Origin of the sequence: Streptomyces sp. NPDC005811, from assembly GCF_040630405.1 — a bacterium.
GTDB lineage: Bacteria > Actinomycetota > Actinomycetes > Streptomycetales > Streptomycetaceae > Streptomyces.
Window position 1 is genome coordinate 1 of sequence record NZ_JBEXXK010000022.1, and the last position, 57,671, is coordinate 57,671.

Here is a 57,671-nt window from a genome sequence, read left to right on the forward strand (position 1 = left end):
CGGTTCTCGGCGAACGTGCAGGTCATCATCGACGCCGACACACGCCTGGTCGTGGCCACCGCCCGTCCCGCCCCGGGCAACAAGGCCGACGCCCACGTCTGGCGCAGCTCCGGCCTGCCGGAGCAGTGCCAGGGCGTCACGGTGCTCGGCGACGGCGCCTACCTCAACACCGGCCTCGTCGTCCCGCACCGCAAACGGCCCGGCCGGCCCCTGCTGGCCGGCGAGGAAGCCGACAACAAGGAGCATCGCCGTGTCCGCGCGCGGGTCGAGCACGCGATCGGCCGTCTGAAGCACTACAAGATCCTCCGAGACTGCCGACAGCACGGCGACGGCCTCCACCACGCAGTCCAAGCCGTCGCACACATGCACAACCTCGCCCTGACCGCATGACCAGAACAGCCATGGCCGCGCCCTGACCTGCAAAATCACGGCATTCTGCAACGCGCTTTAGGCCCGGACGACGTGGTGGCCTGTGCCTTTCCGTACGGCTCGCCCCTGGCATCTGACAGGAACGCGTACGCGATGTCGGTGAAGCCCCGGGAGTGAAGGTGCTCGGCCTGCAGCAAGCCGATCCAGACACTGACGTCCGCGGGCGGCTCCTGCGAGATCACAGGGCAGCAGTTCCGCTCGATGTGAGCGATGTCCTCGGTGGACAGACCGCCCAGCTCGATGACTCCGGCAGGGCGCAGGCCCTCGACGAGGTTCATCAGCCGGCTCCGCCCCGGATCACCCTCTTCCTTGGGCCCCCGAGGTGCACGACGGCGTTGAATCCGCACTCCTCTACGTGGCTCGTAAGGGCCTCGATGAGGTCCTGGAACCGCATGTACGTCACATGAGGCACCACCACGACGATGAAGTCGCTGCGGCCCATGACCAGGGCCCGGCCGGCCGTCGAACGGACGTATCCCAACTCCGCTGCCGCCTGGCGCACCCGCTCGACGGTGTCGGGGCGATAGCGGTCGACCCGCTGGTCGTTGAGGACGTCGCTCACCGTGGTCCGGGACACCCCCGCGAGCCGGGCCACGTCCGCGCTGGTCGCTCTGCGGGCACGCGCGGATCTCTCCGCCCTCTCGCTGCCCGGTCGTACGGGCACCGATTCTCTCCAAGGGTCGAGCGGGAACGCGGTCCTCGCGAGGAGACCGATTTGTTCGACACATTTACGGGATTGAAGGAGTTCGCCTCTACGCCGTGTGCTCCTGTTCGTGGGCCTCGGCGAGCAGCAGGTATGCGGCTGCCGTCCAGGTGTAGGCGCGGTCGCGCAGCCCCGTGCCCGCCAGCGCGTCGAAGTTCTCCGCAAAACCGTGCGTCTCGCACAGGTTCCGGAAGCATGCGCTGATCTTGTCCGCCAGCCGCTGGTGTCCGGCGCGGCGCAGGCCGTCCTCGACCAGCACGGTGGCCGGTGCCCAGATCGGGCCGCGCCAGTAGCCGTCGGGACGGTAGTACTCGGAGGTCGGCAGTTCGGTGGCCAGGCCGTGTGCGGTCAGGTGGGCCTCGATCCGGACCGCGAGGGGCTTGGCCACGCTCTCGGGCAGATGCTCGCCGAGAACGATCGGCATCAGGTCCAGCAGACTGGAGCTTGCCCACCGCCGGCCGCTGTCGACGCCCCGGGCCAGGAATCGCTCCCCCGTCCACAGTTCGTCCAGCATCGCCTCCTGCGTCGACGTCGCGAGCCTCGTCCAGCGCCGGGACTCGTCGTCCAGGCCCAAGTCAGCCGCCAGCGTCGCGAGTTCATGCAGCTGAAGAACGAGGAAGGCGGCCAGGTCGGCGGTGACGACCAGGCGTTCGGGATCGAAGGTGGTGGCGTTGTCCCAGCCGCTGTCGTTGCCGTGCTGGTAGTGGGGCAGGGCGGCTCCCGACGTCCGGCGTGCCGTCAGCCAGAAGCCCGTCCAGCGCACCAAACGGCCGTATGCGTCTGCCAGTTCGGTACGGCTCAGGGGTTCGCCGAGCCTGCGCCGCAGCAGTCCCAGCGTCCAGCCGTGGATGGGTGGTTTGACGAAGTTGTACAGCACCTCGGAGTGGGTCACCGAGTCGGGCAGGGCCCCGCTCTCGTCCTGGTGGTCGAACGGCAGGCAGAACTGGTCCCAGGCCAGCACCGGCGCGCCGGGCGCCAGGGCCAGGGCGTTGAAGCAGTGGTCCCAGCTCCACACCTTGTCCATCCAGTGCTTGGACATCAGCACCCCGCTCCGGGTGACGAACCCGGCCGGCGCGACCGTCGCGGACCACAGGACGTAGGCGGCGAGTTCGGCCGCCGGTGTGCGGGACGAGCGCCAGGGGGCCACCTCGTCGGTGAATGCCGTGAAGGCGTGCTCTGCGGCGGTCACGACCTCGTCGAACGCCGCAGACGAAGTGCGGGGCCGTCGTGCGCTGTCCAGTTCCTCGACGGCCGCTTCCCAGGTGCCGCCCGCCGCCGCCGTGATCGTCAGACCGCGCTCCGCGCCGCCCAGCGCCTGGTCTCCCGAGACCTCGGCCGCGACGCCGGAGAGGACGGTGACGCGATAACGGCGGCCCGTCTCGTAGGCCGTGAACACATGTGCCCCGTCCACCGGGTCGTGGAAGAAATAGGTGCCCGTGAAAGGCGTCAGGGTGGACGCGGCCCCGGTGACCCGCAGGTTGAGGCCCCGCCCGCGCAGGCGCACGGTGTCCGGGGACTCGTGGACGAGGTCGATGCGGCCGCTGTCGCCGGTCCAGCTGAGCAGACTGGGTGTCGCCACCACACGGGTGTCCGTCCGCTCGCCCGTGGTGGCGTCCAGGGGGACGAACCGCAGGACGCCGTGCATGCCGTTCTGGTGGGAGACCAGGTGAAGGTCTTCGGCGTACGTCTTCTCGCCCAGGACTGGGGAGATGTCGAACCAGGATCCGTGTGTGCTGAAGGGGATGTCATGGACGGAGAAAACCGGGCCAGATCGGGCGGCGGTCATGAAAGTTCCACTCGTTTCTCGTACGGGACACGGACGGTCGGTCAGTCCTTCACGGCTCCGGCGCTCACTCCGGCGGCGACATAGCGCTGGGCGAGGACGAGGATGACGGCGGCCGGCAGGGAGGCGACGACGGCCGTGGCCATGATGGCGTTCCACTGCTGGTTGTTGTTGCCGATGTAGTGGTAGATGCCGAGGGTGATCGGCTCCTGTGAACCGCCGTTGACGAGGGTGCTGGCGAAGACGAAGTCGGACCAGGACCACAGGAATGCGAAAAGGGAGACCGTGACCACGGCGTTGCGACTCACGGGCAGCACGATCGACCAGAAGGTGCGCACGGGCCCCGCTCCGTCCGTCGTCGCGGCCTGGAGCAGTTCGCCCGGGATGCCGGACATGAAGGCGGTGAAGATCAGCACGGCGAAGGGGACGGCGAGCGTCGAGTCCGCGACGATCAGCCCGGGGACGGACTGGAGCAGACCGAGCTGGAGGTAGATGGCGTAGAAGCCCATCGCCATGATGATGCCGGGGATCATCTGCGCGACCAGGAAGAGGAAGCTGAGCACGCCGCCGCCCCGCGGGCGGAGCTTCGCCAGCGCGTAGCCGGCGGGTGCGGCCAGCGCCACGGTCAGCACAACCGTGCCCAGGCCGATGACGAGACTGGTGCCGAGATACGGCAACTGGTCGTCCAGGACGGCCCGGTAGCCGTCCAGCGTGCCGTGCACGGGGAACAGGTCGGGCGGACTCTTGCGGATGTCCTGGTCACGGGTGAAGGACGCGTTCACCATCCAGTAGACCGGAAAGAGCATGATGCCCGTCAGGAGGACCCCGATGGCCGTCTTCCACCAGGTGGAGCGCCCTGCCCGGCGCGGGCGAAGGCCGGTCGCGATGCTGGTCATGAGGCGTACTGCTTTCGCTGGACCCTCAGATACACCAGGCCGAAGACCAGGGCGGCGGCGACCAGCAGATTACCGACGGCCGCTCCGGGACCGAAGGCGGGCAGCAGGTTGCCGAAACCGAGCCGGTAGGACCAGGTGGCGAAGGTGGTGGAGGAGTCGGCCGGACCGCCCTTGGTCATGATCCAGATGATGTCGAAGACCTTGAGCGTATAGACGAGACCCAACAGCAGGGTGATCGCGGAGACCGGCCGCAGCAGCGGGAACGTGATGTGCCAGAAACGCCGCCAGGCTCCCGCGCCGTCGAGCGCTGCGGCCTCGTACAGGCTGTCGGGGATCGACTGCAGGCCGCTGTAGAGCACGACCAGGTTGAAGGGGATGCCGATCCAGACGTTGGCGATGATCACCGAGACCAGCGACCAGGACGGTGACGTCAGCCAGTTCACCGGGGCGGCGCCGATGGCGTGCAGGGCGGCGTTGACCACCCCCGAGTCGCTGTTGAGCATCCACGACCAGGTGGACGCGGACACGATGAGCGGCAGCAGCCACGGTACGAGGAACAGGGCGCGCAGGGTGGCCGAGAGCCGGAAGTGCTGGTTGAAGAAGACCGCGAGGGCCAGACCGATGGCGTACTGGAAGAACAGGCACACGATCGTGAACACCACGGTGTGGGTCAGCGCCGGGCCGAAGGTCGGATCGTCGAAGACGGTGCGGTAGTTGGCGAGTCCGGAGAAGGGTGCGTCGCCCTGGACGAAGGACCGGACGGTGTAGTTGCGCAGGCTGAGGTCGAGGTTGCGATAGAGCGGATAGGCGTAGAAGAGGCCGAGGTAGAGCGTGACCGGGGCGAGGAAGGCCCAGGCGGCCCACTGCTGGGAGGCCGGGCTGCGGCGGCGCCGGGGCGAGGTACCGGCCGGAGCCGGGGCGGCGGTGGCCGCCCCGCTCCCGTCGAGCACGGGCCCGCGCTCCGCCATGTGCGTCGTGCGGTTCATCGACAGTCCCTACGATCGGGTCACTTGGCGGCACTCTGGGCCGCGGCGAGTGCGTCCTTCGGGGACTTGGCCCCGCTCAGGGCTGTCTGGACCGCCTTCCACATCTGCTCGGAGATCTTGGGGTACTTGGTGCCGAGGTCGTCGCTGGTGCGCCCCTTGGCCGCCTTGACCGCGTCGACCCACGGCTTCAGCTTGGCGTTCGATGCGACCTGCTTGTCCTGCACGGCACTGACCGGGGCCACGTACGACAGCGTGGTGTCGGTCTCGTACAGGTTGGCGTCGTTGGTCAGGCAGGAGACCAGCTTGCGCGAGGTGGCGTAGCGACCGGTGTCCTTCTGGACGGGGAGGGTGACGAACTCGCCGCCGGTCGGGGCCGCGGCGTTGCCGCCGGAGGCCGCGGGTATCGGCAGCACGCCGTAGTCGAAGCCGGCCTTGTCGGCGTTGGCGAGCTGCCAGGTGCCGTTCTCGGCGAAGGCGTAGTCGCCGGTGGCGAACTCCTGCCAGCTGGTGGTCTGGGTGTTGTTGAGCACCGAGTTGGGCGCGTAGCCCTTCTTCAGCCAGTTGCCCCACAGGCTCAGCGCCGAGTCGCCCTGGGCGGAGTCGAGCTGGGTGAGCTTGCCGCCCGCGCCCCAGAACCAGGGCAGGAACTGGAAGCTGCCCTCCTCGGTGCCGATGGCGGAGAAGGTGATGCCCTTCTTGCCCGACTTCTTGGCCTTGTCGAGGGCCGCCGTGAGGGAGGCCCAGTCCTTGACGGAGGCGATGTCGACGCCGGCCTTCTTCAGGACGTCCTTGTTGTAATAGAGCGCGAGGGTGTTGGCACCGATGGGGGTCCCGTAGGTCTTGCCGCCGGACTGTCCGGCGGCCAGCAGGTTGGGGTCGACCTTCGAGGTGTCCACCTTGTTGTCCGCGGTGGTGGTCAGGACGCCTGCCTCCGCCAGGGTCGACACCACCGGGTTGTCCACGATCATGACGTCCGGGGAATTGCCCTGCTGCGCCGCCAGCAGCGCCTTGTTCGCCAGGTCGCTCGTGTCGAACGCGGTCCGCTTGATCTTGACTCCGGCCTCGGTGCCGCAGCCGTCCAGCAGCTTCGCCCAGGCCGAGCCCTTCGCGAACTGCGGGTAGGGGTCCCAGATGGTGTACGTACCCTTGCTGTCCCCGTTCGCTGACGAGCTGCCGCCGGACGAGCAGGCGGTGGTCGCGGTGGCGATGGCGACGACGGTCAGGGCCGCGGCGGTCAGCCGCCGTCCGGTGGATCCGTTCATGACGCGTTCCTTCGTGTTTTCGGCAAGGGCATGCCGAAGGTGCGGGTCGGGAAGCCGTCGGCCGGGTGTGGGCCGACGAGCGAGCGGAACTGGACGTGGGGAGAAGTTCGAGGGTGTCAGGCACCCGCGCCCGGGGCCCCGAGAGCGGGGCCGGTGCTGGAGCGCAGGGAAATGGGCGGGGCGAGCATGTGGTGGCGCGCGGCGGCGACGGGCTGGTCCAGCCGCTCGACGAGCAGTTCGACCGCGAGGCGTCCCATCTCCTCCGCCGGTACGTCGGCAGCAGTCAGCTGGGGGGTCACCGTCTCCGCCCAGCGGCTGGCGACGACGCCGGTGACGGAGAAGTCGCGCGGCACATGGCGGCCGGCCGCCGCCAGTCCCCGGTAGATGCCGCCCAGGGCCGCCTCGTTGAGCGTGACCAGTGCCGTGGTGCCCGGGTCGTTGTGCAGGATCTGCTCGACGCAGGCCTCCCCGGCAGGGGCGTCGTCGCCGCAGCAGTAGGTCTGCACGTCGAGCCCGCGCTCGGCCGCAGCCTTGGTGAAACCCTCCAGGCCGCGGTGCGCCGATTCGTATCCGGCACGCAGCAGTCGCTCGGGCCGGTTCACGAAGGCGATCCTGCGGTGGCCGAGGTCGGCGAGGTGGTGGACGCACGCGGTAGTGAGCGTGGTGTGGTCGAGGCCTACCCACCAGTCGCCGTCCGGGCGCGCCGTACGCCCTATGCAGACGGCAGGGAAGTTCTCGGCGACGAGGTGGTCGATCCGGTCGTCCTCGAGCCTGATCTCCATCAGGATGGCGCCGTCGACCCGACGCTCGGCCAGCAGCCGCTGGAACGAACGGTCGCTGTCCGCTCCGCTCGGCGAGAGCAGGACGTCGTAGTCGTAGGCCGCCGCTGCCTCCACCACGCTGCCGATGAAGTCGAGCTGCATACCGGTGTAGTGGTTGCCGGCCGGCGGGAAGACCAGGCCGAGGGTGCTGGTGCGGCCGTTGGCCAGGGCGCGGGCGCTCGCGTTGGGCCGATAGCCCAGTTCGTCGATGACGCGCTGGATCTTCCGCCGGGTGTCCTCCGAAACCGGGCGTTTGCCGCTGAGCGCGTACGACACGGTGCTCCGGGACACACCGGCCCGCCGGGCGATCTCACCGATGTTCACGGGACTCCTTCGTCGAACCGGTTCGAGACGAGCGACTCGGCTGTCGAACCGGTTCGCGTCAGGGGGAAGTTAGGAGCGCGGAACGCCCGTGTCAACCCCTCCTCCACGATTCCGCGGAGAGTCATCTTGTCCCTGTTCAAGGTATTGCTGATCTGTTTCCGACGGTGCTAGCTTCCCGGCGAACCGGTTCGACCCGGCCGCGTCACGCGACGATGTCAGCCGCCGCGGCCCCTGCTGCCCGGGTCACCTCACATCGAATGGGTCGGCCCGGCCCCTCCAAAAATCCCCCCGAACATCCGGGAGAGCCGCATGCTGCTGCGTTCACCACGTCCGCAGTCCAGATCCGCCCAGACACCCGAGCGCCCGAGACGCCGCCCCCGTCGGCGGCGTGGCGCAGCCGTCGTCAGCGTTCTGCTGACCGCTCTGGCGACGAGCCTGCTGCCCGCCGCCTCCTCGCGTGCCGCCGACACCGGCGTCACGGTCGACTTCGCCACGGCCGGCAGTGCCCCCACTTACCACGCCTCCGGAATGATCTACGGCATGACGCCGGACGGCTCGCTCCCGCAGGACCACTTCTTCAAGGACATCAAGTGGCACTTCATGCGGGCCGGCGGCGCACAGCTCAACAGCGGCGGCTACGCCACCAGCCTCGCCGACTACCAGACCCGCTGGAACTCGACCCTGGCGCAGTACAAGCGGACCGCCGCCCTCGGCGGCACCTTCGTGCTGCTCCCGCACGACCTGTGGGGCGCGGACGGCACCACCAGCCAGGGCTGGCCTGGCGACAACGGGGACTGGACGCAGTTCGACAACTTCGTCGCCCAGCTCATCAGCGATGTCAAAGCCAACAACATGACCGTCGAGTGGGACCTGTGGAACGAACCCGACGGCAGCAACTTCTGGGGCCGCTCCCAGAGCCAGTACCTGCAGATGTGGTCCCGGTTCTACGCCAAGGTCCGCTCGGCCTTCCCCGGCCAGCTCATCGTCGGACCCAGCACCGCGGGCCAGCCCAACTCCTCCAACTCCTGGTGGACGACGTACCTGAACTACGTCAAGGCCAACAACGTCGCCCCGGACATCTACAGCTGGCACGACGAGCCCGGTGACCCGGTCACGGACGTCGGCCGCGCCAACTCCACGCTCTCCGCGGCCGGGCTCACCAACACCCGCCCGTACCAGATCAACGAGTACGCCACGCTGTCCATGCAGTCCCCGGGCGGCGGAGCCTGGTTCACGGGCCGCCTGGAACGGGCCGGCGCCGACGGCCTGCGCGGCAACTGGGGCGGCGGCACCAACCTGCACGACTACGAGGCCAACCTGCTCACCAAGAACAGCGCCGGGCAGTACCTCCCGCTCGGCGAGTGGTTCACGTACCGCTACTACGGCTCCCAGACCGGAAACATCGTCAACCTGATCCCCGGCACCGGCACCGACGGACTGGCCACCAAGGACAACACCGCCAGGAACGCCAAGATCCTGCTCGGCAGTAACGGCAACACCGGAACCGTCACCGTCAACCTCACCGGACTGAACACCACATCGGTGGTGGAGAACGGGCAGGTCCGCGCAGTCGTCCAACGTGTCCCCTACAACAACGGCGCCGCGGTGACCGGACCCGAGACGATCTCCGACACCACGCTGAGCGTCAGCAACAACGCGGCCTCGCTCAGCATCCCCTGGTCCAACGCCAAGGACGGCTACACCGTCACCCTGCTCCCGCCGTCCAACACCACCGTCTCCACCGTCGCGGTCAGCGAGAACAGCGGTCAGTGCCTGGACGACACCAACCTGAGCACCGCCAACGGCACCCAGTACCAGCAGTGGTACTGCGAGGGCGGCTACCAGCAGATGCTCGACCTCAAACCGGTCAGCGGCAGGACCAACACCTACACCGTGGTCAACGAGCTCAGCGGCAAGTGCCTCGACATCTCGGGGGCCTCCACCGCCGACGGTGCCGCCGTCATCCAGTACACCTGCAGCGGAGGCACCAACCAGCAGTTCACCCTCAGCCCCGTCACCGCGCTCGGCAACAGCAAGGACTACCAGCTGGTCGCCGTCCACAGCGGCAAGTGCGTCGACGTCAGCAACGTGTCCACCGCGGCCGGTGCCCTGGTCCATCAGTGGACCTGCGACGCGGCGAGCGCGCTGAGCACCAAGAAGAACCAGATCTGGCGGCTGCAGGGCAAGGCCTGACCCTGTGCCGGGGGACAGCTAGCAGCTCACGGGAGCACGCCAGACGGCGACGATCACGTCGATCAGTCCGGTGGCGGTACTGTTCCAGCTCTCCCGCGCTGTGGGAACACCCGCAGCCAGGGCGCGCTCCCGTTCCGCGCACGCCTGGAGGATCAGATGGCGTGCCATGGCGATCCGCTCCGCCAGCACCGCGGGCGGCAGCTCCGGCAAGTAGCGGTTCAGGCGTGCGAGCAGCTCCCACATGGCGGGGGAAGCGAAGATCTCCTCGACCATCAGGGTGTGGAGTACCGGGTCGCCCATGACCTGGACGCAGAACCGCGCGTACCAGCTGGGGGTGCCCCGGGCCGCCAGGTACTCCGGAACGGGTCGCACCAGACAGGCCACCAGGTCGCGCAGGTCGGTGGAGTTCAGGGTCTCGGCCACGAGCCGTGCCCTGATCTCCTCGACCTGCGACGCGTGGCGGCGGACTATGGCGCGGATCAGGTCGGTCTTGGTGCCGAAGTGGTAGCTCACCGCGGCGTTGTTCCCCTGCCCGGCGGCCTCGCTGATCTGCCGGTTCGCGACCGCGTGCACACCGCGCTCGGCGAACAGCCGCTCCGCCGCGTCCAGGATCAACTCACGCGTACCGCGGGCCACTTCGTTTCGTGTCGCGCCGACCGCCGTGGTCATCGAACCTCCCTCGACTCGATGTCGTCGATCAATCAGGCAACATCACTCAACCAAAGTAAGTCAATCGATTGATTTAGAAAAGGAAAAGTGCGAACTGCCCGGCCTCACGTCACGGCCCCGGGGTCACCGGCGCCTGCCAGATCGCGACGATCGCGTCGATCAGGCCACCCGCAGCCTCCTGCCACGAGCCCCGGGGCGTGGGGGTCCCTTCGGCCAGTGCCCGCTCCCGCTCCACGCACATCTGCGTTATCAGATGGCGGGTCATGGCGACGCGCTCGGCGTGCACACCCGGGGGCAGGTCCCCCAGACAGCTGTTGAGGCCGTCCTGCACCGCGCGCAGCGTAGGAGAAGCCTCATAGAACGCTTCGTAGGCGATGGACTGCAGAGCGGGATCGGCGGTGACCTGCCCGATGAAGCGGGCGTACCAGCTTGGACTGCCCAGCGACTCCAGGTGGCCGGTGACCGACCGGACGGCACACGCCACCCAGTCCCGAACGTCGTTCGAATGGCCGATCTCGGCGAGCTGCCGGGCGCGGAGGCCGTCGATCTGCACGGCATGCTTGTACACGATGGCGCGCACCAGATCGGATTTTGTACCGAAGTGATACGTGACCGCGGCATTGTTGCCCTGCCCGGCGGCTTCGCTGATCTGCCGGTTCGCGACCGCGTACACACCGTGCTCGGCGAACAGCCGCTCCGCCGCGTTCAACAGCGCCTCGCGCGTCGCGCTGACCTGCTCGTCGCGCCTGGTCTTGCCTGCCATCACCACCACCACATCGGGACACGGACCGATCCGTGACGGCCAGTCCCGCACGGCCGCCACTGATTACCGGCTGAGCCGGGAAGGACAAACGACAAAAGCGTACGCAATGTGAAGCCGACCATGGTCAGACATCCCCGCACAAGGCGGTCTTCGTCAGCCCTGTCACCTGCCGTATCAAACCTCTCACGATCTGCGCACCCCTACCCATCCTTACCATGTTCGGCACGACTCACAGACCCCTACTTGAACACGTGGCCACCTCGGACCACATTTTAAATCAACCCATTGATTTAAATCATCCCTCGACGGGTTCGCCGGCGACCGCCTGCACAGACGGATCCAACCATGTCCGACACCCCCACCCAGACCTCGGACGCCACAGGGGCAGCCCCACCGAAAACGGGCATCATCGTGACGGTGCTGGCGTTCGCCGGAATCGTGGTCTCGCTGATGCAGACCCTGGTGATCCCCATCGTCCCGGAGCTCCCCAAGCTCCTCGACGCCCCCGCGTCCGACGCCGCCTGGGCCGTCACCGCGACTCTGCTCGCCGCCGCCGTGGCCACGCCGATCGCCGGACGCCTCGGCGACATGTACGGCAAGCGCCGCATGCTCCTGGTCAGCCTGGTCATGGTCACGGCAGGCTCGTTCTTCGTCGCGCTGAGCGACTCCCTCACGCCGATGATCATCGGGCGTCTGCCGCAGGGCTTGTCCGCAGGTGTCATTCCGCTGGGTCTCAGCATCATGCGGCGCGGTCCACGCCGAACCAGCAGGCCAGCACGTCATGAGTGGTGCCGTGGCGCAGATTCACCAAGGTGACCAGCAGTCGGTCGACGTAGACGAACTTGTGCTTCACCCCGGCTCCCACAGCCCGTCGCCGCGGTCGGGCCGTCAGGCGTGCCTGATGCTGGTGGTGCCACAACGGCCCCACCTCAGCAACGAGTTCAGCAATCACCGTCGGCGACAACCCGGTGACCCGGTACTCCGCCACGATCAACTCACGTGCACCAGCCCCCACCATGCCCAGTTCCTTAAGAATCAGTGGCGGTCCAGGAGGACCAGGCACGGCTGATACCAGACTGCTGGACAATGGCGACGGTCCAGGAGGACCCGGCATGGCTGATGCCCGGTTGCTGTTGTTGTGGCTTTCGTTGAATGGCCACCTGGTCCTCCGGGACGCTCTGTGTTGCTGATTGAGATCTGCGGTCATCGCTGGTTAAGGGCCTGCTGCGGAGTGTTCCAAGGGACCAACGAAAAGGTCAGCAAGGAACGGAGCCGTATCAGTGGACAATCGGAGCGAACGCATATGGGCCGGAATCGACGTCGGCAAGAGCCACCACTGGGCCGTAGCGATCAACGCCGCCGGTGAAGCAGTCTTCTCCCGGAAGATCCCGAACGACGAGTCGGAGATCCTCAGCCTCATCGCCACCGCCTGCGAAACCGCAGACGAAGTCCGGTGGGCAGTCGACCTGAGGGGCAAGACCGCAACACTGCTGCTGGTCCTGCTCGCCGCCCACAACCAGCAGATCACCTACGTGCCGGGCCGGAGCGTGAGCCGTGCCGCCGAAGGCTACCGTGGCGAGGGAAAGACGGACGCGAAGGACGCCCTGATCATCGCGGACATGGCCCGCGTCCGGCGGGACTTCAGCACGATCACGATCCCGCCCGAACAGGTCTGCACCCTCCGGCTTCTGACCGCCAACCGACGCGATCTGATCGCGGACCGAGTCCGCCTCATCAACCGGATGCGCGACCTGCTGTGCGGAATCAGCCCGGCCCTGGAGGGCGCCTTCGACTATGCCCGCTCCAAGGGCGCAGTCGTCATGCTGACGCACTATCAAACCCCTACTGCCCTGCGACGCACCGGCGTGAAACGGCTGGCCACGTGGCTTCAGCATCGCAAGGTCCGCAGCCCCCAGAAATCGCGGAGAAGGCCGTCGAAGCGGCGAATCAGCAACACACCGTCCTGCCGGGCGAGACCCGTGCCGCAGCCCTTCTGGCTGAGCTGGCCCACCAACTGCTCGCGCTCGACGGACGGATCACGGCCACCGACCACGAGATCCGCGAAACCTTCCGCGCCGACATCATCGAGTCGCTGCCCGGCATGGGCCCCATCCTGGGCGCCGAGTTCATCGCTGTCGCCGGAGATCTGTCGTCCTACCGCGACGCGGGCCGCTTGGCTGCCCACGCCTGCCTGGCCCCCGTCCCGCGCGACTCCGGACGCCGCACAGGCAACCTACACCGGCCCCAACGGTACGATCGCCGCCTGCGCTGGGTCTTTTACCTCTCGGCACAGAGCGCCATGATGCATCCCGGCCCCTCCAGAGACTTCTACCTGCGCAAACGGTCCGAGGGGCTGCGTCACGTCCAGGCCATCCTGGCTCTCGCCCGCCGCCGCGTCGACATGCTGCGGGCGATGCTCCGAGACCACCGCCGCTACACACTCACCCCAGCGCCAGCCCCGGCCAGCAGCTGAAGCTCCCGCCTCCTGCGGCACTTGACAGGTCATTGAGATTCAACGAGCGGCCTGGCCGCCGAGCCACGGCCTGCCGTGCACGAGGTCGTAAAGCGCGTTGCACAAGGCTCTGAGCTGGGCATCTCCCTTGCATGGCTGGTGCATTCAAGGCTGAGCGGGTGCGGGTGGAGACGTTCCCGGGGCTGCGGTTGACGCAGTTCTCGGGTCTGCTGAAGGTGGTGCGGGAGCGGGGCGGCAACGGCACGTTGCGGGGTCGGCCGTGGTCACCGCCGCTGGCCGAGCGGGTGCTGCTGGTCGGCGTGCACTAGGGGCTGTTCGGAGTTCGGATCTTGTTGATGCTCGGTGGTGTGCTGGTCCGGGCTGGTAGAAGTCGCGTGTGGCGCGTTTTGATGTGACGGATGCCGAGTGGGTGTTGATCGAGGCTCGTCTGCCGGTGGCGGCGACGGGTCCGCTGCCGCGGCGGGTGCGGGACCAGTTCAACGGGGTGTTGTGGAGGTTCCGTACTGGTAGCGGCTGGCGTGATGTCCCGGAGCGCTACGGGCCCTGGTCCACGGTGTACTCGCGGTTCAGCGCCTGGTCGAAGGCCGGGGTGTTCCAGGCGTTGATGGACGGCCTGATCGCCGAGGCGGCCGCACGCGGGCGGGTCGGGCTGGAACTGGTCAGTGTGGATTCCACGATCGTGCGGGCGCATCACGAATCGGCAGGCCTGGCGATCGCCGGGGAGACCCTGGACGCTCTCGAACAGGCCCTGACCGAGGAAAAGGGGGTTCCGCTGCCGGAGCAGGGACCCGTTCTGCGGGTGATGCGCCGCGGGCCGCACCCGGTGCGGGCGATGCAGAGGAGAAGGACCGGAAGCGGTCCGCGACACGGCGCCGTCGCCGGGCACGTGCGAAGGCCGCCATGCTCGGCAGGTCCAGAGGCGGACTGAGCAGCAAGGTCCATGCTGCGGTCGACGCGGCGGGTCTGCCTCTGGTGCTCGTGCTGACCCCGGGCCAGGCTGCGGACTGCCCGCAGTTCCGGGCGGTACTGGACCGGGTCCGTGTCGCAGGTCCGAGGGGCCGCCCGCGCACCCGGCCCGGTGCGGTGGCCGCCGACAAGGTCTACTCGTCCAAGGACAACCGCGCCTACCTGCGCAGACGCGGGATCACCGCAGTCATCCCGGAAAAGGACGACCAGGTGGCCAACCGCCGCAGGAAGGGCTCGGCCGGCGGTCGCCCCGTCGCCTTCGACGCGCACCGCTACAGGCAGCGCAACACCGTGGAACGCTGCTTCCAGAAGATCAAGACCTGGCGCGGACTCGCCACCCGCTACGACAAGTCCCCCGAGAGCTACGAGGCAGGACTGCACCTCAGAGCATCGCTCATGTGGTTGAAGCACATCACCTCAACCACATGATCCAAACCCCGAACAGCCTCTAGTCCCAGACGGACATCACGGGCAGAACCACCTCCGGTCGGTGAACTCACGCATCATTCTCCCCTGGTGATCGTCGTAATCGCCGCGTCGGCAGACGGGAAAGAGGCACGGGGTACGCGTAGGGCCCCGGACATCCGAGGGGATGTCCGGGGCCCGGAAGCAATCAACACAGGTGCAGCTACAGCTGCATCGGCCGTTACGGGGCCTGGGGTGCGCTCTTCTTGCGCAGGAAGAACACCGCGCCGCCGCCGACCGCGACGAGGACCAGCGCGATACCGGCGATCAGCGGGGTGGCGCTGCTGCCACCGGTCTGGGCGAGATCGCCGCCCGTGGTCTCACCGGAGCCGGAGGAGCCACCGGTCGAGGCCGCGCTCGGGCCGCCCGATGGCGACGTGGAGGTCCCGGTGCCGGGCGTGTCGGTCGAACCACCGGTCGTGCCGCCGCCACCGGTGGTGCTGGCGGTCTCGCAGTCCCGTACGCCTTCGAAGGTCTCCTCGAAGCCGTTGGCGCCCTTGACGACGATCTTGTACGCCTCGTCCTCGCCGACCGGGACCGTGGTGGTCTCCGACCCGCCCGGCTGTACCGTCAGCTCCTTGTCGTCGACGGTGTAGGCGAACGGCTTGTCACCCTCGTTGGAGACGGTGACGTCCACGCCGCCCTTCGCGCAGTTGACCACGGCGTGCGCCGCCGGGATCGGGCCCTTGGCGGCCCAGTTGGCGGTGGCCGTGGAGGTCACGCTGCTCTCGGTGGAACCGGCCACGATCTGGGTCTGGCTGCGCTTGTCGCCCTCGCCGCTGGTGAAGACGCGGCCGACGGGGACCTTCGTGCTGGCCTTGGCGGTCAGCGAGGTGGTGCCGTCCGGGGTGCCGGCTGGAACGTCGAAGAACACATCGTCGCCGTCCTTGGCGCTCGTCACCTCCGAACCCTTCTTGTCGACGAGCTTGACGCCGGCCGGGGTGCCGGGACTCGTGGCGATCTGTACGGAGCCCGCGTTGGTGCTGACCGTCACCGGTCCGAGCTTCTCGCCCGACTTGCCGGAGACGGCGGGCGGGTTGAGGCTGAGGGACGCGTCGGGCTCCGCGGAGTGCGTGGCGTTCTCCTGGAGGTAGTCGGCCAGCTTCTCCGACCTCTTGTCCTCAGCCGTCACATCGAGATGGTCGGAGAAGCGCCAGATGGCGACCTGCGTACCCGCGGCGGCCTGCTCCGCCGTCAGCCTGCCGTTGTCCACCCCGGCGGCCCTGGCCAGCGCGTTGAGGTCGGTCACGTTGGGGTAGGAGTTCTCCAGAATCCAGTTGATCTTCCCCGCGTCCGGATTGGATTCGAGGGAAGAGGACTTCCAGGGGACTTCTTGGTATTTCGCGAAGTTCTTGGCCGGCTGGTGGATGTCGACGCAGTAGGTCTGGATCCGCCCTCCATTATCCAGCTTCATTCCGTACAGCCCGGCTATGGTCCTCTGAAGCCGACCGTCCTGCTTGACGAACGCGACCTGGAAGGCACCGTCCACCGGCCCGCCCAGCGTGGCGGAAGCTCCTCCGGCGTTCGACGCGGATTCATCCGCGAACGCAGCTCCCGCGCTGGCCAGGGCACCACCCGTTAGCACGCCGGCGGCCAAAACAGCGACGGCGAGCCGAGAGATCCCGCCGCTTCCCACTCTGTACATGTGTTTCCCCTCCGGGCGAGGCCCACTTGGCTGGTCCGCCGGGCGCGCCTCGCCTGCGAGTAGTTCGAGCTACTCGCCAAACCCTAGGAAACGCTTTTTACAAACAAACGGACAAAAACTTTTGGTGATCATTCCGAATCAGAATCGTTATGCACCCCGGGTACACCTTCCGGGAATGTCTACATATCTTCAATGTCGTTGTTGCAATGTGAAGGGATTGAAAAGACCTTGAAAAGAAACCATATAGATACCGAACGGTCAAGGTTAACCTTTTGACCCCCTGATGCTTATGGTTACATATATGTCTGAATAGCCGGACGGGTATATCGGGCGTGCCCTCGTGGCTGGACGTCAGGGGTTGGCCATCGTGTCGGCGGGGGCGCGGAAGATCAGGGCGGTCGAGGCGCCCCGAGGCCTGGTGGCCGACGCTGCGGGAGCCGGGGCGGGAGGTGCACCCGCTCCTCGAACGCGGTGGCGGCAGGGGCGTACGCGTCGACCGAGGTGGAGCCGAGGGTGGTGCCGGTCCCGAGGAACACGGCTCCGATGCGACGACGGCGTACGGCTAGTGGCGATGCCGTGCTTTACGGGTTGGTGGGTTGGAGTCGTTTGATGCTGACTGCTCGGGTGCCGGTGCGGGTGGGCTGGGGCCAGGTGTGGTGCTCAGACCGTTTGAGCCGGTGGCTGGACATCTTGCGTTTGACGACGCGGCGCCGGCTGCGCAGGCGTCTGTGCGGCAGGAGTCGTTCCAGCAGGTCGTGCTGGAGCAGAACGAGCGCTCTGAGCAGCAGGTCAAGGAAAAAACTGCCCGGCGTGACGGTCACGCTCCGCCGGGCAGAGCGCAAGGTCTCAGGGAAGGAGACCTGGTCGGGATCCAGACCCCGGGTGGCGGCGGTTCTCACCATCGGCTCGCGCAGCGCGTGGTGGACCAGCAGTGACGGGCCCTGAACGGCGACGATTCCGCCGGAACCCGCCAGTCACCCAGCAGACCCTGGCTCCGCAGGCCCTCGACCAGATGCCGCATCACGTCCAGATACGGCGCCGGCGAGAACAGGGCCAGCCCGAGCACGAAGTACACCACCAGCCGGGCCCGCAGCAGGCGTCTGCGTTGTTCCGCACGACCGCACACGGCCACCGCACGATCCACCAGACCGGACGGATACACCCAGGCCAGCAAACCCAGGCCCGATAACTCGCCGACATCCCCAGACACCCGAACCACCCCCGGGAACACTGCCCAGCAGCCTACGCCCACGAGCTAACGCAACGGCATTACCCCCGAGGGCGGTCACCGGCACCGCGCCGAACCGTTCGCCGACCCCGGTCGGAACCCCGGCGTGCGCACCCTCCGAAACAGCGGCCCATCCCGCAGGGCTGTGTCGATCACCGCCGATGGTGGGCGAACGCCGGCAGCCCCAACGGGAGTTCCCTCGCACGGGCTTCCCCGGCCAGCGGGCTGCTGCCGCCTGTTCACGGTGGCCGGGACGCCGTGGAGACGATTTCAGGCGGTCGCGACGGCAGCGGAGCGGGCCTGGGAGCGACGCGCTCGAAGGCCGACGGCGAAGTCTTTGGCGGCCGCCCCCACCGCCGGCTCTGCGGACCGCGCCCGAAACGCCGCGCCCAGGGCGCTGACAGCAGCGGTCCTCGCGGGCGCGAAGCACGTGGCCGGCTCACTGGCGTGGCACGCAGGTCGCCAGCGCCCTGCTTCTGTCGGCCACCGTCTCCTCAAGGCAAGACCGGCAGGTCGAGGGGCTGCTCGTGCAGCCGCCTCCAAGTCACAGAAATGTAACCGTGTCGAAAATCTACCGTCTAAAAAAATTCGAGGCTAGCCTGCGCGCTGGGAGCACACGGGCTCCACCCGTACGAGAGGTCAGGGGTGCCGCATGACACTCAACGTCGAGTCACCGCACCAACAGGAGGACCCCGGCAAGACCGGATTCGGTGCGAGGTTCGCACTGATCCTCATCGCGCTGCTGTGGGCATCCCAGCTGAACGGCCTGATCGGCCTGATGGGCTCGAACGCCCAGGCCGAGATCGCGATCCACTACCACACCACGCAGATCGCCTGGTTCGGCCAGATCGGCCTGCTCATAGGCGTGTTCTCGACGCCGTTCATCGTCAAGTTCGCCGGCATCATCGGCAAGAAGCGCATGCTGGTGATCATCACCACGCTCGGCTTCATCGGTGACCTGGTCGCAGCCTTCTCGACGAACTTCGAGACCCTGCTCATCGGCCGTGCCATCGCCGGCTTCTACGGTCCGTCGCTCGCGCTCGTCTACGCGCTGACCCGTGACGTGTTCCCGCCCAAGTTGGTGGGTCCCGCCAGTGGATTCCTCGGCGGCGGCATGGGTGTGCTGGCCCTCGGCGGCCCCTTCCTGTCCGGCACAATCCTCGATGACCACGGTTACCGGGGCGTCCTGTGGTTCATGGTGATCGCCACCGGGATCAGCCTGCTGGCGCTGCTGTTCATAGTGCCCGAGAGCAAGGTGCGGGAGCCGCGCACCCCCGTCGACTGGATCGGCGGCATCCTGCTGGGCGGCGGCCTGACCTCCGTTGTCTACGGCGTCGGCAAGGGCGAGGGCTGGGGGTGGACCAGCGCCAACACCATGTCCTTCATCGGCGGCGGTCTGCTGGCGGTGGTCGTGTTCGTCCTGGTGGAGAGCAAGGTCCCGCACCCGATGTTCCCGATCAGCCTGCTCGGACGCCGCCGCATCTGGTCGACGTTCCTGGTCACCGGCATGATCATGGGAGCGGTCTACGCCAACGGCACGGTGCTGAACCTGCTCGTACTGATGCCGAAGATCCCGGGACTGTCCGACGGCCTGGGCTGGACCGCCACCAAGAACGCCTGGGTCAGCGCGCCCAACAGCGTGCTCCTCATCGCGGTCTCCGTGGCGACCGGCGCCCTCGTGCGGCGTATCGACTCGCGCATCCTGCTCGCCGTCGGAGGCACGCTGACGGCCGTGGGTATCGCACTCATCTCCCAGTATCACTACAGCGTCGCGCAACTCATGTTCATCGGCGTGATCAGCGGTATTGGCATGGGCATGGTCGTGGCCCTTGTCCCGATCATGGTCATCGAGTCGGTCAAACCGGAGGAACAGACACTGGGCAACGGTGTGCAGAACATGATGAGCGGTGTTCTGCAGGGCGTGCTCACCCAGGTGGCGTTCGTCGTCGTCGCGCAGAACAGCCACGTCATGAAGGGCACCGCCTTCTACGTCGACAGCAGCTTCACCAAGGGGTTCTTGCTGTTCGCCGGAGTGATCGCGGTCGGCACCCTGCTCGTGGCGCTGATCCCCAAGGCCAAGACCCTTGACGAGGCGGAGGTCGGCAAGGCAGCCGTAGCGGCCTGAGCGGCGGGGACCTGCCTCCCCCACCGGGCAACGCTCGGCTCCGGCCGTCTGCCGGAGTCGGCCGCTGTGTCGTGTCGTGAGAGTCCGTTCAGCGGGCGGGCCCTTCCCGGCATCGAGCGATTCGGACCAGCCGCCGGTGCACCGACGGTCCCGCACAAGAGGGGCCCGGTGACTCCCGCGCCGGGGCCCCCTTCATCGTCCGCGTACGGTCAGCCCGCGAGCGCCGTAGCCAAGAAATCGAGCGAGCGGTCGGCCTCCTTGAACAGTTGTCGGACCGGCAGGTCGCCGGATGGCCGCAGAGCCTGGTATTCGGCCAGGACGATGCCGGTGGCGGGGAACCCGCGAGGTGAGCGGCGCCGGGCATCGGTGTCGCGAGCAGGCGGTCGGCCGACCCATGTTGTTGCGCACCATGTGCTCGACGCCGACCGTGGTGAACCGTAACAGTGCCAGCAGCTCCCGCATGTCGGCCGCCGTCTCGCCGTCCAGGGCCGGAAGCGGCAAGTGGAGGAAGGAATACGCGAGCGACAAAGCGCCCGGGCGGGGGTGCTCCGGTCGCGGAGCCGGATCGCCGTGGAACGGGCGAGAGCCGCACACGCGCTCGAGCGTGCGGTCGCCGGACTGCACCGTCAGGCTCTCTGTGAGCCACAGCCACGCGACGCGGGCGCGTCGACCGGGACCGGATGACGAGTGCCGTCGCCCGCCAGCCGGTTCGTCGAGTTCGGCGCTGAGGGTGGTGTGTGACAGTCCGTGGCCGAAGGCGTCGAGGGGGCCTGCGCGTCCAGGCCACCGTAGCCACGGCGGGTGCCCGTCGGGTGGTCGTAGCCGCTGCCATGGTGATGGCCGGGAGGTAGGCGCAGTCGGGCCACGTGCCGCGGGAAAGTGCCGGGTAGCTTGCCACTGGCGTTGATCCGGCCCTACACAGTGGGTGCGATCGTGGAACCGGCATCCTCGCCGAGGAACGGTGCGAGCAGCACCGCGTCGGAGACGCGCGCCACCTCCTCCGTCAGCAGCGGTCCAGCGGCTTGCCGCTGGCTGTGAGCAGCGCGCCCCGTACGCATTCGACGTAGAGCAAGCCGTCCTTCTCGACGGAACCCAGTGACACGAATTTGGTCCCGACATCGAGTGCGCGCACGGTCTCGCCCACCGTGACAACATCGGGATGCAGGACGCGAGCCAGTCGCTCGAAGTTCCCGTACATGCCGGGCATACGGGTCTGGAATAGGTCGGTGAAGTCGAATGCCGCCGGGGCGATGCCGGGCACCCTGACCTCCGTGACGGCCGTCATGCCCAGGGGTGTCTCCACATGGGCGCCGGAGGTGTAGGCGCCGAAGTTGACACGCAGTTCGTCGGCGGCAGGGCCGACCACGACGAGTCATGGTCGCTGACCATCATGCCGTCGAACCCGAGGGTGTCCCAGAGGAACTCGGTGAGCAGCCGACGGTTGGCGGCCACCGACACTCCGGCGGTCTCGTGGTTGGAGTTCGACCTTCACTCCAGCTGGGTCGCCGCCTGGTTCAGCATGCCCTCCGAGCTGTGGTGGCCGAGGAAGTTCTTGCCGGCGGCGAGGATTCCTGGGCCCTTGCTGCATGGCCTGCACGAACGCGACGGAGATCTGCGCCGACAGCTCCGGGCCCTCGCCGTATGTCCCGTGGACGCGGCCCAGCGCGGGTCGCGTTTGCTGTCCGGCCGGCTCGGGCTCCCAGGCCTTGGGGAACTGGGAGCCCGAGCCGTACAGGAAGCCGTTGATGCCTTCGTTGTGGATGGGGGCACCGATGCCGAGGCGGGACAACTCGGGCACCGCGACCTGGATCCTGGCCAACCAGTCCCGTAGGACATCCGCGCCACCGCGGAGGAACGAGGCGGTCGAGAGATACCCCACCCATGGAGACGCAGCTCCTTCACACGACTCGTGTCGATGCCCGGGATGACAGTGCTGTCGTTGTCCGGGGGGCGAAGCGCTCGGGCATGCTGAGCCGGTGAGCTGGGCGACCTGCTGCCCCAGCGTGAGCCAGGCCCCCCGGCGTCACGGGTCATGTCCGGTTCCGTCCGGTTCTCTCGTTCGCGGGTGGTGGAGCGGCGGTCAGGGCCAGACGGTGAGGCCCTCGTGCCGGACTTGCCAGCCACCGTCACGCGGGAAGCCGGGGCAGTCGGCGTCGGCGCCGTCCCAGCCAGCCACCATGAGGGACACGGCTGCCAGCAGGCCACCGTTTGCCGGGTTGTAGAGCGGCAGGAGTGCTCCGATCTGCGGGTTGTGCCCGACCACCGAGTAGGCGTTCTTCGGGGTGTCCATCAGCAGGGCGTCCACCGCGAGGTCCGGACGGCCGACACGGGTCGCGGTCATCGCCATCACGGGGAAGTCCCAGCCCCAGGCGGAGTCCCACTTCCAGTCGCCGAGGACGTCGACGAGGGTCGCCTCCATGACGTCCGCGGCGACGATCGGGCCGGCCGGGACGACTCCGAGGGCGCACAGGAGCGAGGGGTGGTCATCACGGCGCAGGAAGGGTTCGGTCGCGACCGCGGTGTAGCGGCTGTCCCTCTGGTGCGGGGCGGCCAGGTTGTCCTGGATCTGCTGCCACCGCTTGTCCCGTTCCTGTCCGAGGCGTTCCCGCCAGGTCTGCGCGATCTCCAACCCCCACCACCAGTAGGCGAGTTCGAAGGTGGGGTCCTCGGTGGTCCTGGCGTCGTAGAACTCCTGTGCGGGCATGACCGGCGCGGGCAGATGGAACGCCCCGTCGCGCTCGTCCACGAAGGAGGCCATGAACCGCGCCGTCTCTTCGACGAGTTCGGCGAACCGGGCGACCAACTCGGGGCGCTTGTCCTCCGGTCGGGCCCGGTGGAGCAGTTCGAGCAGGTACAGCGGGTGGGGCTGCTGCCAGATGAGCAGTGCCCCGATGTCCGAGGGGCTCTCCCGCCCGTCGGGGCCCACGTGCTTGGGCCAGCGGGCGCCCTCGTAGCTCTGCCGACGGGCGGTGGCGCGCGCGGAGTCGAGGATGGAGAGGTACCAGTCCATGCTCCGTTCGAGGAGTTCGGGGCGGCCCCAGGTGGCGAAGTGGGCCGCGTGCCACCAGTGCATCTCCAGATGGAACTTGCCGCCCCAGGAATTGGCGACCAGTCCCGTCTCCTGGGGCGGGAGCTTGCCGGAGCCGTGCACGGCGGTCAGGTACTGCGAGAGCACCACGCGGCGCTCGAGTTCCGCGGCCCGCGGATCGGTGCTGCCGGTGAAGTCGACGGCCGCGCCCGAGGTCCAGAAGTCGCGCCACCAGGAGGCGGCGGCGTCCGCCACGGCGCTGAAGGAGGTACGGCCGGGCTCGTCGTCCGGGTCCGGCGAGAAGCCGGCCACCAACTCCAGCGTGTGCGCCGAGCCGGTCAGCACGAACTCGTGCGGCTCCTCCGCCGCGGACAGCGCGCCCTCGGTCCAGTCCAGCCGTACCGCGTAGTTCGTGTCGTCGAGCACGCGACGGATGCGGGCCGCTCCTTCCCCCAGCGGCTCCAGGGTCGAGGTGTGCTGTTCGGGCGAGGTCCAGTCGGAGGTCTGGAAGAAGCCGTCGCTGGCGTAGGGGAACTTCAGAACAACGGCGGCGAGACCACTCGCCACCAGCTCGGACTCGATGCGGAAGGCGACCCGGGCGTGGTGCGGGTCGGCGACCGTGGTGACGCGCACCTCCTGACCGGCATACTCGAAGGTACTGGTGAGCGTGCCTGTCCAGAGGTCGAGTCGCTGGCGGGGGTCGGCAAGCGCCTCGGGGTGCGTCTCCGGCTCCGCCCCGGGGGCGGAGCACAGCTGCAGTCCGATGCGTCCGAGGTCGATCCGCTGCGGGTTGGCGTTGAGCCAGGCCCCGGCGCGGAACTCCTCGGCGATCTCGCCGCCCGTGATCGCGCTCATGTCGAACTTGTCCGGGTACTGCACGGGCCCGCGTGCCGTCTCGTATGTCGTCATCGCGTCGTCGAGGACGAAGCCGTCGGGGTTGGGCATGGAGTGCCAGCCCCAGTTGGACATGGTCGCGTTGTGCACGGCGAGCCGCTGCTCGGCGAAGGCCGTGGCCTGGTCGTGGTAGGAGACGAAGGTCTGCATGCCAGTGATGTCGGCGGTGTAGGCGAAGTCTCCGTTGCCGACCGTCAGGACGTGCGCGGGGTCGGGCCGGGTGATCTCGACGCTGTGGCGGCGGACGAGGGATTCACGGTCGATCATGGATGGATACCGTTCCTGGTAGTTGCGGCTGTCCGGCTACTCGGCCGTGACGACGACGGCCACCGGGTCGCAGCCCGGTGCGCTCGCGATAAGACTGATCTTGCCGACTCCGGTGGGCCGCAGCACGGCCAGCGCCCGTCCTTCGTACGTATGGCGCTCGGCGGCGTCGAAGCGCTCCTCGGTGGAGGGGGCCGCGCTGCCGAAACCGATCAGCTCCGCCGCTCCGGACACCTCGACGCGCACCGGCCGGTCGGCCGCGGTGTGGCGGGTGCCCTGCCCGTCGGTCAGGTTCAGGGTGACGTACGCCAGATCCCCGCCCGTGGCCCCCACGACCTCCCGCTCGGCCTTGGCGGTCAGCCGCACCGGGCCGTCGGCCGAACGGAGGCTGGTACGACTGGTCTCGACGCCGTCCCGGTAGGCGACCGCGACCAGTTCGCCCGGGGTGTGGACGATGTCGAACTCGGTACGAAACCGGTGCTTGGGCCCCACTGGCCGGCGCCCCAACGAGGTGCCGTTGCCGATGAGTTCCACCTCGTGGGCGTCACTGTAGACCTCGACCGTGATCGGCTTGCCGTCGTACCCGGGCCAGGTCCAGCTGGAGACGGTGTGGCTCCAGGCCCAGGGCGATCCGGCCCAGATCCGACCGTGGTGCTCAGGCCTGCGGACCGCGATGTACGGCTCGGCGCGCAGGCCGAGGACGATCTCCCGGTAGTAGGAGGCCGGCCGGCGGTACCCCGTGATGTCGATGTCGCCGCAGTCCGCGACGAGGTACGGGTACGGCGCGTTGTGGGGCTGCAACGGTCCGTCGCCCTCGGTGCGGTACTGGGGTCTGCCGATGCCGACCTCGCCCAGGTAGTCCCAGCCGGTCCAGGTGAAGTCACCGATGACGTGGCCGTACTGTTTCACCAGTTCCCAGTTGCCGTCGATGTGGGTGGGGAACGTCTCCGTCCCGAGGATGATCCGGTTCGGGAACAGGTCGCGGTCCAGGGCGTAACGGCCCTCGGCGTAGTTCATACCGGCCACGTCGAGGACCGCGAAGGACTCGGCCGTGCGCTCGGTGACCAGCTCGGAGGAGCTGACGGTGTTCATCGCGTCGTCCGCCTCGGCCATGAGGGTGTTGATTCCTACGCCGTCCTTCGCCGCCTGCTCCAGCCACTGCTGCTGAAGGACGGCCAGTTCGGACATGACGGCCAGCATGCCGTTGACCGCGTTGGTGACGTAGCGCGTGGGATCCAGGGAGCGGACCTTCTCGGCGAGTCTGCGTCCCCACACAGCGCCGAACGGCGAGCCCGTCTCGGGGATCTCGTTGCCGATCGAGTACATGATCACGCTGGGGTGGTTGACGTCCTTGGCGACCATCGCCTCGACATCCCGCTCCCACCACTCCGGGAAGCTCAGGCTGTAGTCGAACTCGCTCTTGCCGATCGTCCACACGTCGAACGTCTCGTCGACCACCAGCATGCCGAGGCGGTCGCAGGCGTCCAGCATCGGCTTGCTCATCGGCTGGTGAGAGCTGCGGATCGCGTTGAACCCGGCCTCCTTGAGGATCCGCACGCGGCGTTCCTCGGCACGGCCGTAGGTGGCCGCGCCGAGGACCCCGTTGTCGTGGTGAACGCAGGAGCCGCGGAGTTTCACGGTCTCGCCGTTGATCCGCAGCCCGTGCTCGGGGTCCAGTTGCAGCGAGCGGATCCCGAAGGAGACCGTCTCCTCGTCCACGTCGCCGAGGACCACCCGGCAGCTGTAGAGGGTGGGAGTCTCGGGGCTCCAGAGGCCCGGGGAGGGGACGTACAGCCGCTGCCGGACCGTCGCGGGTTCCCCCGGCAGCACTGTCACCCTCGACACGTCGCTCGCGACGACGCCGCCGGACGCGTCCCGTATCTCCGTGACCACGGGGAACGTACGCACCTCGATCGAGTCGTTGGCGACGAGCGTCACGACCTCGACGACGGCGCGCGAGCCGTCGATGTCGGGAGTGGTGACCCGGAGGCCGTCGGGCACGATGCGGACGGCCTCGCCGACCAGGAGCCAGGTGTCCCGGTAGATGCCCGCACCGGTGTACCAGCGCGAGTCCCGGTGCGCCCGGGCCTCGACGCGGATCTCGTTGTCCTGCCCGAAGCGCAGGAAGCGGTCCGCGTCGATGTGGAAGTGCGAGTAGCCGTACGGCCGTTGGCCCGCGTAGTCGCCGTTGATGTACACGGTGGCATCGCGGTGGACGCCCTCGAACTCGAGGAAGACCCGCTTGCCCCGGTACTCCTCGGGAACGGCGAAGACCTTGCGGTACTCGAAGACTCCGCCCGGGAAGTAGGCGCCTGCGGCCCGGTCCAGCGTAACGTCGCCGCCAGGAGCGGTCCGCGGCTGCCCGATCATCGCGTCGTGCGGCAAAGTGACCGGGATGAAGGGGACAGCCTGACCGGAGAGTTCGGAGAACGGGTTGACCTTGGGCCGGACCTGCCAGCCGTCGTTGAAGGACGTGCGGATCATGCGGACTCCATCAGTTCGCAGCTCGTCACCGGGAGAGACCATGACACCCCGGAAGCCAAAATCTATCATCTAAAAAAATTCATTACGGTGAGTCCACCCATCGCGATCACGGGAAGCGGCGGACTCGGGCGCACGCCCCGGTCCGAACTGAACCGAATCGAGTCATTGCCTTGTTTTCGGCATGAGTGGCAGCCTGTCGACCGCCCAGCAGGAGGTCACCATGGACAGACCCGGAGATGCACGACCCGGTGCCCTACCGGGTCTGTACAGCCTCAGGCGTGATGCGTGGTCGCGGGGAAGTCGACGTGACCGTCTCCACGGGATGCCGCGCACGCACCCGCCCTCCACCGAGGCACGCCTCGGTGGCCGCAGGCCGGTGCACACCCGGGACGGGGTACGCGAGGCCTCCGCCTACGTTCCGCCGCCTCTCCGTTAGCCTTGCGCGTCTCCCGCCTCGCGTGGGCCACGCCGAAGAGCGCTGACCGGCTGACGGTCGACGTATGGACGCCCATCCCCGACCCGATCGCCCGCCGACCCGCCGTCACGGTGTGGTTGTTCGATGAGGCTACCTGCTCCATTCCTGACCACGGTGTCGGAGTCGAGGGCTTCGCCAACCCCGACGGCACGCCCGCCGACAACCATGGGCGGACGACGGGTTCCGCCCCCTCGCCACCGTCGATGGGCGCTGCATCTCCTCCGAAAATCGCCGGGGGCTTCACCGGCCACATGGTCGGCGTGGAGGCCCTCGGAGGCGTCGCGCCTCGGCCCGTGCCCCCGCGACCCTCCCCGCCGCACCCTGACGGCCCTGCTCGGTCATCCCGACCAGGAACCCAGCACCATGAATCATCGTTCATCCTCGCGCCCCGCCGACAGCCCGACCACGCCACCGCCGAGATCCCGGCACGATGGCGCCGACGTTCTCTCGAGGGAATGGTGCCCCTGCCCGGTGGTGAGTTCCTGATGGGCAAGGACGACGCCCAGGGCTTCCCGTCCTCGTCTCGGGCCCGGTGGCCGTCGAGGTGCCGCGCAATCACGTGCCGACCGTCGTGGACACCGAACTCCTCCAGATGATCGGTACGACCTCACTGATCTCCGTCGCGGCCACGTCGGGTGGCTCGTTCCCGAAGGAAACACTCCGGACGCTCGCGGAAGAACTCGCGGTGCTGTGAGCGACGACGTCGCGCCCGTTCCCGTATCCAACCGAAATCGAAGGACGCCATGACTGATCTGCCTTACCGCGACTCCGGCCTGCCCGCCGAGGAGCGTGTCGAGGACCTGCTGTCCCGCATGACTCCCGAGGAGAAAGCCGGGCAGCTCACGATGTACTTCTACTTCGGCACCGGGGAGCCCGTGCCGGAGGACTTCGACATCGAGTCCCTGCCTCCGGAGCATCGTGTCTACATCGAGCAGCCCCGCAAGGTGGAGGCCGCGGTGGCGGGCGGTGGCGTCGGCGGCCTGCTCTTCGTGAAGGATCCCAAGCTGGCCAACCTGCTGCAGCGGCGCGCGGTTGAGGACAGCCGCCTCGGTATCCCGCTGCTCTTCGGCTTCGACGTGATCCACGGGCTCCGTACGATCTTCCCGGTTCCGATCGCGATGAGCGCTACCTGGTCCTTGGAGGCCGTCGAGGCCGCCCAGGCGATCGCGGCGCGGGAAGCCCGCGCGTCCGGCATCCACTGGACCTTCGCCCCGATGATCGACATCGCCCGTGACGCGCGCTGGGGCCGCATGATCGAGGGCTCCGGTGAGGACCCGGTGCTCACCGCGGCCGTCGCCGCCGCTCAGGTGCGGGGCTTCCAGGGTGACCTCAGCGCGCGGACCGTGTGATGGCCGGTCCGAAGCACTTCGCCGGATACGGCGCGGCACGCGGCGGGCGGGACTACGACGACGCGGACATCTCCGACTCCGAGCTGTGGAACGTCTACCTCCCGCCGTTCAAGGCCGCCATCAAGGCCGGCGCCGGCAACGTCATGAGCGCCTACATGGACACCAACGGCGTCCCTGCCTCCGGCAACCGCCGGCTGCTGACCGACATACTCCGCGGCGAACTGGGCTTCGACGGCTGGGCGGTCTCGGACGCCAACGCCGCGCGCTCCCTGGAGACCCAGCACTTCGCGCGCGACCAGAAGGACGCCGCCGCACGTGCCCTGCACGCCGGTGTGGACATGGAGATGGCCGCCTTCGACCCGGCGTACGACAACCTGACGCAGGCGCTCGCCGAGGGGAAGGTCAGCACCGAGGACCTGGACCAGGCGGTGCGCCGCGTGCTCACGGCGAAGTTCCGGATGGGCCTGTTCGAGAAAGCGTTCGCCGACGAGGACGCCACGCCCGCGATCCTCGCCTCGACCGCCCACCGGGACCAGGCGCGTTCGGCGGCCGAGCAGTCGTTCGTGCTCCTGAAGAACGACGGCGGGGCCCTGCCCCTGGAGGCCGGCAAGCTGACGTCGGTCGCCGTCATCGGCCAGCTCGCCGACAGCAAGCGCGACACGCTGGGCCCATGGGTCTTCGGCCACGACACCGCGGAGACCGTGACCGTCCTGCACGGACTGCGCGACCGCCTCGGCGACGGCGTCCCCGTCAAGCACGCCCCCGGCGCCGGCATCGTCGAGCGGATCTTCCCGACACCGTTCGACCAGATGGACGAGACGGTCCAGAAGACGCCCGAGAACTGGGACGACGACGCCGAGATCGACCGCGCCGTCACCCTCGCGGCCGGTGCGGACGTGGCGGTCGTCGTGGTCGGCCAGCGGCAGAACCAGATCGGTGAGAAGGCGTCCACCTCCACCCTCGACCTCCCCGGCCGCCAGCTGGAACAGCTCCAGCGGATCGCCACCACCGGCACCCCGGTCGTCCTCGTCGTGATGTCCGGCCGTCCGGTGGACCTGCGCTGGGCCGACGCGAACGTCCCGGCGATCGTGCAGGCCTGGTACCCGGGGACCCGAGGCGGCGAGGCCGTCGCGGCCCTGCTGCTCGGGGACGTCTCCCCCGCCGGGCGCCTGCCGTTCACCTGGCCCCGCCATGTCGGCCAGCTGCCCTTGGTGTACAGGCACTACCGGACGTTCGAGCCCCACGAGCAGGCCACTCGCTACTACGAGGAGGCGAGCACGCCGCTCTACCCGTTCGGGCACGGGCTGTCCTACGTGGAGTTCCAGTACGCGAACCTGCACGTCGACAGCGAGTCGATCCCAGTCGGCGGGATCGCCAAGGTGTCCGTGGAGGTCACGAACACCTCCGCGCGCACGGCCGACGAGGTGGTCCAGCTCTACACGCACCAGCGGTACGGCACCTCGTCCCGCCCGGTGCGCGAGCTCAAGGGCTTCGAGCGGGTGACGCTCGAAGCGGGCGAGTCGGCCACCGTGACCTTCGAGATCGGTCCGGACCAGCTGCGCTACTGGTCCGCCGCCACCGGCGGTTTCGTCCAGGACGCGACGACGCTGGACATCTGGGTCGGGGGCAGCTCCGCGGCCGAGCTGACCACCACCCTGGACGTGACCGCCTGACCGCCCTCGGGACTCGTTCCCGACGTGCACCGGGTTCCGGCCGCACATCGTGTGCGGCCGGAACCCGGTCGTTCGGAAGCGGGTCGCGTCCCGTCAGCCTGCGGGCGGGATCACGAAGGTGCTGAGCGAGTCGGCCGGGAGGACCGCCCGCAGCAGCCGGTCGCCGATCAGCACGTTGATCTCGTCCTCCTGGGCGAGGTCGTTCTGGACGACGACCACGAAGCTGCTGTCCGGGTTCTCGAAGGTGAGCAGGTTCTCGTAACCGTTCAGGGTGACGGTGTCGAACACGCGGGCACCCGGCCGCACGAACTGCGACACGTGCCGCATCACGTAGTACTCGTGGTTGAGCCTGTAGGCGCCGGTGGCCGTGTCGACCGTGACGAGCGAGTTCTGCTTCCAGCCCCACGTGCTCGCGGCCTTCTGATCGAGCGCGATGTTCCAGTACATGTAGGCGTTCGCCCCGTTGCGGAAGTAGTGCCGTATCTGAGACCACGCGTACCGGGAGTGTCGCCAGTCGTTACGGCCGTCGCCGCACTCCTGCTCGGTCTGGTAGATCCGTTTCTCGGGATGCCGGCCGCGGAACGCGGCGACAGCGCGCTTGCCCTCCCACTGGAAGCCCGCCCCACTGAGGAATCCTGCGGCCGTGGCGTCAGCGAACAGTGGTTCGAGCAATGCTTCGTCGCCCCTTTCCAGTGTTCCGGCGAACACCTCGACGCCGCGCCGCCGCATCTCCGGGCCGAGGTGGCGGACGAAGCGCACCAGCCCGTCCGGGGTCCAGGTACAACTTGGAAACGGCTGCGGCGAGTTGAACTCGTTCTGCGGCATGACCATGCCGATGGGGATGCCCTCCGCGCGGTAGGCGTCGATGAACCGGCCGAAGTAGTCCGCATAGGTCGCAAGCGACCGGTCATCGAGGTGCATCATGTCACTCCCCTCCCGCCCCCGCTGCTCGGGATGCAAGCCGTTGGACACGCCAAGGTGCGGCTCCGGCAGGGCACCCGCGTAGTGCCGGTTCTTCTTCAACCACGTCGGGGGGCTCCACGGCGACGCCCAGAACCGGAGATCCGGACGGTGTGCCTGTGCCGCCCGGATGAAGGGCACCAGGGTGTTGAGGTCGTGGACGATGCTGAAGTGGTCGAGTGCGAAATCTCCGTCGACCTCGTCGTGCGAGTACCACTCCAGAGCGAAGTCGCTCGCCCCGATGGGCAGCCGGCACAGGGAGAAACCGGCGCCGTCACCAGTCCCGAACAAGAGGCCCAGGACCTCGTTCAGCCGCGCCTCGTCCAGGGCGTTCAGGGCCTTCCAGCCCTGGCCGCTGAAACAGGCGCCGAAGCCCTCGACAGATCGCGCCGAGGCGTCGAACCGCACCATCGCGTCCGGCATGGCGGTGACGGGTCCGATCGACCCGTCCGTCCGCTTCTGCCACGGCAGCTCCGACGTGGTCACGATCCAGGTGACAGCAGGGTCCGCTGTCATACCGGCGGTCATGGGCCTCTCCTTCATCTCGGCACACTTTCACGGAGAACGTTTATCATTAATAAAAATTCAACTGGCCCATCCGCTTCTGCAGCCTCCACGCCTTCTCACTCGTTGCGGGACGCGGCCGGGGCGGCCTCCGTCGGCTCACGGACTCACCTGCCGAGGGCTGAAGCGCAGTGCCTCGGCGACCGCCACCTCGGACAAGGCGGTGAAGGACCCGGCGGCCGCCCCCGCCACCAACACCCCCTCCGTCCCGATCGTCGATCTCGCCGTCGTCTCCGGGCGAACAGGGCAAATCATCGGCATGCACTTCTTCAGTCCCGTACCGGTGCAGCACCTCACCGAATTCATACCGGCTCTGACCACGAACCACGAGACGCTGCAACGCACTCGCCCGTTCGCCGCCCGGCTGGGCAAACAGGCCGTTCAAGCACCGGACCGCTCGGGCTTCGTCGTCAACGCCCCGCCGTTTCCCCACCTGCTGCACGGGTTCCGCATGGTGGAGTCCGGTCGGGCGCGGCCCGAGGACATCGACAAGCGCACGGAACCCGCTGTGCCCACCCCCATGGGACCACTGCGTCTACTCGATCTCGGCGGCATGGTCGCCGTCGGGCGCCTCGGCTGTAAGCGTGGCCGCTTCCACCAGTACGACGCCCGAGCGGTCGGCCGGTCACCGGCCGCCCGTGAAACCGGCCTCGATGAGTCCGGCGGGAGAGTGCGGCGAGTGCCTGCTCTCCCGCCTGTACACATGGTGACGACGCCCGGTTCGAGGTCCGTGCGGACCCATTCTTTGGCCACCCGCAGGGATTGGGTCCGCCTCCGGGGCCTGTCCGGCGTCATGGAGCACCGCCACCGCCTGGGAGTGGAGGCCTCGTCGAGTTCGCCGGTGTCGATGTCCGAAGGAGTCGTACCCGTCTGGCTGAACAGCCCCTTCGGCGCCAACATCAGTGCTCATCCCGGGTGTTCACGCTCTGTCGCCGCCGGTCACCACGGACTCGGGGACATCAGACCGGTCAGCCGCGGATCGCCACTTCGCGGTACGGCGTGATCAGGACCGGCCCGATCAGGCCGCACTGCTGGCGCGGCATCGCCGATTGTGCGGAGTATCCCTCGGTCACCCGAAGCCGGTTGCGCAGGGTGGTCGCGACCCGGACGGTGATGGTGTTGGTGCCCTCCTTCAGGCACCCGTCAAGGTCGAGGCGCCTGCTGATCTGGTCCGGCGGGGGAAGGACCTTGCCGTTGACGGTGACCTCGAAGGTGTCGGTGACCCGTCCGAGGTCGAGATAGGCACCGTCGAGGCGGGCGAACCGCACGGTGGTGGTGTAGGTGCCGACGCCGGAGACATCCTGGAGTTCGGGGATGTCCGACCATGCCTTGAGGCCGTTGACCTGCAACTCGTGGGTGGTGACGGCACGTTGGCCGTCGGTCCCGCGGTGCCAGTCGTCCACACGGAGCGTCCAGTCCTCGAGTTGCTGTGCGGCGGGCACGGCGGGGACAGTGCCCTGCCGCGTGGCGCCGTTGTCGAGGGTGACCGTGTAGCTGCCCGCCTGGGTGGCCCGCAGGCGCAGGGTTCCGTCGCCGGTGGCCACCACCTCGCCGCCCGTGGCGTTCACGGCGTGCGCCGCCTTGCCGCCGTCGAGCGAGATGACGGTCGAACCCCCAGGCGCCAGCCGCAGCGGTACGACGGTGCGCCCGCCGGCCGTCGTGTAGCGGCCGACCACAGTGGTCTTCCCGGTCCACGCGTCATGTTCGTGCGGAACCCCCGTTCCGTCGAGGGTGACGTCCGCGGAGACCGTCTTGGCGGTCGGGTTGTGCAGGTAGTAGAGGGAGCCCCGGTCCAGAGAACGGTGCAGGGCGAGCAGTCCCGGCACCTGGGTGAGGTCCGCGGCAGGCCGGACGCCGAGGTCGCTCAGCGCGCCGGGCAAGCCGTCCTGTCCGCTGATCCGCCGTACGGAAGACTCCTCGACCAGCATGGCCAGCACACGGGCGAGTTCGGCGTCCTGCTGGTCGGTGCGGTAGGCGCCGGGGACACGCCCCGGCATGTCGCCGACGATCACGACGGGCAGACCGGAGCGGGCGTGGGACAGCAGCAGGCGGGCGGTGGCCACGGGGAGTGTGGGCTGACGGTCCAGGATCAGCGCCCGGTAGGCGGGGCCGTCGGGGGCCAGGCGGCGCCCCCTGACGCGGGTGCCGTCGAGCTGGTCGGGACCGGCGAAGTCGTAGGTGAATCCGGCGGCGCCCGTGGGAGTGCGCACGTCGTTGCCGTAGCTGTGCCGGTAGACGACGAGGTCGACCTGCGGACTGCCCTGGCGCAGTGCCCACTGCATACGGGTGGTCCAACCGGTGATCTTGTCGGTGTCGCCCCAGGTGGGCTGACGCGGACCCCAGGACTCGGAGAAACCGTTGCCCGCCTGGCCGAAGGTGAAGGGGGAGAAGCCCGGCCAGTCCTTGACACCCAAGCCCTGCGCGGTGGAGAAACCATGGTAGACAACCTGGTTGACGCCGTGCGCGAAGTTCGCTTTGACGTGTCCCAGGAACTGCGCCCAGGTCTGCGCGTAGGCCTGGTTGAGGGTGGCACAGCCCTCCATGGAGAAGACCTTCTGACCTGCCAGGTGGACCGCGCCGGAGGAGATCCAGTGCGAGGGGCCATCGGTGTAGTCGAAAGAGACGCCCAGCGACTCGGTCTCGTTGATGTCCAGAGCGGCCGCGACGGACGGGGTGTCGATGGTGGTGCCGTAGGGCTGGGCGCGCAGCTTCAGGCCGAGCGCGTGCGCCCAGTCCTTCAGCGGCTCCACGTGCCCCTCGACGTACAGGTCGGTCAGGGTCTGGAAGTAGTCCTCACGGACCCGGGCGCCGCTGTGGTCAGTGAACTCGAACTCGGGCGTGGCACTGGGAGAAACGCCGGTGTACTGGCGGTGGATCCGGGCGATGTAGACGAGCGGTAGCCGCTCGCGCAGGGTGTAGCCGCGCAGCTTCTCGAAGCGGGCCGGCAGGTCCCAGGTCCAGTGCAGGTTGGAGTCGAGTTCGAGGGAATCCTCGAAGAGGTTACCGCCGTTGCTCTTCAGCAGGCGGCGCAGGCGCGGAGTCAAAACGTGCTGTTCGGTGTACGAGATGGCGGCGCCGGCGCCGGCCGCGGAGAAGTGATCGACGACGTACGCCGGTTCGACGGCCACGTACTGCCCGGTGACAGCTGCCTGCCCCGTGCCACGCTGCCAGTGGGCGATCAGCAGCCACTGCCCGCCGTCCGGCGCCGTCCAGGAGATGCGGCCGTCGCTCACCTTGGCGGTGAGGTCGACGAAGGAATCCTGGTCCAGCACCGTCGGCTTCGCCTGCGGATCACCCTGGACCCGGAACGCTTGGAGCGCGACCAGTGTCTGCGCGGTGACTCCGGCGTGCGGGTCCGCGGCGGCCGGCACCGCCCCGGAGTAGGTGTCGCCGCCCGTGATCTGCTTACGGCCGTAGGCCAGTTCCTGGGCTGCCTGCTTGCTGTCCGGGGTCAGTCCCGGCGCGACCAGCGGCCATGCCGGCCCGACGGTCAGGTCGACGCGTAGTCCGAGCCTGCGGCCCGTCGCGACCGCCTGCTCCAGCCGCGCGGTCTCGATCTCGCTCCCCCAGCCGTACTGCTTCGGGTCCAGCGTGAACATGCACTGCAACTCGACGCCGCCGAAGCCGCGGTCCTCGATCGTCTTCAGCTCGGCGTCGAGGGTCGCGGGCTCGATCTCGCCACAGGGCCACCAGTACCTGATCTTTGGCTTCGCCGTCGCGGGCGGGGCGGCAAACCCCGTCATCGCCCCGGCATCCTGGCCGGTGGCCGGTGACGCACTGACGGATGCAGCGGTGGCGGGCGCTATGGCCACGGCCATCGCCGTCGCTCCGGCGCTGGCGCAGAACTGTCTGCGGGAAAGTCTCATGGCGGCTCCAGAGGAGTGTCCAGCGGACTGAAACGTTTCATTCCGGTTAATTTCGTGAGCCTAAAATTTTTCGAATGGCCTGACAAGAGGTCGTACCCAAGTGTTTTCCGCTCCGGGCGCACAAGGCTGCGTCGCCGATCAAGCCAGGCCACGAGGGGGCGAACGACGCCGCTCCCTCTCCTTGAGCGAACCACCAAGCACGGTAGGCAAGTTGGAGCGGCGGTCGCGGCGGTGAGACTGGGCCCGATACGACTACGGCATACGCGAACCGACATCGGAGCCACAGGCGACGATGCGGCGCGGACCACAGCCACTCCGTTCGCCCGAAGCTCCGGCCCAGCCCTGGACAACCTGGCCACAATCGGTCGCCACACGCTTGTCGGCCCCATCGACGCCTCGGGATGTGACGGTGAGTGGTCAGCCGGACAGCGTCCCCCAGTTCCGCCACCTGCGCGAACACAGCCTGAACGACGTCCGGTTCGCGCCCCGCGACCCCGTACAGGCGATCCGCAAGGTGATGATCAGCGCGTTCTGCCGGTGGCACCCCGTGCACTTCCCGGGTGACCTCTTGGGCGTGATCCCGAATGATGTCGCCGAAATGGTCACTGCGACGACCCGCCGCATTTTCGCCCGGCTGGACCAGGCCGACATCCGCGGCCGGCTCGACACGGTCACCGACAATGCCGGAACGCGGTTACCACAAGTCAAGCGGATGCCCATGGACGCCAACGAGGACCTCACGGCCTTCCCGGATCGTCACTGGAATTCGACGGCGTCCAGGTACTCCCCACAAGGACGCGCTGCTGCGACTGGTCACCGCGGCGCTCTTCGAGATGCACGGTGAGTGGATCGCCTTCCCTCACCGTCCCCTCTCGGAGGGGAGCATGGACCAGATCTGCGCCGACACCTCCTACATGTACAACGCAACCAACACAATTGATCGGCTACACCACGAGAGGGACACGACCGAGCCCCCGCTCCGGCTCGCGCCAACCATGTCGCCGGCCCTATCAAGCCATCTCAGCCAAAGGCCATGACTCCCGCGGCTTCCGCGGCCAGGGATTCGACGCCAAGTCGCCCGGCGGACGGTAGCCGCCAATTTTGACGCATGATAGATTTTTGAAAATGGATTGTCACCAGCACGTGGCGTGACTTCTGCCGAGTGTTGGTGATCTGACCTCGCCCGGCACCGCCAACAATGCGTCATTACCTGACCTGAGCCCCCCGAACCGCTGCGGTACGGGTCCGCCAGTCCTCGTGCTGTGGTTCCTGGGCATTGCGATGGCAGTAACTGCCCGGACTCGGGGGCGAGTTCTCCAGTGGCCCGATTAAGGCCCCGGGCGTGGCGGAGTATGCCGCGTCCAGCGCGGCTCATGAAGGTTTACCTTCCGGCTCCGACAATCAATGTGTATATGAGGGAGAGTTCCACATGGTAGCCGTCACCCATACATTTCCCGGCTCCGGAGCAGGGAAACGACAGCCGAATGTATTACTGATCCTGACCGATGAATGGCGCGGGCAGGCCTTGGGCAGCGCAGGCGACGTCAACACGCACACCCCCCACATCGATGCCCTGGCCGACGAAAGTCTCACCTTCGAGCAGGCGATCGCCGGTACGCCCATCTGCTGTCCTTCCCGAGCGTCCCTGCTGACAGGTCAGTACCCGTTGACACACGGCGTCTACATCAATGATGTGCCGCTGAAGCCAACCGGGACGACACTCGCCGAAGCATTCGCGGGCGCCGGGTACGACACCGCCTACATAGGCAAGTGGCACCTGTTCGGCAGCCCCGAAGGGCGGTACGAACGGCGTGAGAGCTACATTCCGGAGGATGCGCGGTTGGGCTTCCAGTACTGGAAGGCGGCCGAATGCACGCACGAATACAACCGGTCCTCGTACTACGCGGGCAACGATCAGGCCAAGCGGTTCTGGGAGGGTTACGACGCGATCGCACAGACCGCGGATGCGTGCTCCTACATGCGTGAACGATCGGCCGGGAGGCCCTTCTTCCTCACTCTGTCGTACGGCCCACCGCGCTTTCCACTGGACTCGGCGCCCGAGGAGTACGCGGCACTCTACCGTGACCGTCCGCTGGAACTCAGGCCCAATGTTCCCGAGGGCAGACGGGAGGACGCGCTTCGGGACCTGCGCGGCTACTACGCGCACATCGCCGCAGTGGACGAGTGCGTTGGCAGACTTCTGGCGACTGTGGACGAGGCCGGGCTCGCCGAGTCGACGATCGTGATCTTCACGTCCGACCACGGAGCAATGCTCGGTTCACAGGGGTTGGAACACAAGCTCACTCCGTGGGAGGAGTCGATCCGCGTACCACTCCTGGTGCGCGGGCCGGGGATGATCACGCCTGCGTCCACCGACATACTTCTCAACACACCTGACCTGATGCCGACGTTGCTGGGCCTAGCGGGTATCGCCGTACCGGCGGGTGTCGAGGGCGTCGATGTCCTTGCCCCAGGGACACCACGACCGACCAGCGCATTCCTGAGCGTTCCGGTGTCCTTCTCGTCCCTTCGGCACGACGGATTTTCCGAGTATCGCGGAGTGCGAGACGCTCGATACACCTACGTGCGCTCGCACTCCGGCCCATGGCTGCTCTACGACAACAAGAACGACGCGTACCAGATGCGCAACTTGTGTGACGACCCGGCAGCACGCCCGGTGCGTGATCGCCTAGAACGTGAACTCACCTCATTCCTGGAGAGCCTGCACGATGAGTTCCTGCCGTCCCGGGAATACCTCGAACGGGACGGATGGGCGCACTACTTCGAGGTCAACACGCGCAAGGGGCATGTGGACAGCCCCTGGGGCGACTGGGAGTCGACCCTCCCCGGCGAGGAGTCCGGCTGGTCCGTGAACGTGACTCCGCTGCAGGCGATCATGGCTGACCCCGTAGCCCGGGACATCGTCGCCGAAGAACTTCCAGATCTGATCCAGCTGGATGAACTTGAGCGTTGCCTCCCCGCGACCCTCGTGGTGCTCAATGCGTTCATGCCGGAACTCGTCAACGCCGAGGGGGTCGCTGCGGTTGCGGCACGGCTCTCGGAGCTCGGCACCCACGGCCACGCCGAGTCCCCTCGACTGCTGGACAGTTGAGCCGTGGCCTGGTGATCAGGTGAGGAGCACCCAGAACCGCATCTGCCTCGAGAACGTCCAGATCGCATGGGACGCGCCGGCCTGGAGCCCCTGCTCGCCCTGACCGGCCAGGCCCTCCCCTGGAGACCCCGCCGTCTGCGGCTATGCCTGCTCACCGCGACCGGGCGGCTCTTCGTCACCGGCCACCTCCGTATCCCCCGCCTCGCGAAGCACGCCCCGGACCAGCCACATCACTGCCGCCCCTGACCAGCTCACCCACCTCCTGAACACCAGCTGACCAGCAGACTTCCCCGGCCCAACGACTGCACCATCCGCCCCGGAGCCGTGGGGCCAACTGGAGAGATCGAGCCCGCGACCATGATGCACACCGACGCTCCCTGGCAGGACATCGTCGACGCGCTCACCACGACCGACCCGCTCGTCCAGCAGCAGGCGATCCACTCGCCGACACCGGAGGCACGGGCATTCACCCACGAGACCGCTCTGCGCTTTCCGGGCTCGATACAAGTCCTGCCTGACCGCGCCATCGAGGCCGGGGCCGTCCGTCCGAAGGTGGGAAAACGTCACCTGGTCGCGGTCATCATCATGACCATGGCCACCGCGCACCCCAGCTGTCCGGGCGGGGCGGACCGCCGACGCCACCTCGCCCTGCTCGCCGACGGACCCCGCACCTCCCCCACCACCCCCGCCCGAAAGAGGCGGTAGTCGCTGCCGGCCAGGAGATGCCGACCCGGCTGCACTTTCCACCTCTCGGGTCGCCTCCCTCAACCCGGACAAATAAGTGCTCGTCCGCGGCCGACGGCCTGGGCGGCCTTCTGGCATTACGTGCCCTGAACGTCGGCGCCACCGTGATGGGCGCGGCGGGCGACGACGCCAGGCTGCCGGCGGTGCGGAGCAAGGGCGCGCCAGCGGTGACCCACGCTGCCGTGCCGCTCCTTTCCGTCAACCTCTCGGTGTGACGGGAGCCTGCCAGATGGCGACGATCACATCGACGAGACCTGCCGCCACCTCCCCCCACGTCGCGCGGGGCGTGGGAGCACCCTCCGCGAGAGCGCGCTCCCGCTCGGCACACATCTGTGTGATCAGATGACGCGTCATGGCGGCACGCTCTTCATGCACTCCTGGCGGCAGTTCAGGCAGACACCGGTCCAGCCCCTCCCGCAGAGCCTGCAACGAGGGGGACGCCGCATAGAACACCTTGCCCGCGATCACGCGCAGAGCGGGATCAGCGGCGACCTGAGCGACGAAGCGCGCATACCAGCTGGGGCTGCCCAGCGCCTCCAGATGTTCCACCACCGGGTACACGGCAGCCGCTATCGAGTCCTGCAGGCGCGAGGAGTCGTCAAGCTCGGCCAGCATGCGCGCGCGGGCCCCCTCGATCCGCTCGCCGTGCTTGCGCACGATGGCGCCGATCAGGTCGGACTTGGTACCGAAGTGGTACGTGACGGCCGCGTTGTTGCCCTGCCCGGCCGCCTCGCTGATCTGCCGGTTGGCGACCGCGTGTACCCCTTGCTCGGCGAACAGGCGCTCCGCCGCAGCCAGCAGCGCCTCGCGCGTCGCGCTGACCTGCTCGTTCCGTTTGGTCCTGCCTGCCATCATCACCACCGCATCGGGACATGGAACCAACCCGCGACGGCCCGTCCCACAGGCCGCCAGAGGTTCCCGGACGTGCCGGGGGAGATCAAACCGCGGAAGCGCACGTAACTACGCGCCGTTCACGATCTGCGGCCCCATACGAGCGGCGACCTGCACGTCGTGCGCCTGCGTGCAACTCTTCCACACCATGTTCGAACATGATTCGACCTTCCCCACTTGAACACAGGCTCACTCTCAGGTTACATTTTAAATCAACCCGTTGATTTAAACCAGCTCTCAGCGGTTCCGCTTACGACGTCCTGATCAAACGGAGACCTGACATGTCCGACACCCCCACCCAGAGCACGGACACCAAAGCGTCCGCACCCCCCAATCCGAACGTGATCGTGACCGTGCTCGCCTTCGCCGGGATCGTGGTCTCGCTCATGCAGACCCTGGTCATCCCGATCGTGCCCGAGCTGCCCAAACTGCTGAACGCCCAGGCCTCCGACACCGCCTGGGCCGTCACCGCCACCTTGCTCGCCGCCGCCGTCGCCACCCCCATCGCAGGGCGCCTTGGTGACATGTACGGCAAGCGCCGCATGCTCCTGACCAGCCTCGCCATGCTGACAGCCGGTTCTCTCGTCGTCGCCCTCAGCGACTCGCTCACCCCCATGATCATCGGCCGGCTCCTGCAGGGCCTGTCGGCCGGTGTCATCCCGCTGGGCCTGAGCATCATGCGTGACGAGCTGCCCGCCGACAAACTCACCTCGTCGATCGCCCTGATGAGCGCCTCCCTCGGTATCGGCGCCGCCCTCGGCATGCCCCTCGCGGCCTTCATCGCCGACAACTTCAACTGGCACGTCCTGTTCTGGGCGTCCACCGCCCTGGGCGCCGTCGCTCTCGTCGCCGTGCTCACCCTCGTGCCCGAATCCAAGGTGCGCACCGGCGGACGCTTCGACCTGATCGGCGGCCTCGGGCTGGCGGGCGGCCTGGTCTGCATGCTGCTGGCGATCTCCAAGGGCGGCGACTGGGGCTGGGGCAGTGGCACCACCCTCGGCCTCTTCGCCGGAGCGCTCGCGATCTTCCTCCTCTGGGGCTTCTTCGAGCTGCGTACCGACGAGCCGCTGGTCGACCTGCGCACCACCGCCCGCCCGCAGGTGCTCTTCACCAACCTCACCGCTCTGGCCTTCGGCTTCTCCCTCTTCGCGATCCAGCTGATCGTCCCCCAGATCCTCCAGCTGCCCGAGCAGACCGGCTACGGCCTCGGCAAGAGCCTGCTGACCGTCGGACTGGTCCTCGCGCCCCAGGGCCTGATCGTGATGCTCGCGGCTCCCATGTCGTCGAAGATCTCCGAGGCCAAGGGCCCGAAGGTCACCCTCATGCTCGGCGCCGTCATCGTCGCCGGCGGCTACGCCCTCAATCTCGTCCTGATGAGCGAGATCTGGCATCTGATCCTGGTCTCCTGCATCATCGGCGCCGGTATCGGGTTCGCCTACGGTGCCCTGCCCATGCTCATCATGAGCGCGGTCCCGGTGTCCGAGACCGCCGCCGCCAACGCCTTCAACACCCTGGTCCGCTCCATCGGCAGCTCTGTCGCCAGTGCTACCTGCGGTGTCATCGTCGCCCAGATGACCATCAACCTCGGCGGACACGCCCTGCCCTCCGAGAACGCCTTCAAGGTGATCATGGGAATCGCTTGCGGCGCTGCGCTCGTCGCCCTGCTTCTGGCCTCCTTCCTTCCCGGTCGACGCGCAAGCGTCGCCGCGCATGGGGCGCCGGTCGAGGCGGCCGCTACCGCGGACGCCGGGCACAAGTAGGCGTCCCGGACACGGCGAAACCTTTCTCCGAGGCCGTCGGCGCTCCGCCCCGCGGAGCGCCCGGCCGGACAGCCCGCAGACCCCGACAAGGAGAACGACATGGCAACGTACGTCCTCGTTCCAGGCGGAGCACACGGCGGCTGGTGCTACCAGCGTGTCGCCCGGATCCTGCGGGAAGCCGGCCACGACGTCTACACTCCGACCCTGACCGGCGTCGGCGAGAGGTTCCACCTGCTCAGCGACGACATCGATCTCGACTTCCACATCCGCGACGTCATCCAGGTGCTCAGATACGAGGACCTCCACGACGTGATCCTCGCCGGGCACAGTTACGGCGGCATGGTCATCACCGGCGTCGCCGACCTCGCCACGGAGCGGATCGGTCACCTCGTCTATCTCGACGCCGCCACACCGGTCAACGGGCAGTCGCTCGCTGACATCTCGCCCTCGCAGATGGCGGCGGCCCGGGCAAAGGGCAACGTGGTCAACGGGGCCGAGGTCGTGCTTCAGCCGGGGCTTGAACCGATCCCGAACTACGGCGTCACAGACCCGGCCGACATCACGTGGATGATGTCGAAACTGACCCCCCACCCGTACAAATGCTTCGCCCAGAAGCTCCACCTCGAGAACGAGGCAGAGCTCTGGCAGATACCGCAGACGCACATCGTCTGCACCAGCACGCTCCCCCACCGCGATCCCGCGCTCATGGCCAAGGCGCGCGCCGATGGGCGGCTCTGGGACATCGACACCGGCCACGACCTGATGATCACCCAGCCCGAGGCCGTGGCCGAGTGTCTCCTCCGCATACCGACCGCTTGACCCTACGGAGCACTGGAGCCCCGGATGACCATCACGAACCAGCAGCATGAGCCGGCTCAGCAGCCAGGCGGACTGCTCGAGGGCAAGGTGGCCGTGATCACCGGTGTTGGTGCGGCGGAGACCATCGGTGCGGTGACCACCGCGGTGTTCGTGAAGGAGGGCGCACAGGTGCTCGCGACCGACATCAGCGGCGCGGTGAACGGCACGGCTCTCTCCCTCGGCCCCGCGGTTGTCCCGTTCAAGGCGGACATCACCCGCGAGGAAGAGGTCGAGGCGGTCTTCGCGCGCGCGGTGGACGCTTTCGGACGCGTTGACATCCTTGTCAACGTCGCGGGCAACCCCGGCGGACGCCGTGGCGAGGAAGTCACGGTCCAGGAGTACGAGAGCCTCACCTCCGTGCACCTGCTCGGCACGCTTCTCACCAACAAGCACGCTGTGCGCGTGATGGCGCCCGCCGACGGCGGCGCCATCGTCAACTTCTCCTCCGCCGCGTCGTTCAACACCGACAAGCTGATCTCGATGGCCTATTCCGCGGCGAAGGCCGGCATCAACTCCCTCACCAAGTCCTACGCCGTCCACTACGGCCCCGCCGGTATCCGCGTCAACGCCGTGGCACCGGGCTTCACCGTGAGCAAGAAGAACCGCGATCTTCCCCCCGAGATCGAGGCGAGCCTGAGCGGCAGGGCCGCGCTCGCCCGACCGGGCACTCCCGAGGAACAGGCGGATGTCGCCGCGTTCCTCGCCTCGGACCGCGCTTCGTTCGTCACCGGCGTCGTCGTTCCCGTCGACGGCGGATGGACCGCCAGGCTCGCCTGACACCGCACGCGTCCGTGGGTCGTGTCCCGGTACTCGGCTCACTGGTTCGACGACTGCCCGCCGGTCCCCTGCCGGCGGGCACCGGTCTTCTCCCCACCTCCACCCACGAACCGAATTCGGCGCCACCGCAGGCACGCCTGGAACTGGACCCCCACCATGATCAGAAGCTTGCAGAGGTACCCATTCCACCATCCCCGTGTTAGCGACGCTGCCGGGGCCGCCGTGCTCATAGGCTGTTCCCTCCTCGGCAGCAACGTCGCGCTCCCCGGTCACGCCCTGGACGTCTCCATGTGGCCCGGCGTCCTGCTGACCGGGCTGTCCTGCATCTTCCTGCTGTGCCGCCGCAGCCATCCCCGCACCACGGTCGTGCTGACCACCTCCTGCGCCATGGCCCTGGTCGCGCTCGGCTACATCGTCACGATGCTGCTGCTGGGCCCGCTCATGGTGGCGCTCTTCTGGCTGGCGAAGCACACGCGGCGCAGGGTCGCGTACTCCTTCGCCCTCGGTTCCATCGTCCTTCTGGTGGCGACCGGAACGCTCGACGGTGCCCCCGGCGAACCGCTGTTGTTCCGGACGCTCGGCCCCACCGCCTGGCTGCTGCTGCCCGCCGCTCTCGGCACCGCGAGCCGGATTTACAGGGCGTTTCTTGAGGAAGAAGCCCGCCAGCGCGTCGGTGACGAGCGGATGCGCATCGCGCGCGATCTGCATGACGTCGTGGCCCATCACCTCGTCCTGGCCAAGCTGCAGGCGGGCGCCGTGGCACGGCTGGTCGGCCCCCGGCCCGCCACGGCCGAACAACTGGCCCTCGAGCTCACGGGCACCACCACGATGGCGCTGAGCGAACTCAAGGCCACTGTCGGCCTGTTGCGCCGTGCGGGTGTCCCCGGCGAGTCGGCGGCCCGCACTCCGGGGCTGGCCCAACTCCACGAACTGACCGCCACGTTCCGAAGCGCGGGGCTCACTGTCGCGGTCAGCGAGGAGGGAGTGGTCCGGCCCCTCGCGGTCGGCGCGGATCTCAGTGCCTACCGCATCGTCCAGGAGGCACTCACCAATGTCACCAAGCATGCCACCACCACATCCGCCGCAGTCAGGCTGGTCTACCTGGACGACCGGCTGTGCATCTCCGTCACCAATGAAGGATCCGCCAGAAGCGCCAACCCGCCCGCGCCCAGCGGCGGCTACGGCCTCATCGGGATGCGCGAGCGCGCCCGTGCGGTCGGGGGCCTGCTCCGCGTGGGGTCACGTGACCAGGGCGGCTTCGAAGTCGTCGCCGAGCTTCCGCTACGGCCGGGGGCATCGCACGAGGAGCGCACCGCGCCCTGACCGCCGGCGCACCCGGTGCACGGTGCAGGTCAGTCGATCGCGGCCAGGGTGCGGAAACGGCTCGCGTGGAAGATCAACGGTGTGGTCTCGGGTTCCGCACGCAGCCCGTGGATCCGCAGGAGGGCGATGTCGTGGTCACCGGCCGGTATCTCCGCCTCCAGCGAGCAGTCGAGCCAGGCTGTCGCCCCGTGCACGAACACGGCTCCCCCCTCAGTCGGTTCCCACTGCACGCCGGCGAAGCGGTCGCCCTCCTTCCGGGACAGGTTCACGCAGGCGACGTCGTGGTCGGCGGCGAGCACGCTCACCCCCAGCCGCGGGCAGTCGCGCAGTTTCGGCCAGGTCCGCGACGAATCCTGCACGCAGAGCGAGACCAGCGGTGGGCTCAGCGACACCGAGGTGAAGGAACTGGCCGCCATCCCGACGGGAACGCCGTCCAGCAGGGCGCAGACCGCGGTCACGCCGGAGGGGAAACATCCATACGCCCGGCGTAGCGCGGCGGGGTCGACGGGCAGGGCATCGAGGGTAATCATTCCGGTCTCCGTGGGGTGTTGCGAACCGTGCCGGGGCTGGTTCTGCCACGGCCGGAATTCCGACAGACCGCCGGATCAGCGGCCCAGCTCCGCTCGGACTTCATGACGCAGGATCTTGCCGGTGGCCGTACGGGGTAGCTCGTCCCATACGACGATGCGCTCCGGCGTCTTCGAACTGCGCAGCCTCCGCCGGACCTCGGCGCGAAGTGCCTCGCTGTCGAGCGAGGCGCCCCGGGCCGGGACGACGACGGCTTCGATGCGCTGGCCCCATTGCTCGTCGGGCATGCCGACCACGACAGCGTCGGCCACGCCCCTCTGCCGCAGCAGGACGTCCTCGATCTCGGCCGGCGCGATGTTCTCCGCACCTCGGATGATCGTGTCGTCCCGGCGGCCCTCGATGAACAGGAAGCCCTCGCCGTCGCGCCGGCCGAGGTCCCGGGTGTCGAACCAGCCCTCGGCCGACCGGGATTCGACGCCCGCGTACTGCCCCGACACCTGGGCGCCACGAACCCAGACGCTTCCCGACACGCCCGCGGGCACGGGCGTGAGGTCCTCGTCCCGGATCTCGATCTCGACTCCCGGGATCGGTCGGCCGGCGGAGTGCAGTCGCGCCCGCGCCTCGGCATCCTCCGAGGCGAAGGCCCGTCGGTGGTCGTCGGGCCCGAGTACGGAGATGGTGGAACTGGTCTCCGTGAGCCCGTAGGCGTTCACGAATCCGACCTGCGGCCAGGCCTCCAGCGCCCGTTCGATCACCCGGGGCGGCATCGCGGCGCCGCCGTAGGCGAGCGTGCGCAGCGCGGGCACCGACTGTTCCGAGTCGGGTTCCTCCATGAGGCGGGCCAGCATCGTCGGCACCACCATGGCGTTGGAGATGCGCTCGACGCGTACCAGCTCCAGCCAGCGGCTCGGCGAGAACGTGTCGAGGACGACGAGCCGACGGCCTGCGTAGACGTTGGTCAGGACGTTGGACACGGCGGCGATGTGGTAGGGGGGTACGCACATCAGGGCCGCGTCCTCGGGTTCGGCGCTGCCGAACTCGACGCTTCCGATGACGTAGGAGACGAGGTTGTCGTGGCGCAGCACGACTCCCTTCGGCGCCGACGTCGTCCCGCTGGTGTAGATGATGGCCGCGGCGGGTTCACCGGATGCCGGTGCCGGGCCGTCTGCGGTCTCCCCGGAGGCCGTGGCGTCGCGCCAGGCCTTCGGGGTGAGCGGCGGGGCTTTGGTCCCGGGGAGCAGCGGGGCGTGCTGCTCGTCGGCGATGACCCACGCGTCGGCGTGGTTCGCCAGCAGGGACTGCAACTGCTCGGTGCCGAGCCGGTAGTTGAGCGGGACGAAGGGCACGCCCGCCGCCGCGGCGGCGAACAGCGCCAGCGGGAAGGCGGGGCCGTTCGCCGCGAGGTAGACGACCGAGTCGGCGCCCGAGGCGTTGATGAGCGCCGCGCCCCGGTGTGCCGCTGCGCGCAGCTCCCCGGCCGTGAGCCCCTCCTCGGCGGTGCCGACCAGTGTGCGGTCGGGGAACCCGCCGGCCGCCATGTCCAAGAGCATCGTCAGGTCCATCGCCGTCGCCCGCACTCAGTCCGAGGCCGGCAACGGCTTGGCACTCTTCACGGCCAGAGGCACGCCTGCTACGGCGAGGGATCCCTGGCCGGGCTTGGTGCACAGCAGCTCCACGCTGCCGTCGTCGGTGGCGTAGCGCTTGCCCAGCATCGTTCCGGCCGCGTGGTCCGGGTCGAGGGGCTCCTGGAGCAAGGTGTCCTGCTGCGTCTGGTCGACCATCGGCCGGCCTCCGCACGTCACCTCTTTGTCGCCGGCCGCCCAGCGCACGATGACGACGGTGGTGCTGTCCACCGTGCTCGCGAGCATCATTCCGATTCGCGGCTGCATGTCGACTCCTCTCATTGCTTCGATCTGTGGGCCCGGCTGTCCGGCAGGGGCTCAGCGAGCCGGTGCCCGACCGATGACTCCGTCCGCCTCAAGGGCGGCGATCTCCTGCCCGGTCAGGCCCAGTTGGGCCAGCAACTCCTCGTTGTGCTGACCGAGCAGCGGGGCGTGACCGACGTGGTGCTGACCGGGGCCTCCGGAGAACCGGATCGGCAGGGTGCTGTGCCTGGCACTGCCGTTCACCGGGTGTTCGACCTGTTCGAAGAAGCCGCGGAACCGCAGCTGCTCCAGTTCGCCCTGACGGTGCGGCTGCACCGCCTTGGCCACCGGCACTCCGGCGTCCCACAGGAGTTCGACGGCCTGATCCGCGCCGCGCTCACGGCACCAGGCCCCGAGGTGTTCGTCGATCTCCTCGTGACGCCGATGCCGTCCCTCTGCGGTGTCCAGCTCCGGGTCCGTCGCCCATGCGGGCCGGCCGATCGCGTCCCGCAGCGCGGCCCACTGCTCGTCGGTGGCGACCGCGACCGCGACCCAGACGTCCTTGCGGCCGAACTCGTCGATGTCCGCGCTCAGATACAGGTTCTGGGGCGCCGCGGTCGGTCCGCGGTTTCCGTCCCGCTGCAGCAGGGCGCCGTAGGCGGAGTGCTCGATGACCTGTTCGGCGGCCACGTTGAGGGCGGCGTCGGCCATCGCGGCCTCCACCAGGCTTCCCTCGCCCGTGCGGCGCCGATGCTCCAGGGCGAGCAGCAGACCGTTCAGCGCGTGCACACCGGCGTTCGGGTCACCGATCGAGTAGGGCTCGACCGGGCTCTGGTCGGCGTGACCGGTCAGCCATGTCAGCCCGGACGCATCCTCGATGACGTACGCGAAGGCGGCGTGGTCGCGCCACGGTCCGTCGAGCCCGAAGCCGGGCATACGAACCATGATCGCGTCGGGCCTGATCTGCCGTACGGCCTCGTAGTCCAGGCCGATCTGGTTCAGCACACGCGGGGTGTAGTTCTCGACGATCACGTCGCAGGTCGCTATCAGTTGGCGCAGGAGTTCGCGCCCGCGTTCGCTCTGGAAGTCGAGCGTGAGGCTCTTCTTGTTGGTGTTGAGGCCGGAGAAGATCGGCGACATCTCCCACCACTGGTCCACGGTGGCCCGGACACCCGCCATCAGCCGGGTTCCGTCGGGCCGGGTGGTGGACTCCAGGTGGATGACCTCGGCGCCGAGCAGGGCGAGGACGTGGGTGCAGGAGGGACCGGCCCAGAAAGCCGTCATGTCCAGGACCCTCAGGCCACTGAACGGCAGCCGGTCCTCGCCGGAGCCCGCTACGGGGACCGGCCGCGGGGTCCTGGGTGCGGCGCGGACGCTCTCGGTGTGCTCGCCGAGACTTGGCGCCGCCTCCACAGGCCGCAGCGTCGCCGGCTGGAGGCGGTAGGGGTGACCGGGTTGGAGGAACCCGTCCCGGGGATTGTGCTGGAACGTCCCCCGCTCCTCGTAGTGGTCCATGAGCGGAGCGGTGGCGCCGTTGGCGACCAGGGCGCTGGGGATCCGGAACGCCGTCGCCAGCTCGCGCACCTCTGCCACGGTCCGGCTGCCGATCCACTCCTGGATCAACGGGGCCACCTCGTTGGTGCGCTCGACGATCGAGAACGGGTTCTCCTCGTCGATCCACTCGGGGTGGCCGACCATCACGCACAGGTCGAAGAACTGCTGGGGGGTCGCGCACCCCATGGCGACCATGCCGTCCTTGGCCTGGGCCACCCCGGGAAGGTTGAGCGACCGCGCCGTACGCCTCGGGCCGCCCCGCATGTCACCCCAGGTCACCGAGTAGTAGGTCATGGACAGGACATGCGCCTCGAGCATCGAGAGGTCGACGAGTTCGCCGCGGCCGCTGTCCAGGCCGCGCAGCCGCGCGGTCAGGGCGCCCACGGCCGCATAGGCGCCGGAGACCCAGTCTCCCGGCCGCCCTCCGATGGAGACCGGCGCGCGGTCCTGTGCGCCGCGGCCGGTTCCGAAGACGCCACCGGACCACGCCTGCAGCGTGAACTCCGTGGCCGGACGATCCCGCCAGGGTCCGTCCAGCCCGAACGGGCTGATCGATGTCACCGTCAGGTGCGGATGACGGCGGTGGATCTCCTGCGGGGAGAACTCCTCGAGTCCGGCGACGCCAGGACCCGGGGACCACACCACCATGTCGGCCGCTGCCAGGAGTTCGCGCACGAACTCCAGGTCCTCGGGGCGGCCGGCATCGGCGACGACGCTGCGTTTGGAGGAGGCCAGGAAGCTGAAGAGGGCCCCGCCACGGTGGGCGTCGACGGCGGCGCCGGAGGCCGACCAGCCCCGCAGCGGGTCACCATCCGGCGGCTCGACCTTGACGACCTCCGCTCCGCCGTCGGCCAGCAGCTTGGTGCAGTAGGCGCCGGCAATTCCGGTGGACAGGTCTATGACGACACTGCCACTCAGCGGCGGTTCAACGGGGGACATCAGCGGCTCCCATCAGTCAGTGCGCTACTTGGTCTTGTTGCGTCCGCGCCGGCTGAGCCGCCACTCGGGCGGGAACTGGTCGTCGTTGTCCCTGACGGCGTTGGGGATGCCGCCCGCGACCACGTCCTCGTCGAGGATCAGGTCGTCGGCGTCGGGCTGGGCGACGTTGCCGATCGACTCGAACAGGCCGGTCATCATGGCGCCCATGTACTCGCCCTGGTACTGCTTGTACATCTCGAAGAACACCTTCTGCATGTACACCGCGTCCGTCGGACGGGTGCGCGAGCAGGCGAGGGCGTACTTCTGGACCTCCGCCTCCAGTTCGTCCCGGGAGACGACGGAGTTGAGGAAGTTGCAGTCGTACATCTCCTTCGCGCTGAACGGCCTTCCGGTGAAGACCATCTCCTGGAACTTGCGCAGGCCCATGGTCTGCGCCCAGGTCCACATCCGGGGCGCCCAGCCGATGTAGCGGAACGCGGGGTGGCCGAAGAGGGCGTCGTCGGAGGAGACCACCAGGTCGGCGTCGGCCGCCTGGTAGAAGTGCCAGCCGTAGCAGTAGCCCTTGACCTCCAGGATGCTGATCTTCTTGAAGTCCTGGAGACAGCGGGTGCCGCCCTGGGTGCTGGCGTAGTACTGGCCGAGGATTCCGCCGTACCGGTAGGTGTTCTTGGGCGGGTAGGTGACCTGGTCCTCGGTGAGCCGGAGTTCACTCAGCCGCGGGCCGGGCGTCGGCGCGTCGTGGAACTCCATGACCTCGGCGATGTCCGCTCCGGTACCGAGGTTGTCGCCCGCGCCTCGGATGACCAGGACCTTCACGTCGTTGTCGATGTTGGCGGCGTGGATCAGGTCGGCGTAGCGCAGTCGTGCCGCCGCGGTGGGGGCGTTCATGTACTCGGGCCGGTTGAGCGTCATCGTGGCGATCTTGGTCTTGGGGTCCTTCTCGTAGAGGATGATCTCCTCGGCGGAGGGACGGTCGCTTTCGGTCATGTGCGGGGAGTCCTTTCCCATGTACGTGGAAGGCGGCCAGGGCCGGAGCGGACGGCCCTGGCCTTCGGGGACGAGCCGGACTGCGGTGAGTCACGGCCTCCACAAGGGGCTCGTGGTGAGCAGCTCGGGCCCTTCCGTGGTGATGAGGACCGCTTCACGCCCGAGGACGGCGCCCACGCCCTCCTGCCAGACATAGCCGGTCACGGACAGCACCATCCCAGGTTCGAGCCGTTCCTCGGCCGCCGTGGCGGGCAGGCCCGACGTGACCACCGGCGGGTCGAAGCCCAGGCCGATTCCCCGGGCCACCGGCATCGGGGGCAGCGACTCGCCGGCCGTGTCGTAGGCGGCGAGCAGGTCGCTGGCCTGGGCGCCGGACCGGCAGGCGTCGGCCAGCAGGGCCCACAGCTCGTCCCAGCGCCGGTACAGGGACTCGACCGCCTGCTGGTTGCCGCCCTCAACCGGCCAGGTGCGTCCGACCTCTCCGATGTATCCGTCGGCGACGACTCCCGCGGTGAAGGCCACGAGGTCACCGGCGCCGATACGGCCGCCGTCGTCGACGAGCCGCCAGCGGTGTTCCCGGGACGTCCGCCAGACGACCTCCTGGGTGGCCGGGGTCGTCACGCCGCCGGCCGCCGCCGCCTCCAGCAGCGCGCCGGACAGCTCGCCCTCGGTGACGCCCGGCCGCAGCTCGGCCAGGGCCTTTGCCAGGCTGGTCTCCGCCACACCGATGGCGTGGCGCAGGGCTGTCACCTCTTCGGGCGTCTTGATACGGCGGGCCGCGCGCAACGCGGTTTCGCCGTCGACCAGTTCGGCGGCCGGGAAGCACGAGGCGAGCATCTGGGCGATGGTCGGGTTCGACGCGTCACTGCCGACGCGTCGGGCCGTCGCCGTCCCCGGGATGCCCCGGATCACCTTGACGTAGTTCGCCGGGTTCCAGCTCAGCGGGTAGAGGTTCTCGTGCGGGATGTCGTCGGGGATTCCCTCGTCCCAGGTGCTGAGCAGGTGGATGGATCCGGTCTCCCGGACCACCACGCACGCCGGGAAGAAGGGGTGCGTCCCCGCGTTCCACAGCAGTCCGCCCGCGCCGGTGACGTAGCGGATGTTGGCACCCCGTCCGAGGACGAGGGCGTCGAGGTCGTGGGCTTCCATGTGTGCCAGCACACGCTCTCGCCGCCCGGTGCGGAGAGCGCGGTCGTCCGGCAGGACCTCAGTCGCCATAGGGCGCGTAGGTGTAGTCGGTCAGGGCCGTCCAGCCCTCGTCCTCGATCACAATGACCTCCTCGCTGCGGTAACCGCCGGTGCCGTCCTCCCAGATCACGGGTTCAAGGACGAGCACGGTGCCGGCCTGGAGCACCTGGCTCTCGTCGAACTCCTGGCCGAGGTCGGTGCCGATCAACGGCATCTCGGCGGAATCCACACCCATGCCGTGGCCCAGGTAGAAGTGGGGCAGCCAGGGTTTCTCGCCGCCGTTGGCATCGGTCGCGGCCTTTGTCAGGTCGGCGCCCGTGGCTCCGGCCCGGGTGACGCCCTTCACCGCGGCTATGATGTCCTGCCACCTCTTGAACAGTGACTTCTGATGGGGCGTCGGGTCCTGGCCGACCACCCAGGTACGGCCGAAGTCCGACATGTAGCCGGCGTAGTTGATGCCGACGTCGGTCCACAGCACGTCGCCCTTGGCCAGCTCCCGCTCGGTCGACAGCAGCGGGAGGGCGAGGTCGCCGTGGGTGGTCCACACGCCTTCGGCCTTCGAGTCCGGCATGACCTGCCAGATCGGGTCGATCACGTTCGCCAGTGCGCCGTACTCGTAGGCCTTGCGCAGGAAGCGGGCCGACAGGTCGACCTGACGGGCCCCCGGCTTCAGGGTCCCCGTCACCTCGGCCATGGCCTGCTCCGTGATCCGCAGAGCCTTGCGGATCACCGAGAGCTCGTCCGCGGTCTTGACAAGCTTGGCCTGACCGATGACGTGCGACGCGTCACGGAGCGAGCCGGACGGGAACAGCGTCTTCTCGGCCCGGCGCATGGCGCCCGTCAGCTCGTCGACCGCCACGGTCGCGCCGGCCGGCACCAGGTCCGCGAGGACGCCGGCGAAGTTCCGCACGCCCTCGTCGTATTCCAGGTAGACCGGCGGGTGGATGTGGTCCGACGGGAGCAGTGCCTCGCCGGAGGAGCCCTCACGGAAGGGCATGAAGAGATGGGGCCAGGGGTCGTCGGCCGTGACCACGGCGACCGGGCGGTCGACGTGGGCGAGGCCTGAGTCGCCCAGCGGCCAGCTCACGCCCGTCGCGTAGCTCACCGCGCTGTTTCCGAGCAGGATCAGGGCGTCGACGCCCTGCGCCGTCATGGCCGCTTGCAGACGGGCACCGCACTCACGGCGCATTCGGGCCAGATCCGGTGTGTCCGGGATGTCGATGACGGTCATCGCCGCCTCCCACACGATGTCATGGAACTTCGCCGTCGCTTTCTTCGCGGGTCCGGCCCGGCCTACAGGCCGAGGAATCGCTTGACGTTGCCGCTGACGATCTTGGCCGCGTTCTCGGGGCCGACGGCGTCCGAGATCATCGTGATCGACTTCTCCGAGTAGCCGAAGGTGCTCTCGTTGTGCGGGTAGTCGGCGGCCCACATGACCTTGTCCACGCCGATGTGCTCCAGCATCTGCATGCCGAGCGGGTCGACCATGAAGGAGGCGTACATGTGGTTGTCCCAGTAGCTGCGGACGTCGCGCTCCACCGGACGGTCCAGCATGTGCCGGTAGGAGGCGAGGATGTGCTCGCCGTCCTGGAGGACCGAGGCGACCCAGCTCGCGCCGCCCTCGAACCACCCGACCTGGAGCCCCGGGTGACGGTCGAGGATGCCGCTGAAAACGTACCTGCCCCACACCTCGTGGAAGCCGGTCACGTTGTTCACCATGCCGACGAGGATGGCGTTCTGCTCGCAGGGGGTCTTCAGACCGGTCTCGCCGATGTGGTGCGAGACCGGGATCCCGGACTCCTCGACGGCCTCCCAGACGGGATCCATCGCCATGCTGCCGTAGTCGATCTGGTTGCCCTCGGAGTCCTTGCCCGGGTTGAGCGGCATGAGGAAGGTCCGGATGCCGAGGCTCTTCAGCTCGGCGAGGGTACGGCGGGTGCCCTTCGGGTCCCACCAGTTGATGAGACCGACGCCGTAGAAGCGGCCGTTCGAGCGCTCCTGCAGCTTGGCGATCTGCTCGTTGTAGATCCGGAAGCAGAGCTCCCGCACCTCCGGGTCCGGGTAGTGGAAGATCGCCAGGAGCGCGTTCGGGAAGGCCAGTTCCTTCTCGATGCCGTCTGAGCGCAGCTCCTCCAGCCGGCCCTCGATGTTGCCGCTGTTGGACCCGGTCAGCGGGTCGTACTGCATGAGGACCCGGCTGAATTCCTTCGGCAGGAACGACTTGCCGGCCACGCCGATCTCGAAGGCGCCGTCCTCGTACCAGATGCGCGGCGCCTTGTTCTTCAGGCGCTCGGGGAAGTTCTCGTAGAAGATGTCGTCGGCGAGCGAGATGTGGTTGTCGGCGGAGAAGATCTCCGTGCCCTGTGGCAGGTTCAGTTCACTGCCGGTGTGGCCCTGCCGGTCCTTCGGAGCGCCCAGCCCCTCGGGCGGGTACAGAGTGTCTGTCTGGGTGGACATCATCGTCCTCCAATCGGTGCGGCATTGCGGGAAATTCACGGGGGGGGGAGTTACACCCGGAAAAGGCATGCGAAAAGCCAGGGCGGGGAAATCGGATGAACATCAGCAAGGCCGGAAGCGTGCCGGGAAAAGGGGTTTCTCCCTCATTTTCGAGTGAACATCTTCCCCGCCGTCTTGTCAATCGCCTGATTTAAAATTCCGACGGCTCAATTCCTGGACCACCGGCCCCCACACGTCCGTGTCGATGTCATAGGTGGTGTAGAAGGTCACCCGGTCCACCAGGGCTCCGTAGCGCCGACGGATCTCGGCGGCAAGCCGGCCCGGTTCCGCCACCACCGCGAAGGCGTTCAGCACCTCGTCGTCGACGAGCGCGCCCATGGCCTGCCACTTGTCCTCGCGCGAGGACTTCGACAACGCGTTCAGCTCATCGCCGAGTTCGCCCCAGCCGTGCAGCTCAAGGACGGCTCGATAGGCCGGCGTGCTCCCGTAGAAGGCGACCTGACGCCGCGTATGTTTCACGGCGTTCGCCATCTCCTGCTCGGTGCGCCCGGTGGCGGTGAGCAGCAGGAGACTCACGGCGAAGTCACCGCGGTCTCTGCCGGACTTCACGAGGCCTTGCTCGACCGTGGGCAGGGTCACCTCGCGCAAGTACCGCTCGGTGGTGAAGGCGTGCGCGAGCAGCCCGTCCGCAGACTCCCCCGCGACCGCGGTCATGGCCTCGCCGACGGCGGCCACCAGAATCTTCGGCGGCTTGCCCTCGGGGGTCGGGGGCGGTGAGAAGAACGGGGTCATGAGGGTGTGCGTGTAGAAGTCACCGCGGAAGTCGAGCTTCGTACCGTCGTTCCAGGATGACCAGATCGCGTGCAGTGCCGCCACGTACTCGCGCATGCGGGCCGCGGGTCTGCTCCACGGCATGGAGAAGCGGCGTTCGATGTGCGGCTTGATCTGGCTGCCCAGGCCGAGAGTGAAGCGACCACCGGAGTACGACTGCAAGTCGTGTGCGGTGTAGGCGAGTTGCATCGGGGAGCGGGAGAAGGCCACCGCGATGGCCGTGCCCACTTCGAGCTGATCGGTGTGTTCGGCAGCGAGGAGCAGCGGCAGGAACGGGTCATGGGCGGCCTCGGAGGTCCACAGACCGTCGTAACCCATTTTCTCGTGGCGCCTGGCCTCGGTCACGATCTCCGAGGCGCCCCACACGCTGAGCGTGCCATCCACTTTCATGGGCTTCTCCATACGGATCCGGGTTTCAGGAGGCCGCGGTCTCCGTTTCGGGGGCCACGGAGGTCGGGGGCTTCACCACACGCTTCATGCCGGCCGACGTGCCGCCGTCGACCGTCAGCAGCGTTCCGGTGACATGCAGCGATCGGTCTCCGACCAGGTAGGCGACGGCTTCGGCCACGTCCCTGGCCTCACCCAGCCGCTTCATCGGCTGGATGGCCGCCATCACGGCGCGGATGCGCTTGGTCATCTCGGGGTTGGCGGTGGCCGAGGAGAGCAACTGCGTGGGGATGCCGCCCGGCGCGATGCAGTTGACCCGGATGTCGTGCTCCGCGAGGTCGATGGCGACACCCTTGGAGAAGTGCACGACGGCCGCCTTGGAGGCGGCGTAGATGGGCACACCGGGGTTGGCCATGGTGCCGCCGATGGAGCTGATGTTGACGATGGCTCCCCCGCCGCTCGCCGCCATGTGACGGCCGGCGGCCTGGGTGCCGTGCATGACACCCAGGAGGTTGATCGACATGATGCGTTGGAAGTCGGTCAGGTCCTCGTTCAGGAAGCTGTCCGTCATGGTGCCCGAGACGCCCGCGTTGTTGACCATGATGTGCAGGCCGCCGAACGTCTCCACCGCGAAGTCGACGAGCGCCTGCACCTGCTGCGGGTCGGCCACGTCCGTCCGCTGGAACCGGGCCTGCGGCCCGAGGTCGGCGGCCAGGGACTCACCCGCGTCCTTGTTGACGTCGGCGAGGACTACGCGTGCTCCCTCTTCCAGGAACTTCTCGGAGATGGCTCGGCCCAGGCCACCGGCCGCGCCGGTGACTATGGCGACTCTGTCGGACAGTTCTTTGGTCATCGCCGTTGATGTCCTCTCGTCCCTATGTGATGGATGCGCCCCCGTGGATCCCCGGCCACCGGGCACCCGGTCCTGCCGGGCGCCCGGTGGCGGGCCGGCCTGCTCGGCTACCAGGCGACCGGCAGCTCCCACACGCCGTACGCGAGCCGGTCGTGCTTGAAGGCGATCTCCTCGATCGGCTTGGCCAGGCGCAGCGTGGGAATGCGGCGGAACAGCGTGCCGTAGACGACCTGGAGCTCGACGCGGGCGAGTTGCTGGCCGATGCACTGATGGATACCGAAGCCGAAGGCGTTGTGGTGCCGGGCGTTGTCCCGATGCAGGTCCAGCTTGTCGGGCTCGGGGAAGACGTTTGCGTCGCGGTTGGCGCTGAAGAGTTCGATGATGATGCCCTCGCCGGCGCGGATCACCTCTCCGCCGATCTCTATGTCCTCCAGGGCGATGCGCCGCTGGCCGCCGTGGACGATACTCAGGTAGCGCAGCAGTTCCTCGACCGCTCCCGAGACCACCTTCGGATCGTCCGCGTCGCGCAGGACCGCCAGCTGCTCGGGGTTCTCCAGCAGTGCGACCGTGGCAAGGGAGATCATGTTGGCGCTGGTCTCGTGGCCTGCGGTGAGCAGCCCCAGACCCATCATGGCGGCTTCCGCGACGGTGATGTCGCCGGCATTGACCCGTGCGGCGATGTCGGACAGTGCGTCGTCCGCCGGATCGGCCGCCTTCTTCTCGATCTGCCCGACCAGGTAGGTGTTCAGCGCCATGAAGACTTCCATGGTCTGCTCCATGGTCGAGTTGTGCCGGATCCCCGCGGAAGCGTGGCGCTGGACGAACTCGTGGTCCTCGTACGGTACGCCGAGCATCGAACTGATCATCATGGTCGGCAGCGGCAGGGCCAGCGCCTCGACGAGATCAGCCGGCTGCGGTCCGGCCAGCATCCTGTCGATGAGATCGTCGGTCATCTTCTGAACCACCGGGCGCAGCGCCTCCACCCGCTTCAGGGTGAACGGGCTGGTCATGATCCGGCGGTAGTGGGTGTGCTCCGGAGCGTCCGAGTTGAAGACCGAACGCGGGCGGTGCTCCACGCCGGCGGCCATGCCCTCGTGCCAGTGCGGGAAGCCCGGCAGGCTCTCGTTGACGCTGACCCGGGGGTCGTTGAGCAGGGACCGCTGCTCGGCATGACCGGTGATGATCCAGGGGGTACTGCCGTCCCAGATCCGGATCTTCGCCAGACTCTTCCCGGCGGTGTGCGACCTGAGGGCCGGCGGGGGGTCGAACGGGCAGCCTTCCGCCCGGGGCAACGGCCAGTCGGGAAGAACCGCGGCCGTGTCGTCTGCG

46 protein-coding genes and 4 pseudogenes (1 of these 50 running past the window's edge) are annotated in these 57,671 nt (G+C 68.2%); 19 read left to right on the top strand and 31 right to left on the bottom strand.

Going from position 1 to position 57,671, the window contains the following annotated elements; genetic code table 11:
- The coding region (locus ABZ490_RS23650) for a transposase family protein (protein ID WP_358993091.1) at positions 1-390 on the top strand (390 nt) is incomplete at its 5' end.
- Between the two features lie 35 nt (positions 391-425).
- Here the strand turns inward: ABZ490_RS23650 and ABZ490_RS23655 are convergent.
- The 7 genes from ABZ490_RS23655 to ABZ490_RS23685 all read right to left on the bottom strand — a co-directional run bounded on the left by ABZ490_RS23655 (position 426) and on the right by ABZ490_RS23685 (position 7,204).
- Positions 426-707, bottom strand: a complete 282-nt coding sequence (locus ABZ490_RS23655) for a hypothetical protein (protein ID WP_358993093.1) — start codon at positions 705-707, stop codon at positions 426-428.
- Positions 707-1,093, bottom strand: coding sequence for a LacI family DNA-binding transcriptional regulator (locus tag ABZ490_RS23660; RefSeq protein ID WP_358993096.1), 387 nt, complete (start codon positions 1,091-1,093; stop codon positions 707-709). The genes ABZ490_RS23655 and ABZ490_RS23660 overlap by 1 nt, the downstream gene beginning before the upstream one ends.
- 88 nt (positions 1,094-1,181) lie before the next feature.
- Entirely contained in the window at positions 1,182-2,918 is a 1,737-nt protein-coding gene (locus tag ABZ490_RS23665; protein ID WP_358993099.1) for a trehalase family glycosidase, read from the bottom strand.
- A gap of 41 nt (positions 2,919-2,959) precedes the next feature.
- Positions 2,960-3,811: a carbohydrate ABC transporter permease gene (locus ABZ490_RS23670; RefSeq protein WP_358993102.1), complete on the bottom strand. Its 852-nt coding sequence runs from the start codon at positions 3,809-3,811 to the stop codon at positions 2,960-2,962.
- Positions 3,808-4,797 (bottom strand): sugar ABC transporter permease, encoded by a 990-nt coding sequence (locus ABZ490_RS23675; protein WP_358993105.1) that lies wholly within the window; start codon positions 4,795-4,797, stop codon positions 3,808-3,810. The genes ABZ490_RS23670 and ABZ490_RS23675 overlap by 4 nt, the downstream gene beginning before the upstream one ends.
- Before the next feature lie 20 nt (positions 4,798-4,817).
- A complete protein-coding gene (locus ABZ490_RS23680; protein WP_358993108.1) occupies positions 4,818-6,059 on the bottom strand; it encodes an extracellular solute-binding protein in 1,242 nt (413 codons plus the stop codon).
- Between the two features lie 116 nt (positions 6,060-6,175).
- On the bottom strand, positions 6,176-7,204 hold the full coding sequence (locus ABZ490_RS23685; protein WP_358993111.1) for a LacI family DNA-binding transcriptional regulator: 1,029 nt from the start codon (positions 7,202-7,204) through the stop codon (positions 6,176-6,178).
- 309 nt (positions 7,205-7,513) lie between these two features.
- Here ABZ490_RS23685 and ABZ490_RS23690 point away from each other — a divergent pair, with 309 nt between their 5' ends.
- The gene (locus tag ABZ490_RS23690; RefSeq protein ID WP_358993114.1) at positions 7,514-9,397 is read left to right on the top strand and encodes an RICIN domain-containing protein; all 1,884 of its coding nucleotides are present in this window, start codon (positions 7,514-7,516) and stop codon (positions 9,395-9,397) included.
- An 18-nt stretch (positions 9,398-9,415) separates the two neighbouring features.
- On the opposite strand, the gene ABZ490_RS23695 is transcribed toward ABZ490_RS23690, so the two are convergent.
- Both ABZ490_RS23695 and ABZ490_RS23700 read right to left on the bottom strand, forming a co-directional pair.
- Positions 9,416-10,066 (bottom strand): TetR family transcriptional regulator, encoded by a 651-nt coding sequence (locus ABZ490_RS23695; protein WP_358993117.1) that lies wholly within the window; start codon positions 10,064-10,066, stop codon positions 9,416-9,418.
- Between the two features lie 109 nt (positions 10,067-10,175).
- Positions 10,176-10,829: a TetR family transcriptional regulator gene (locus tag ABZ490_RS23700; RefSeq protein ID WP_358993120.1), complete on the bottom strand. Its 654-nt coding sequence runs from the start codon at positions 10,827-10,829 to the stop codon at positions 10,176-10,178.
- Between the two features lie 345 nt (positions 10,830-11,174).
- Here ABZ490_RS23700 and ABZ490_RS23705 point away from each other — a divergent pair.
- Positions 11,175-11,573 (top strand): annotated as a pseudogene (locus ABZ490_RS23705) (MFS transporter); the annotation flags it as partial.
- Here ABZ490_RS23705 and ABZ490_RS23710 read toward each other — a convergent pair.
- On the bottom strand, positions 11,569-12,036 hold the full coding sequence (locus ABZ490_RS23710; RefSeq protein ID WP_358993123.1) for a transposase family protein: 468 nt from the start codon (positions 12,034-12,036) through the stop codon (positions 11,569-11,571). The pseudogene ABZ490_RS23705 and the gene ABZ490_RS23710 sit on opposite strands and share 5 nt — an antisense overlap.
- A 73-nt stretch (positions 12,037-12,109) precedes the next feature.
- On the opposite strand from ABZ490_RS23710, the pseudogene ABZ490_RS23715 reads away from it, so the two are divergent.
- The 3 pseudogenes from ABZ490_RS23715 to ABZ490_RS23725 all read left to right on the top strand — a co-directional run bounded on the left by ABZ490_RS23715 (position 12,110) and on the right by ABZ490_RS23725 (position 14,697).
- Positions 12,110-13,302: pseudogene (locus tag ABZ490_RS23715) on the top strand (IS110 family transposase).
- Between the two features lie 131 nt (positions 13,303-13,433).
- Positions 13,434-13,607: pseudogene (locus tag ABZ490_RS23720) on the top strand (IS5/IS1182 family transposase); the annotation flags it as partial.
- Positions 13,608-13,678: 71 nt separating this feature from the next.
- Positions 13,679-14,697 (top strand): annotated as a pseudogene (locus ABZ490_RS23725) (IS5 family transposase).
- A gap of 217 nt (positions 14,698-14,914) precedes the next feature.
- On the opposite strand, the gene ABZ490_RS23730 reads toward ABZ490_RS23725, so the two are convergent.
- From ABZ490_RS23730 to ABZ490_RS23745, 4 genes are all read right to left on the bottom strand, one after another.
- The gene (locus tag ABZ490_RS23730; protein ID WP_358993127.1) at positions 14,915-16,378 is read right to left on the bottom strand and encodes a thioester domain-containing protein; all 1,464 of its coding nucleotides are present in this window, start codon (positions 16,376-16,378) and stop codon (positions 14,915-14,917) included.
- A 389-nt stretch (positions 16,379-16,767) separates the two neighbouring features.
- Positions 16,768-16,914, bottom strand: a complete 147-nt coding sequence (locus ABZ490_RS23735) for a hypothetical protein (RefSeq protein ID WP_358993130.1) — start codon at positions 16,912-16,914, stop codon at positions 16,768-16,770.
- 45 nt (positions 16,915-16,959) lie between these two features.
- Positions 16,960-17,199, bottom strand: a complete 240-nt coding sequence (locus ABZ490_RS23740) for a hypothetical protein (RefSeq protein WP_358993133.1) — start codon at positions 17,197-17,199, stop codon at positions 16,960-16,962.
- 74 nt (positions 17,200-17,273) lie between these two features.
- On the bottom strand, positions 17,274-17,630 hold the full coding sequence (locus ABZ490_RS23745) for a transposase domain-containing protein (protein WP_358993136.1): 357 nt from the start codon (positions 17,628-17,630) through the stop codon (positions 17,274-17,276).
- Between the two features lie 628 nt (positions 17,631-18,258).
- On the opposite strand from ABZ490_RS23745, the gene ABZ490_RS23750 reads away from it, so the two are divergent.
- Positions 18,259-19,731: an MFS transporter gene (locus ABZ490_RS23750; RefSeq protein WP_358993140.1), complete on the top strand. Its 1,473-nt coding sequence runs from the start codon at positions 18,259-18,261 to the stop codon at positions 19,729-19,731.
- 1,003 nt (positions 19,732-20,734) lie between these two features.
- Here ABZ490_RS23750 and ABZ490_RS23755 read toward each other — a convergent pair.
- The 3 genes from ABZ490_RS23755 to ABZ490_RS23765 all read right to left on the bottom strand — a co-directional run bounded on the left by ABZ490_RS23755 (position 20,735) and on the right by ABZ490_RS23765 (position 26,401).
- Positions 20,735-21,097: a hypothetical protein gene (locus tag ABZ490_RS23755; RefSeq protein WP_358993143.1), complete on the bottom strand. Its 363-nt coding sequence runs from the start codon at positions 21,095-21,097 to the stop codon at positions 20,735-20,737.
- A gap of 714 nt (positions 21,098-21,811) precedes the next feature.
- A complete protein-coding gene (locus ABZ490_RS23760; protein WP_358993146.1) occupies positions 21,812-23,920 on the bottom strand; it encodes a hypothetical protein in 2,109 nt (702 codons plus the stop codon).
- Positions 23,921-23,956: 36 nt separating this feature from the next.
- On the bottom strand, positions 23,957-26,401 hold the full coding sequence (locus tag ABZ490_RS23765; RefSeq protein WP_358993149.1) for a glycoside hydrolase family 2 TIM barrel-domain containing protein: 2,445 nt from the start codon (positions 26,399-26,401) through the stop codon (positions 23,957-23,959).
- Positions 26,402-27,435: 1,034 nt separating this feature from the next.
- Between ABZ490_RS23765 and ABZ490_RS23770 the strand changes: the two genes are divergently transcribed.
- The 3 genes from ABZ490_RS23770 to ABZ490_RS23780 are packed head-to-tail and all read left to right on the top strand — an operon-like array spanning position 27,436 to position 29,898.
- Positions 27,436-27,570 (top strand): hypothetical protein, encoded by a 135-nt coding sequence (locus tag ABZ490_RS23770; RefSeq protein ID WP_358993152.1) that lies wholly within the window; start codon positions 27,436-27,438, stop codon positions 27,568-27,570.
- A gap of 49 nt (positions 27,571-27,619) precedes the next feature.
- The gene (locus tag ABZ490_RS23775; protein WP_358993155.1) at positions 27,620-28,225 is read left to right on the top strand and encodes a glycoside hydrolase family 3 N-terminal domain-containing protein; all 606 of its coding nucleotides are present in this window, start codon (positions 27,620-27,622) and stop codon (positions 28,223-28,225) included.
- Positions 28,225-29,898 carry a glycoside hydrolase family 3 C-terminal domain-containing protein gene (locus tag ABZ490_RS23780; RefSeq protein WP_358993158.1) on the top strand — a complete coding sequence of 558 codons (1,674 nt, stop codon included), beginning with the start codon at positions 28,225-28,227 and terminating at the stop codon, positions 29,896-29,898. Before ABZ490_RS23775 ends, ABZ490_RS23780 begins: the two co-directional genes overlap by 1 nt.
- A gap of 93 nt (positions 29,899-29,991) precedes the next feature.
- Here ABZ490_RS23780 and ABZ490_RS23785 read toward each other — a convergent pair whose 3' ends face one another.
- The gene (locus ABZ490_RS23785; RefSeq protein ID WP_358993161.1) at positions 29,992-31,386 is read right to left on the bottom strand and encodes a hypothetical protein; all 1,395 of its coding nucleotides are present in this window, start codon (positions 31,384-31,386) and stop codon (positions 29,992-29,994) included.
- On the opposite strand from ABZ490_RS23785, the gene ABZ490_RS23790 reads away from it, so the two are divergent.
- Positions 31,385-32,425: a 3-hydroxyacyl-CoA dehydrogenase NAD-binding domain-containing protein gene (locus tag ABZ490_RS23790; RefSeq protein ID WP_358993164.1), complete on the top strand. Its 1,041-nt coding sequence runs from the start codon at positions 31,385-31,387 to the stop codon at positions 32,423-32,425. The two genes, ABZ490_RS23785 and ABZ490_RS23790, sit on opposite strands and share 2 nt — an antisense overlap.
- Here ABZ490_RS23790 and ABZ490_RS23795 read toward each other — a convergent pair.
- Positions 32,391-35,165 carry a glycosyl hydrolase gene (locus tag ABZ490_RS23795; protein WP_358993167.1) on the bottom strand — a complete coding sequence of 925 codons (2,775 nt, stop codon included), beginning with the start codon at positions 35,163-35,165 and terminating at the stop codon, positions 32,391-32,393. The genes ABZ490_RS23790 and ABZ490_RS23795 overlap by 35 nt on opposite strands.
- A gap of 532 nt (positions 35,166-35,697) precedes the next feature.
- Between ABZ490_RS23795 and ABZ490_RS23800 the strand changes: the two genes are divergently transcribed.
- From ABZ490_RS23800 to ABZ490_RS23815, 4 genes are all read left to right on the top strand, one after another.
- Positions 35,698-36,132, top strand: coding sequence for a transposase (locus ABZ490_RS23800; RefSeq protein ID WP_358993170.1), 435 nt, complete (start codon positions 35,698-35,700; stop codon positions 36,130-36,132).
- A gap of 585 nt (positions 36,133-36,717) precedes the next feature.
- Positions 36,718-38,400 carry a sulfatase gene (locus ABZ490_RS23805; protein ID WP_358993173.1) on the top strand — a complete coding sequence of 561 codons (1,683 nt, stop codon included), beginning with the start codon at positions 36,718-36,720 and terminating at the stop codon, positions 38,398-38,400.
- Between the two features lie 66 nt (positions 38,401-38,466).
- Entirely contained in the window at positions 38,467-38,646 is a 180-nt protein-coding gene (locus ABZ490_RS23810) for a hypothetical protein (protein ID WP_358993176.1), read from the top strand.
- 111 nt (positions 38,647-38,757) lie between these two features.
- Complete coding sequence (locus ABZ490_RS23815) at positions 38,758-39,105, top strand: hypothetical protein (protein WP_358993179.1); 348 nt, start codon at positions 38,758-38,760, stop codon at positions 39,103-39,105.
- A 237-nt stretch (positions 39,106-39,342) separates the two neighbouring features.
- Here the strand turns inward: ABZ490_RS23815 and ABZ490_RS23820 are convergent, their stop codons facing one another.
- Positions 39,343-39,996: a TetR family transcriptional regulator gene (locus ABZ490_RS23820; protein WP_358993182.1), complete on the bottom strand. Its 654-nt coding sequence runs from the start codon at positions 39,994-39,996 to the stop codon at positions 39,343-39,345.
- A 320-nt stretch (positions 39,997-40,316) separates the two neighbouring features.
- Between ABZ490_RS23820 and ABZ490_RS23825 the strand changes: the two genes are divergently transcribed.
- The 4 genes from ABZ490_RS23825 to ABZ490_RS23840 all read left to right on the top strand — a co-directional run bounded on the left by ABZ490_RS23825 (position 40,317) and on the right by ABZ490_RS23840 (position 44,753).
- A complete protein-coding gene (locus ABZ490_RS23825) occupies positions 40,317-41,795 on the top strand; it encodes an MFS transporter (protein WP_358993185.1) in 1,479 nt (492 codons plus the stop codon).
- A 99-nt stretch (positions 41,796-41,894) separates the two neighbouring features.
- Positions 41,895-42,614: an alpha/beta fold hydrolase gene (locus ABZ490_RS23830; RefSeq protein ID WP_358993188.1), complete on the top strand. Its 720-nt coding sequence runs from the start codon at positions 41,895-41,897 to the stop codon at positions 42,612-42,614.
- Between the two features lie 24 nt (positions 42,615-42,638).
- Positions 42,639-43,430 (top strand): SDR family oxidoreductase, encoded by a 792-nt coding sequence (locus ABZ490_RS23835; RefSeq protein ID WP_358993191.1) that lies wholly within the window; start codon positions 42,639-42,641, stop codon positions 43,428-43,430.
- 222 nt (positions 43,431-43,652) lie between these two features.
- Complete coding sequence (locus ABZ490_RS23840; protein ID WP_358993194.1) at positions 43,653-44,753, top strand: sensor histidine kinase; 1,101 nt, start codon at positions 43,653-43,655, stop codon at positions 44,751-44,753.
- Positions 44,754-44,782: 29 nt separating this feature from the next.
- Here ABZ490_RS23840 and ABZ490_RS23845 read toward each other — a convergent pair whose 3' ends face one another.
- The 11 genes from ABZ490_RS23845 to ABZ490_RS23895 form a co-directional block, all read right to left on the bottom strand.
- Positions 44,783-45,283: a flavin reductase family protein gene (locus ABZ490_RS23845; RefSeq protein WP_358993197.1), complete on the bottom strand. Its 501-nt coding sequence runs from the start codon at positions 45,281-45,283 to the stop codon at positions 44,783-44,785.
- A 75-nt stretch (positions 45,284-45,358) separates the two neighbouring features.
- Positions 45,359-46,831, bottom strand: coding sequence for a fatty acid--CoA ligase family protein (locus ABZ490_RS23850; RefSeq protein WP_358993199.1), 1,473 nt, complete (start codon positions 46,829-46,831; stop codon positions 45,359-45,361).
- Positions 46,832-46,858: 27 nt separating this feature from the next.
- Positions 46,859-47,170, bottom strand: a complete 312-nt coding sequence (locus tag ABZ490_RS23855) for a hypothetical protein (RefSeq protein WP_358993202.1) — start codon at positions 47,168-47,170, stop codon at positions 46,859-46,861.
- A 51-nt stretch (positions 47,171-47,221) separates the two neighbouring features.
- Positions 47,222-49,639: a CoA transferase gene (locus ABZ490_RS23860; protein ID WP_358993205.1), complete on the bottom strand. Its 2,418-nt coding sequence runs from the start codon at positions 49,637-49,639 to the stop codon at positions 47,222-47,224.
- A gap of 24 nt (positions 49,640-49,663) precedes the next feature.
- Positions 49,664-50,626, bottom strand: coding sequence for an enoyl-CoA hydratase/isomerase family protein (locus tag ABZ490_RS23865; protein WP_358993208.1), 963 nt, complete (start codon positions 50,624-50,626; stop codon positions 49,664-49,666).
- Between the two features lie 90 nt (positions 50,627-50,716).
- Positions 50,717-51,844: a M24 family metallopeptidase gene (locus ABZ490_RS23870; RefSeq protein ID WP_358993211.1), complete on the bottom strand. Its 1,128-nt coding sequence runs from the start codon at positions 51,842-51,844 to the stop codon at positions 50,717-50,719.
- Positions 51,834-53,045, bottom strand: coding sequence for a Xaa-Pro peptidase family protein (locus ABZ490_RS23875; protein WP_358993214.1), 1,212 nt, complete (start codon positions 53,043-53,045; stop codon positions 51,834-51,836). Before ABZ490_RS23875 ends, ABZ490_RS23870 begins: the two co-directional genes overlap by 11 nt.
- A gap of 62 nt (positions 53,046-53,107) precedes the next feature.
- Complete coding sequence (locus ABZ490_RS23880; RefSeq protein WP_358993217.1) at positions 53,108-54,271, bottom strand: amidohydrolase family protein; 1,164 nt, start codon at positions 54,269-54,271, stop codon at positions 53,108-53,110.
- Between the two features lie 177 nt (positions 54,272-54,448).
- Positions 54,449-55,492 (bottom strand): TIGR03617 family F420-dependent LLM class oxidoreductase, encoded by a 1,044-nt coding sequence (locus ABZ490_RS23885; protein WP_358993221.1) that lies wholly within the window; start codon positions 55,490-55,492, stop codon positions 54,449-54,451.
- Between the two features lie 25 nt (positions 55,493-55,517).
- Positions 55,518-56,342, bottom strand: coding sequence for an SDR family oxidoreductase (locus tag ABZ490_RS23890; protein WP_358993224.1), 825 nt, complete (start codon positions 56,340-56,342; stop codon positions 55,518-55,520).
- Positions 56,343-56,449: 107 nt separating this feature from the next.
- Positions 56,450-57,671 carry the 3' portion of a cytochrome P450 gene (locus tag ABZ490_RS23895; RefSeq protein ID WP_358993227.1) on the bottom strand. The gene runs 23 nt beyond the window's last position, so 1,222 of the gene's 1,245 nt are visible here — the last part of the coding sequence; its start codon lies off the right edge, out of view; its stop codon occupies positions 56,450-56,452.

Coding starts and splice junctions, on each gene's coding strand:
- ABZ490_RS23690 (WP_358993114.1), top strand. CDS start 7,514: ATGCTGCTGCGTTCACCACGTCCGCAGTCCAGATCCGCCCAGACACCC.
- ABZ490_RS23870 (WP_358993211.1), bottom strand. CDS start 51,844: ATGGCGACTGAGGTCCTGCCGGACGACCGCGCTCTCCGCACCGGGCGG.
- ABZ490_RS23820 (WP_358993182.1), bottom strand. CDS start 39,996: ATGGCAGGCAGGACCAAACGGAACGAGCAGGTCAGCGCGACGCGCGAG.
- ABZ490_RS23830 (WP_358993188.1), top strand. CDS start 41,895: ATGGCAACGTACGTCCTCGTTCCAGGCGGAGCACACGGCGGCTGGTGC.
- ABZ490_RS23855 (WP_358993202.1), bottom strand. CDS start 47,170: ATGCAGCCGCGAATCGGAATGATGCTCGCGAGCACGGTGGACAGCACC.
- ABZ490_RS23815 (WP_358993179.1), top strand. CDS start 38,758: ATGATGCACACCGACGCTCCCTGGCAGGACATCGTCGACGCGCTCACC.
- ABZ490_RS23675 (WP_358993105.1), bottom strand. CDS start 4,797: ATGAACCGCACGACGCACATGGCGGAGCGCGGGCCCGTGCTCGACGGG.
- ABZ490_RS23875 (WP_358993214.1), bottom strand. CDS start 53,045: ATGACCGTCATCGACATCCCGGACACACCGGATCTGGCCCGAATGCGC.
- ABZ490_RS23730 (WP_358993127.1), bottom strand. CDS start 16,378: ATGTACAGAGTGGGAAGCGGCGGGATCTCTCGGCTCGCCGTCGCTGTT.
- ABZ490_RS23890 (WP_358993224.1), bottom strand. CDS start 56,342: ATGACCAAAGAACTGTCCGACAGAGTCGCCATAGTCACCGGCGCGGCC.
- ABZ490_RS23710 (WP_358993123.1), bottom strand. CDS start 12,036: ATGACCGCAGATCTCAATCAGCAACACAGAGCGTCCCGGAGGACCAGG.
- ABZ490_RS23655 (WP_358993093.1), bottom strand. CDS start 707: ATGAACCTCGTCGAGGGCCTGCGCCCTGCCGGAGTCATCGAGCTGGGC.
- ABZ490_RS23670 (WP_358993102.1), bottom strand. CDS start 3,811: ATGACCAGCATCGCGACCGGCCTTCGCCCGCGCCGGGCAGGGCGCTCC.
- ABZ490_RS23850 (WP_358993199.1), bottom strand. CDS start 46,831: ATGCTCTTGGACATGGCGGCCGGCGGGTTCCCCGACCGCACACTGGTC.
- ABZ490_RS23665 (WP_358993099.1), bottom strand. CDS start 2,918: ATGACCGCCGCCCGATCTGGCCCGGTTTTCTCCGTCCATGACATCCCC.
- ABZ490_RS23700 (WP_358993120.1), bottom strand. CDS start 10,829: ATGGCAGGCAAGACCAGGCGCGACGAGCAGGTCAGCGCGACGCGCGAG.
- ABZ490_RS23765 (WP_358993149.1), bottom strand. CDS start 26,401: ATGATCCGCACGTCCTTCAACGACGGCTGGCAGGTCCGGCCCAAGGTC.
- ABZ490_RS23810 (WP_358993176.1), top strand. CDS start 38,467: ATGGGACGCGCCGGCCTGGAGCCCCTGCTCGCCCTGACCGGCCAGGCC.
- ABZ490_RS23775 (WP_358993155.1), top strand. CDS start 27,620: ATGACTGATCTGCCTTACCGCGACTCCGGCCTGCCCGCCGAGGAGCGT.
- ABZ490_RS23780 (WP_358993158.1), top strand. CDS start 28,225: ATGGCCGGTCCGAAGCACTTCGCCGGATACGGCGCGGCACGCGGCGGG.
- ABZ490_RS23680 (WP_358993108.1), bottom strand. CDS start 6,059: ATGAACGGATCCACCGGACGGCGGCTGACCGCCGCGGCCCTGACCGTC.
- ABZ490_RS23785 (WP_358993161.1), bottom strand. CDS start 31,386: ATGACCGCCGGTATGACAGCGGACCCTGCTGTCACCTGGATCGTGACC.
- ABZ490_RS23825 (WP_358993185.1), top strand. CDS start 40,317: ATGTCCGACACCCCCACCCAGAGCACGGACACCAAAGCGTCCGCACCC.
- ABZ490_RS23880 (WP_358993217.1), bottom strand. CDS start 54,271: ATGTCCACCCAGACAGACACTCTGTACCCGCCCGAGGGGCTGGGCGCT.
- ABZ490_RS23760 (WP_358993146.1), bottom strand. CDS start 23,920: ATGATCGACCGTGAATCCCTCGTCCGCCGCCACAGCGTCGAGATCACC.
- ABZ490_RS23750 (WP_358993140.1), top strand. CDS start 18,259: ATGACACTCAACGTCGAGTCACCGCACCAACAGGAGGACCCCGGCAAG.
- ABZ490_RS23845 (WP_358993197.1), bottom strand. CDS start 45,283: ATGATTACCCTCGATGCCCTGCCCGTCGACCCCGCCGCGCTACGCCGG.
- ABZ490_RS23835 (WP_358993191.1), top strand. CDS start 42,639: ATGACCATCACGAACCAGCAGCATGAGCCGGCTCAGCAGCCAGGCGGA.
- ABZ490_RS23885 (WP_358993221.1), bottom strand. CDS start 55,492: ATGAAAGTGGATGGCACGCTCAGCGTGTGGGGCGCCTCGGAGATCGTG.
- ABZ490_RS23860 (WP_358993205.1), bottom strand. CDS start 49,639: ATGTCCCCCGTTGAACCGCCGCTGAGTGGCAGTGTCGTCATAGACCTG.
- ABZ490_RS23790 (WP_358993164.1), top strand. CDS start 31,385: ATGGGCCTCTCCTTCATCTCGGCACACTTTCACGGAGAACGTTTATCA.
- ABZ490_RS23695 (WP_358993117.1), bottom strand. CDS start 10,066: ATGACCACGGCGGTCGGCGCGACACGAAACGAAGTGGCCCGCGGTACG.
- ABZ490_RS23865 (WP_358993208.1), bottom strand. CDS start 50,626: ATGACCGAAAGCGACCGTCCCTCCGCCGAGGAGATCATCCTCTACGAG.
- ABZ490_RS23805 (WP_358993173.1), top strand. CDS start 36,718: ATGGTAGCCGTCACCCATACATTTCCCGGCTCCGGAGCAGGGAAACGA.
- ABZ490_RS23795 (WP_358993167.1), bottom strand. CDS start 35,165: ATGACGGGGTTTGCCGCCCCGCCCGCGACGGCGAAGCCAAAGATCAGG.